We start from the raw sequence: 43483 nt of genomic DNA on the forward strand, positions 1-43483 counted from the left end.
TGGTGATTTCTCCAATTGATTTTCCGGTGTAGCGGTTTCCGACGTCTCGGAAAACCAAGTAGTTCTCTCAAAGTTACCTCTATTAACGACACCAAATTCAGAAGCTTTAGAAAAAAGTTTAAAAAAATAACATTGCGAGATTTAGCTAATAAAATTGAAGAAAAGTAAGAAAAAGTGCTCAAGTTTCCACAAATCGAGCCGAGAGGGCTAAATTGTATAGAAAATCAGCAAAAGGAAACAATTAAAGGTAAGTTCGCAGACGATAGACGTGAAGATTAGAAAAGAAAAAGCCCCTTTTCCTTTGAGAGAACTGGGGCTAGGTTGGTCGCCAGAGCCTATGTGGAGATCAAGAGAAATGAACACATTTCCGGCATACCGAGTGCAACTTTACATTGAAAATGATTGGCAGGTGAGAGATGAGAGAGCCGCTCATTCTATTGTAAAGCTGCTTGCCAAAAGCCTGCATTCCCATCCACGTCTGAATGTATTGAGTACAGGCTAAGTAAACTACTGCAATAGTGACATTGCAGAGTTTGGCAACTGTTTCGCTTGAGCAAGAATCGATGTACCTGCTTGTTGCAAAATTTGTGCTTTGGTCATTTGCGTGGTTTCTTTCGCAAAATCTGTATCTTTAATTCGGCTGTTCGATGCGTCAACGTTTTCTTGGATGTTTGCCAAGTTGTTGATGCTGTGACTCAGACGGTTTTGCTTCGCACCTAAGTCTGCACGTTGCGAGTCTACGTATTTCAGTGCCGAATCCAGCACAGAAATCGCGTTTTGAGAACCTTGTACCGTGGTCATATCAATATCTTGTACTGACGTTCTGATAGGTTCATCACTCAGGCCAAGCTCAGATGCTAATCCACCAGAAATAGAAATCTCACCCTGAACGTTTGGATGCGCGACAAAAACTTGCAACTTGCCATCTTCACTTACAGACGCATTAATCATATCAGACTGACCATTAATGTAAGTGGCAAGCTCTTCGATGTCGTCGCCCGCTTTGGCATTAATGTTGATTTCTAGATCATCAACATTGCCGTCTTCGTCTTCACCCATACCTGGTAGCGTGATCTTCAAGTCAGATTTAGCTGGGTCAACGCTCCAGTTTTTATCTTTACCGTTCTCAGATAAGAAGGTCACACCGCCCATGCGAGTATCGTCCGCACGAATGCTGGTGAGTCCCATGATCATGGCTTCACCTGAGCTCGCACCAATCTGGAATGCTGCTTCACCGAATGAGCCGTTCAATAGACGACGACCACCAAATGAAGTGGTTTCTGCAATACGGTTTAGCTCGTCAATCAATGCCATTGACTCTTCGTTGATCGCCTGACGCTCAGCTGGAGAGTTAGTACCGTTCGATGATTGAATCGCAAGGTCACGCATTCGTTGCATGACAGAGGTTGCCTCATTCATCGCACCTTCAGCGGTTTGTGCAATCGAGATACCATCGTTCGCGTTACGCATTGCGACATCTAGGCCACGAGACTGTGCAGTTAAGCGGTTAGAGATCTGTAGACCTGCCGCATCATCTTTTGCACTGTTAATCTTATGTCCTGAAGATAAGCGCTCCATCGACGTGTTTAATTCATCAGTCGCTTTGTTTAGGTAACGCTGCGCGGTCATCGCGGAGACGTTAGTACTAACTGTTACAGCCATTTTGCTCTCCTGTTGAGTTCGCAAGCTTTTGCGAAGCGGCCAGCTTTACTCTCATTTGGATAAGCACTGACCGTAAAAGTTACTTGCTAAATCTGCCTTAAACGCAGGGTTTAGAATCTCTAAATCTGTTCTGATATTTTCAATACAATTTGTGTGCCAACTTGCGTAAATTATTTAACTACTTTTAAAAGAATCAAATAAACAATAAGTTAGCTTTATCATTAAGCTATTTCCGGTTTGTCAGACTCATCTTAGCCCAAGGGTATTGAACGCTGCCCTGTTGCCGCCCGACTTGCCTCCCGCATCATTGCCGCTTTGGGTAAAATCGTGCCGCATGACATCTCAGACTCTCAGGTTACGTCGACTTATCGCGCTTAAGGCTTTGCACATAAGGCATCAAAATCAGACAATGTGTATGAGTGTCATACTAGATGTAGTTAAACAACGTTAGATCTTTGGTCTTACCGAATGCTTGTTGCGATGCCTGTAACGCTCGCGAGTTTTCACTGAACTCGATCACGGCTTTAGAGTAATCCAAGTCCTCAAAGTTGCTCTTCGCTTTTGCCAGAGACAAATTAAAGTCTTCATGATTTTGCTCTTGGATATCCAGCGTACTCAATCGAGCACCGGCATCTGTACGCGCTTTATTCAAATGGATAAAAGCAGCGTGGAATTCTTCTGTCATTTGGTGCAATTTGGCGGTCGCCGACGTATCCGAAACCGATTTGTCTGACCATGCCATTGCATCCTTGAAGGTATCGAAAATGCTGAACTCTGCCCGCTTTTCGATCTCAATGCTGTCACCAGGCGTAATTTGGCCTTTTACGTGCACTTTCAGGCCTTTGTATTCAATCCCTTTCTCTGGAGAAAACTCATCGGCATCCACTACTTTGCCGTTACGCTCTAATTGGTAACCAAATTTGCCGTTATTCATATCGACAAATGTCACGCGATACGCCGCATCATCCTTCGCGTCAACGTTAGTGGCTTTGTTTAGCAACAGCTCAGAGCCGTTTTGTAGATCGTAATTCGGCTGATAGTCGCCAAATGGGTTTGGTATCTCCATAAACAGCTTGCTGCCAGGATCGTTCATTGGCATCTCAAGCATGCTGGAGACTTTCATTTTGCGCTGATAATCGTCCCCAGCGTATTGAACACTACCGTCTTTATCGCGATAGAATGGTTGGCTTTTTGGCTTAGTACCCGCAAACACGTAGTTACCAGATTCATCTTGCGAGTTCACTAAGTTAAGGAAATTGTTCGCAATCTCTTCTAACTCACGCTTCTTTGCTTGTCGGTCTTCAGCAGAAAAGGCACCGTTAATCATCTCCATCGTTAAGCGCTTCGACTCGTCGGCAAAATTCTCCGCATTGGCGATATTAACTTCGTGGTTTTCTAGACGATTACGCACCAACACTATAGAGCTAAGATATTGTTGTAGCTGCTCTTGTTGCTGACTAATGTTTTGGATGTAATGCGCAGCGAGGGGGTCGTCACTAGGTTTCAGTAACTTTTTCCCTGAAGCAAGTTGCTCTTGGTTGTGGTGAACCTTATTCTCTTGACGACGCAGATCATTTTGTACGGACTGATAGTTATGGAAACTAGAAATTCGGGTTAGCACTTATCTCTTCTCCTTACCTCAGTTGTAAAATGGTATTGAAGGTATCATTCGCCGCTTGCATCACACGTGATGAAGCCATGTACGCTTGTTGAAACTTCATCATGTTGGCCGCTTCTTCATCGAGGTTAACACCAGAAATAGAAGCAACGCGCTCTTGCGCCGCTTCATGCTCTAAACGAGCGACGGAGGCTAAACGGTTTGCTGTAGAAGACTTCAGTCCAACTTCGGTATTGAGGTTATGATAAACATCGATCAAGGTACTGGATTTTCCATCCATCATCTTGTCTGTTTGGATCTTCTGCATTTTTCTCAAGTTGCCGTTACCACCTTCAGAAGGCACCAAGTTTGCGGTGAATTTATCATTCATCAGTGCGCCTTCGCTCAACTCAAACACGGTTGCATCGCCGTTTTTATACAGCGGATGACTTTTCGGCACTGATATTTCAATCTTCGGGTTATCTTTATCTAACGGGTATGAGTATTTGTCCGATAGTAAATTACCCTTGTTATCCGTGATCTTTAACCACGGCTTATCATGCTTCTCGTCGGCTGGTTGTACGGTAACCTCAAACTCTTTAACATCCCCCGCCTCACGAATTTTAAACTTGGCGTTACCTTGGGCAAAAGTGGTTGAGGCTTCATAACTTTGTGCGGCAATAGCTTTTGCATCATTGGTTTCCATCTTTATGATGGCTGCACCACTTCTCGTTGGGCGGAGCAATACGCGCTCACCGGCGGCAAGGCCTTCACCAATTTGCACTTTCATACCATCCAGAACAAATGACGAATCCGAACGGTCGATGTTCAACGACATTTGCTCACCTTTCGGTGTTGTCACGCTGTATTGATCGCCATCATAACGCAGCGAATATTCACCACCTTTGATCGCGGAAATGTCCTCGATGTAAACCGCAACATCAGCTTGGGAGTCAGGCGCAGCAAAAACTCGAGATTTTGCCACTAGCTCAGAGTTCACGTCGGTAAATACGTCTTTACCTATCTTACCGTTGAGATCCAGACCTTGAGATTGCAGCTGATTAATTTTGTAGGAGAAGCCCGTTGCTAAACGGCCCATTTCATCTTGCAGTTGTGGGATGTGTTTGTCGCGCATTTCAAGTAAAGCGCCGATTTTGCCATCCATATCATCAGACTTGATCGCTTTAATGCCATTTCCTTCCACCATTGCTAATCGTCTTTGATGAACATCCGGATAGCCATCGATCATTTTGAGCTGGCTTGCTTCCGTGCCAGAAACAAGAGTGTGTCCATTGCCGATATGAACATTAAACCCTTCCGCATTTTTGCGTGGGGTTACGGTAACTTTGGTGTACTCTGACAGCTCAGTAACCAGCTTTTCATGCTGATCCATCAGGTCATTATGTGGGCCGGGGGTGCGCATCATCAGTCGATGAATATCGCGAATTTCCAACGCAAGTTGGTTAACGCGCTCAATGCCCATATCCAATTTTTTATTGGTGACATCAGATTGCAGTCGAACGGTTTCGTGGAAATCATTTAATGTATCAGAGAAGATTTTCGCCTTTTCCAATACCACTTTTCGTGCCCCTAAATCGTTCGGGGTATCTGCCATGGTTTTTACCGCATCGAACCACTCATTCAGGTTCTCGGGAATTTTCTTCGATGCTACGGAGCTCAACATGCTAGAGAGCATATCAAGATTGTCTTGGGTATCCGTTTTGTTGGCATTGTTGGTCGACGACAGGTTCAGTTCATTCACGGCAAACTGATCCCACGAGCGGCGAACATTTTCCACATGCACACCCATGCCGTAGGTAGAACCACCAAACATGCGCGGATCATTCGTGCCTTGGATAACAGACTGACGGCTATAACCCTCTGTATTAACATTAGAAATGTTATGACCAGTGGTGTTTAATTGTCTCTGAGCAGTAAGCACACTTTGAGTACCTACATTCAGAAGATCTGACGCCATACATGCCCCCGAAAACGAAATATAAATCGGCAAAACCGATCACCTAGACACATTAAAAGCAAAAGATGTGCCAAGTGATAGAAAGGCGTAGATATTCAGATAAAGTGAAGGCTTGCACTATGGCAAGCCTTCGAGAACGTCATAAATTGGCGCAGAGACATTACATACTTTCGATTTTATCCTTCACCTGCAGGACTTTATCTGCGTAGTTCGGATCGGTCGCGTAACCCGCACTGTGGATACCGCGAATAAACGACTCTGAATTCCCGCGTTGCTGCAATGCTGTCTCGTAACGTGGGTTGTCATTCAAAAATCGTACAAAGTCATTAAAGCTGTCTTCGTAACTTGAGTAGGAGCGAAACGCTGCCGTCTCTTTCACTGGCGTGTTATCGTGGAACTCTAAAGTTTGAGTCGTCACTTTGTCACCCTGCCAGCTTCGATCTGCTTTGATATTAAATAAGTTGTTGCTGCTGCCACGCGCGTTCTTCACGACCTTTTGCCCCCACCCCGTTTCCAAAGCGGCTTGCGCAAGTAGCAGAGATGGCTCGACTCCTAGGGCTTTCGCAGCTTTCTCCGCGTATGGCTTCATCGAGTTAACAAAGGATTCTGGTGAATCGAATCGAGTGGGTTCATTGCTTGGTCGAGATAGTTGACCAGATTCAATCAAGCGCTGTTCAATCTCGCGCGCTTTTTTCGGGTCAACACGACGATATTCCGCAGCATTGTTTGCCGCATCACGCATAGCCGTTTCTTTTTTGTCGTTCCCTTGCCCAGCCGTTAATTGCTTAACAATCATATCGGCCAGTCCCATTGAACCAGACGAACTCAATTCGCTCGCCATCTGTTCATCCAACATTTGTCGGTAGAACTTCTCGTTTTGGCTGTTCATCATGTTGGACTCAAAGCCCTCATTGGCTTCTCGCATGGATTTCAACATCATGGAGGTGAAAATAGATTCGAACTGACGAGCTGCTGCACGCAGTGCTTCTTGCTCGCCATCTTTACCTTCCTTCACTGCTTTTTGACGCAAGGTATCCAGCGAACTGATGTCATGAATAAAACCAATGTCGTTAGGATTGTTCATTATACCTACCTCCTAACCATTAAATGATGATCAACTGGCCTTCAATGGCACCAGCTTGTTTCAATGCTTGCAAGATAGCCATCAAATCCGACGGCGCTGCGCCGACTTGATTCACTGCACGGACCAAGTCATCCAACGTTAAGCCTGGCTCAAACTTAAACATCTTGCCCTGCTCTTCGCTGACTTCGATATCCGAGTCTGGTACGACAACGGTTTGCCCACCAGAAAAGCCGTTAGGTTGGCTAACATTCAGGTTTTCTTTGATCGCAACCGTCATGCCGCCATGCGTTACTGCTGCAGGTTTAAGACGCACATGCTTACCAACTACGATGGTGCCCGTTCGTGAGTTAACGATGATTTTGGCTGCACCATCTGCTGGGTCGAACTCTAGGTTTTCGATTGCCGATAAGAACGCAACACGCTGGCTGACGTCACGAGGAGCACGCACGCGCACTGATGTCGCGTCAACAGCGCTCGCCATTTGTGGGCCAAGGAAGTTGTTTACAGCATCCGCCATACGTTGAGCCGTTGTGAAGTCTGACTCAAGCAAGTTGAACGTGATGTAATCACCACGACCAAATGGGTTTGGAATTTCTCGCTCTACTGTCGCACCACTAGAGATAAGACCAACGGTTGGATTGTTACCTACGATTTTAGAACCGTCAGCGCCTTCAGCACTGAAGCCGCTCACTACTAAGTTACCTTGAGCAACCGCGTAAACTTGACCGTCGAGACCTTTGAGGAACGTTTGCAGCAAGGTGCCACCACGCAAACTTTTAGCACTTCCGATGGAAGAGACAGTCACGTCCACTTGCTGACCCGGTTTAGAGAAAGGCGGCAATTCGGCCGTAACCATGACTGCGGCAACGTTTTTAATTTTTGGCTTTGTGCCCGGCGGCATCTGAATGCCGAAGTTTTGCAGCATGGCGGCGAAACTTTGCTCTGTAAACGGGTTCGCTTCACCCGTACCAGGTAAGCCTGAAACCAAACCATAACCCACGAGTTGGTTGCTTCGTACACCTGCCACTTGCGCGACGTCTTTGATACGTGCGGCTTGGGCTACGGTAGAAAACAGAGCAACGCTCATCAGTACTAAAAGGAGTTTTTTCATGCTTACTTATCTCTTGCAGTCAAATTGCCGTCAGCACGGCGTGTTATAGCGCTACATTAAAGAATCGTGCCAAGAAGCCTGGCTCTTGCATATCTTGTTGCAAACCAGTGCCAGAGTACTGAATTCTTGCGTTAGAAACGCGATTTGATGCAATGGTGTTGTCGAAATTAATATCATCCGGACGAATAGTGCCACTTAAACGTATGTACTCATCACCCGTATTTAGCGTCATCCACTTCTCACCGCGGATCACGAGGTTGCCGTTTGCCAGTACTTCGATCACCTCAACAGTGATGTAACCACTGATGCTGTTGCTCTGCTTTGCAGAAGAGTCACCTGCAAATGAGTTGGAGTTGTTTAAGTCATAAGAGAAATTATATTTTCCGCCAATTTGCAGCTCTTCTCCGCCCACTTGAAGCGGGTCCATTTGCGCTTCATTGGTTTTCGATAAATCGGCATTTGCGCTTTTCGTCGCACTGGTTGTCTCATCCAGTGTTACGGTAATAATGTCGCCAATACCACGTGGTTTAGAATCGTCGTATAGGTCGGTAATGTGCTCGGCGCTAAACAACGAACCTGTTGCAGCAGCGTAATGCTCAGGCTTGTTTTTCGGATGAATTGGAGCCCAAGCAGGGTCGCCAGCAACCGGATCACTTCTACCACGTAAAGTATCTACAATACCGCTGCTCTCTTCTTTCGATTTATCGCCTTCTACTGCGTCGACCACAGTGGTTGCTTGTGTCACTTCATCCGTTTCAATCGGTTCCAACATGGCACATCCCGACATCGTAGCAATCAAAGCGAGTAGGCAAATACGTTTCATCGTGAGCTCCTCAAATCTTGCTCTTAATCGTTACAATTGCTGGTTAACGAAGCTCATCATTTTATCGACTGACGAGATCACTTTTGAGTTCATTTCGTAAACGCGCTGGGCTTCGATCATGTTGACCAACTCTTCCGTTACATTCACGTTGGACGCTTCCAGCATGGATTGACGAATTTCACCCAAACCGTCCAAACCTGGAACACCCTCTTGTGGATCGCCACTGGCACCCGTTGGTAAGTAAAGGTTCTGACCAATTGGCTCTAGGCCACCCGGGTTAACAAAATCTGTAATGGTTAACTGACCAACGACTTGGTTGTCTTGCTGCCCTCGGACGCGAACCGACACTTCACCATCCGTACCGACAGTAATAGAAATCGCATCTTCTGGAATCACAATTTCAGGCTCTACAGGGTAGCCAGAACCCGACGTGACTAACGTGCCTTCACCATTTAGCGTGAACTGACCGTTACGGGTATAACCGATGTTGCCGTCCGGCAATGTCACTTGAAAAAAGCCGTCGCCTTCCACCATCATGTCCAGTGCGTTGGTCGTTGTCTGTGCATTGCCGTGCGTGTGCACTTTTTGCGTCGCAACCACTTTAGAACCCGCACCTAGCATCAAGCCACTTGGCAGTTCCGTGTTCTGAGATGACTGGCCGCCAGGCTGGTTGATGTTCTGATAGAACAGATCTTCGAATACTGCACGGCTCTTTTTGTAGCCGACAGTAGAGGCGTTCGCCAAGTTGTTCGAAATCGTGGCAATGTTGGTTTGTTGGGCGTCTAGACCTGTTTTACTTACCCATAGTGCTGGATGCATAGTGAACCTCTAACTCTGTTAACTCATACGAAGCAGTGAATCTGAAGATTTATCCATTTCTTCAGCTGTGCTCATCATCTTGACTTGCATTTCAAACTGACGTTGTAAGTCAATCAATGCGGTCATTTCACCTACGGCATTCACGTTACTGCCTTCTATCGCTCCCGTCTGGAGACTAACAGTCGCGTCTGCTTCGTAAGGTTGGTTTGGAGTTTTATGGCGAAATAAGCCATTGGTGTCTTTAAACAAGCTTTGATCATTAGGCTTAACGAGTTTAATGCGATCAACCGCTTGGAATTCTTCTGCCGGGGCACCTTGAGGAAGTACAGAGATGGTGCCATCCCGACCGATTTCAATTTTGGAGAGAGGGATAGGCAAAGTAATCGGCGCGTCGTTTTCACCCAGCACCAAATGACCACTTGCGTTGGTAAGCATGCCATTTTGATCGACTTTTAGGTTGCCGTTACGGGTCAACCCTTCTTTCCCTGTATGATCGAGTACCGATATCCAACCGCTGCCTTCAATCGTCACATCCAGATCACGCCCTGTTGTAATCACGCTACCTTGAGCAAAGTTATGCCCTGGACGCTCTGTCATGCTGAATACACGTGAAGGATGGCCTTCACCATAAGCCTGCATTGAGCGAGCCTGTGCTAAATCAGCCCGAAATCCGGTCGTGCTTACGTTAGCCAAGTTATTAGCGCGCAATTGTAGTGCCTGCATATTTTGCTTGGCGCCACTCATTGCGAGAAACAGTGCGCGATCCATAAATTACTCCAAAAAATCTCTCTGTACACGGAGTAAAAAGCAATAGTTATGCCAAAACAAAAATAGACTTATTAATCAATACTTTGAATTAAAAATCAACAATGAAAAGAGGTCAATAGAGGCAGAAAACTGTAACGAGAGGCAAGGTTTTGATCCATACGGCGGCAACAGCGGCAAATCGTAGATCAAAGCATGCTTAGCCTGAGTGAGGTGTATTCAGGCTAAGCATCAGATGAATGTCATGATGAAAATGAACAAAGCGGCAATTACTAAGAAGCAATCACACGCCATTGCTTACTCAAGCAGAGTATCGAATGACCCAGCTAGTGCTCTAGCGGATCTGTAAGATATTCTGTTGTAGTTGGTTGTGTACTTCTAGCGAACGTGAGTTTGCTTGGAAGTTACGCTGAGCAGAGATCAGGTCCACCAACTCCTGCGTCATATCAATGTTTGACTGTTCCAGCATACCGTTATTGATGGTGCCGAAAGAGCCTTTATTTGATTCACCCCAGATCTTGTCACCAGAGAACTGCGTTGAATCCCATTGAGTGCCGCCTTTCTTATCCAGACCTTGCTCGTTTGGAACACGTACGAGAGCAACACGACCCAATGTAACGTTTTCACCGTTTGAGTAAGTTCCCAATACGCTGCCGTTTTCATCGAAGTCAACTTTGGTTAGGAAGCCCGTCGTTGCACCGTCTTCGTCAAACTTAGTCAGTTCGAACGGAGCCGCAAACTGTGTTGCTGAGCCTAAGCCGAAGTTAAGCGTCTGCGCAGGATCGGCACCATTCATATCGACTGGTGTCGTGTTCGTCGCCGGATCGCCCAGAGCCACAGAAGTGATTGGCTGACCATTGTTCAAGCTCGCCAACGTACCATCGTTGTTGAACTTCATGGTATGCCCCACATGACCTGTTGGCGTTTGCGCATCACCAGCCGCAACATTTAAAGGCTTTTCACCTTCTTTATCTGTCACGGTGTAGTAAGTGTTCCATGTATTTGGCTGAGTCTGATCTTTCAAGTAATACGTCGTTAGCTTGTAAGACTGACCCATCGAGTCATAAATTGTCGAAGAGGTTGAACGGTTGTATGTATCTGGGTCTGAAAAATCAAACTGCGTTGGATCTTTCAAATCGCCGTTCGCTGGCAAGTTCACACCCACTTCAATGTTTGCTGTTTGTTTTGGCTTACCAAATTCAGCAGGAATATTGATGGGTTGTGGCTCGTATGAAGAAACCTCACCAGAGCTTGGGTCCACTTGGTAACCTAATAAGAACTCGTCGTTCGCGGTCACCATGTAGTTTTCTTTATTTAAGTGAAATGCACCATTACGTGTCAGTTCATTCTGTTGTGGAGTTAGACGCTCTTTCGCTACAGCGAAAAAACCTGTCCCCGAAACACGCAAATCCATTGGGTTGTTGGTGTAAATGCTAGAGCCTTCATGGAACTGCTGTGCCACTTGGCTTGCTTGCGCACCACCACCCGGTGTGGTTTTTGCGTTAGTAAATAAAGAGTTAGAGTAGACATCAGCAAACTCAGCACGGGACTCTTTAAAGCCGTAAGTGTTGGCGTTCGCAATGTTGTTACTGGTGGTGTTCAAATCCAGTTGGGCGGCGGACAAACCGCTTAAAGATACATATGACATTCCAAAATCTCCTAATCTAGCGAGCTATGACTACGCTTTGCCGACTTCCAATACTTCTGCAAGTCGAACTGGCGATTCAAAACCAGCCAGATTGAGTAATACGTTTCCGTCACCTTTGCCAAGCAATACGCTGTTTACGTTGGCGTATGTCGATACTGGGAACTCTTGCGACTCCCCTTCAACTAAGCCAGACGCTTTCACTTTGTATTTGCCAGCTGGCAGTGGATTTCCGCTTTCATCTTTACCGTCCCAAAGCACACGCGTGTCGCCGGCTGGTTTCGCCCCTACCTCAAAGGTACGAACCAGTTGGCCAGCTTCATCCTCTACACGAACAAACAGATTATCGATAGATTGTGAAAGCTTAACCATTGCCGCCATTGGTGCGTCGTCCTGCTTCACACCTGCTGCTCCTGGGACCAATACGTCACGCCCTACCAAAGAGGAAGCTTGTAACGCTTGATTTGATGTCATTGACGAATTCAAACTCTCAAACTGAGTGTTCATCTTGCCAATGCCATCAACGGTCGCAAATGAAGCCATTTGCGCAATCATCTGGTCATTACTTACCGGCTTAAAAGGGTCTTGCTGAGACAGTTGCTTCGTGAGCAATGATAAGAAGTCTTCCTGTTTTAGGTCCTGCTTACCCGTGCTCTCTTCCGCTTTCTTGTTACTCTCTTGTAGACTTTTAAGCTGGTCGATATAGGACAAGCCGCTTTGACCAACGTTGTTAATTCCGGCCATACGCTACCCCCTTATCCTTATTGACCCATCTGCAGCGTACGCAGCAGCATTTGTTTACTAGAATCAGCGACCTGTACATTAGTTTGGTATGCACGAGAAGCTGAAATCATGTTTGCCATTTCTTCCATTACATTGACGTTAGGCTTGTAAATGTAGCCTTCTTCGTTTGCAAGGGGATGGTCTGGGTTGTACTCCGCACTCAGCGGTTTATCACTTTCTACAATACCCATCACTTTCACTGGCACCGTATCACCGCCACGCATGGCGTTACTTAACTCTGCACCAAACACTGCATGACGCGCTTTGTAAGTGTCTTTCGCAGAGCTGCTGACACTGTCGGCGTTCGCCAAGTTGCTTGAGGTAGTATTCAGACGAACGGATTCAGCGCTCATTGCGGAACCTGTCACATTGAAAACGTTAAATAAGCTCATCTAAATTATTCCCCTTTGATTGCTTTGGTTAAGTTCTTGAATTTGCTGCCTAGAAAGTCGAGTGATGCTTGGTGTCTGATTTGGTTTTGCATAAACAAGTTACGCTCTAAATCCAAGTCTACCGTGTTGCCATCTCCCGTATCTGGTTGCGTAGGAAGACGATATAACTTGTCCCCAACCAACGTTGTAGTGGCAGGAATATGCCGACCATCTGTGCGACTAAGACCAATGCTTGCCCCAGATGTTGCCGCTTGCAATTCCTTCGCAAAGTCTAAACCTCTTGCTTTGTAACCAGGCGTGTTTGCTTGTGCGATGTTGGTGGAAATCACCTCTGCATTGCGCTCACGTACGCCCACCGTGTGCTGGTGGATGCCTAGTGCATTGTCAAAAGATATAGCCATGTTTGCCTCTACAATTAAGAACTGACCGTGATTGATAACCAAAAAGCAATTAGCATGCCAAAACCTAAAGCATTACACCAACCTAGTGGTTACCGTGAATTGAAATAGCAATAAGTGAGCCAAAGTAACTGGAATGTCATGTCGTATCACTTTGTTCACTTAATAAAGATACACCGTGTTGAGGGCACAAGGCAAAAACGCGCTTCAACTAATTGAGTGATACATGAAGCGCTCGGCGCAGAAAGGTAACAAACAAAAAAGCCTGACACGAAGTCAGGCTTTTCTATCAATGAAGAGATACCGCTATTTAAGCTTGTAAATGATGCCCGGATTACAGCGCACCATTTCAAATTTATCAGTCAGACCAGTTAGCGACTCTGATGCCCCTAACAGCAAGTAGCCACCAGGGTTTAAACTGCTCGCCATTTGGTTAAGCACTTTAGATTTCATTTCTGGAGAAAAGTAAATCAATACGTTACGACAGAAAATGATGTCGAACTTACCCATCAGTGCGTAACTGTCCATCAAGTTTTGTGGACGAAAGTTCACCAAACGCTTGACGTTATCTTTGACTTTCATGCGACCACCGTCCGCATTTTCAAAGAAGGTGCGACGACGTTCTGGTGAAAGCCCGCGACCCAAAGCCAAGTTGTCGTACACCCCTGCACGACACATCTCGAGCATACTTGCCGAAATATCTGTGGCTGTAATGGACACGTTTGGTAACAAGCCCGGCTTGCGCTGTTGCGTTTCCAGGATCGTCATTGCAATAGAATACGGTTCTTGGCCCGATGAACTGGCAGCAGACCAGATCTTAATTGGGCGCTTGCTTGCCGCTACTTCTGGCAATAATTTGTCAGCTAAAACCGTGAACGGATAAGTATCTCGAAACCACAAGGTTTCGTTAGTCGTCATCGCATCCACAGCGGCGACTCGTAATTCTCGATTACGCCCTGTAACAACATCACGTAGCAAATCTGATAACGATGCGAGCTTAAACTTCGTCACTAAAGGACTCAGTCGGCTACGCACGAGGTATTGCTTGCTATCACCTAACACGATGCCACATTGCGATTCTAGAAAACGGCTAAAGTCACGATACTCTTGATCACTGATTGTAATAGCAGTCATTAATGTCTCTTTTATTGTGTTAATGCAGATTTAACCGCGTTACCCAACTCATCTGGGTTAAATTTCGCAATGAAGGTGTTGGCACCTACACGCTCAACCATAGCTTGGTTGAATACACCACTTAATGAAGAATGGAGGATAACATAAAGGTCTTTCAAATCGGCATGTCTGCGAATTTCAGCCGTTAAGGTATAGCCGTCCATTTCTGGCATTTCAATATCGGAAATAACCAACGAAATTTGATCGTAGATATTGCCTTCTTGAGCCATTTCAATCAACTTATTGTACGCTTCTTTGCCGTCTTTGACAGATACGACCTCAAAACCGATGGATGTAATCGCACGCTCTACCTGTTTACGCGCGACCGTCGAGTCATCAGCAATCAGTATGCGGCGTACAATAGGCTTTTCTTGTTCTGCTTGTGCGATTTCTTCGCCAATAGCGGAATCCATCGTTTCATCAACTGGCGCAATTTCTGCCAGGATTTTTTCAACGTCAAGGATTTCAACCAGCTCATTGTCAATGTTTGTCACGGCAGTCAAGTAGTGCGCTTTACCTGCACCGTCTGGCGGTGGCAAAATCGCTTCCCAATGCATATTGATAATACGCTCAACCGATGATACCAAAAATGCTTGGATCGTACGGTTAAATTCTGCAATAACAACAAAACATTTATCTAAATCAGTGGTTGGGCGGCCACCAATTGCCAGGCTCAAATCAATAACGGACACGGTATGGCCGCGGATATGAGCGATACCTTTAACCAGAGGGTGTAGATTTGGCATTGAAGTCAGCTTAGGGCACTGTAGTACTTCTTTCACTTTGAATACGTTAATGCCGTAGCGCTGTCGGCCCATCAGTCGAAAGGTCAATAATTCCAATCGGTTCTGACCGACGAGTTGCGTACGCTGATTCACCGAGTCAAGAATCCCCGTCATATGCTCATCTCCATCTCAAACTTTTTGTTTTTAAATGATACTCTACCACTGGCAAGCACGATACCAGGGAGACAGTATGGCGTATTTCACTTTCACTTCGACACCATTGACTATGACAATATGTAGAGCGCTAATTACAAAGTACGCTAAGTCTATCGGCATTTTGCTCAGTATGTTTAGCTTTTTTGTTCATTCAGCTTCAGATAATCAGATCGAGCAAATAAAAACAGCAGCAGAACAACATATTCTTGCTACGGTTGATCAGCCTGATGGTGGCGAGCTATCTGTTAATGCGGCAGAGATCGACTCGAGAATAAAAGCAACGGATTGCCCTGTTCCATTAGATACATCTGCCTCTTCCACCAGCAGCACGAGAAGTAACATCAATGTGTTAGTGGAATGCCAACCGGATGACTGGAAAGTCTATGTCCCTGTGAGGATCTCGGTATCAGTACCAATGATCGTCGCGACACGAACATTAGGGAGAGGAGAAATCGTCAGCGCATCGGATGTTACCACTTCCATGATCGAGCTACAGCGCTTTCGTAAAGATGGATTTTCTAGCTACGATCAAGTGGTTGGGGCAAAGCTAAAGCGTAATGTTCGTTTAGGCGATGTCGTAGAGAGAAATGATGTTTGTGTGGTATGCCGAAATGAAAAGGTCATTATCAAAGCGGTGAATTCTGGCATGACGATCACAACGCAAGGCACAGCATTGCAGGATGGTTCAGCTGGCGATCAAGTAAGAGTGAAAAATGATAAGTCACAACGTATAATAGAAGGCATAGTGACTGACATTGCGGAAATCACTGTTAATTTTTAATACCCACTGGTAGCGTGTTTAAACTGATCAATAAAAATGCAAAAAATGACTAAAGTTATTTTTGCGCTGGTCGATAGTCTGGATACCAGTATTACGATACAAGGCAAAGGTTAAACATGGCAGGTATAGATAATATACGTTCAGGGCAAATGATGACGACAACAAGTCGTGCTCCTACACGTAACGATTCCAATGCTACCAGCACGACAGAATCAAAAAAGGCGCCAGCGCAACAAGACGCAGTATCACTCAGCCAGCAAAGTAAAGCCGTCAGTAAACTCCAGAAGGATATGGCAGCTTCTCCGGCATATGACAGCGCCAAAGTTGCAGCAATCAAAGAAGCTATCACAAACGGTTCATACAAAGTCGATCCTGAAAAATTGGCTGACAACATGATTAAGTTTGAAAACGAATTGCAAGGCAAAAGCTAACTGGTTTAGGCCGAAGGTAAGTGTTTTATGGCAGCATTAGTCGATCTCGTTAATTTCCAGCTAGAAAATGCTAAGGCACTTTCCGCTGTTTTACGCCAAGAAACACAAGCAATCACGGCGCGTGTCTCTACCGAGATTGAGAACATTGCCAAACAGAAGATGACGCTCATTGATCAGCTCAGAACAACTGATCAGCGAATCGCCTCTCACCCGCACGTCAATCAACTTACTGAAGATGAGCACCTAAGTCAGGTTGTTGCTCAGATCCAATCGATCGTCCTCGACTGTCAACAAGTTAACCAAGTAAATGGCGAATCGCTTAGTCGCGCACAGCTGAGCTTCAATAAACTCAACAACATGCTTCAGCGAACTCATGGCAAAGTTGGCATGACCTACAATGCGGGCGGAAAAACCCACACCATCTCGACGCTTGGCACCAATATAAAAGCTTAAACGTCACTCTTACCCTCAATTCCCGCGCTCACGTAGATATAAAAAAGCGACTCATTGTTACCAATCAGCCGCTCAAAAAGATTATCTGTCTAGTGAAATGGTTTAAAACAAGGTTTGCTGACGCTTCTCAGGCACCTGCTGAACTTCTCCATAATCACGTAGCTTATCCATCTTACGGATATCCAGGCGCAGCTCAGTCACATAACTGTCTTCAACAAGATAACTACGCACAACTTCTGCACCACGAATTACACCATCGACGGCACCAGTGGTGCTTTCAATACCCAAACGCTGGTCTTGCAGCTCTGCACGTCCACTAACACGCATGCCATAAACTTGCTCTGCTAGCTCACGATAAGCATCAATTTTTGATGCGCGCATTGCTCGTACACGCTTTTCTTCAACTGTGCGGCCTGTTTGCTCACTGACGCTGGCATAACCCACCGCCACTAAGATTTCATCTTGACGCATCTGTTGTAATGGCTGACACCCAACCAATATCAGTGTGGCAACAATAAATAATAACTTCTTCATGCTTCTATCCTATGGACGGAGAATCACAGTGTACGGCTGACGAATAGTAGGGTCAGAACGAATCAACACACCATCTTGTGTGCGGATGCTATTTAACGTATCTAAGTCACGCCCAATACGGTCAGCCGGAAGGAAACCTTGCGCTGTCGCTACAACTACACGGCTTTGCATGCCAACCACGCGTGCATTGACAAGCACTCCGCCCTCTTGGCGCAGCATTGTTCCGGTCAGTACATACTGAATTTGCTGCTCTTGAGCTAAATCTTGCCAATCACGACTTAAAGCAAAATCGCCCTGCTGCGTCACTTGAATAGAGCCCGTAGTTTTGAAATCAACCACTTTAAACCCTCGGCGCTGAAACTGATGGATAAAACCTTCAGAGACCGAGTTACCTAACCAGTTTGTTGCATCCATATTTTGTAGATCAACAAACGAGGTAATCGCAATCGGTGTCCGCGCTGATACTGCCACATTAGAAACCATCAGGTCTTCTGTCATGCTCTCAATGAAAAAGTCCATCGTATGACGCGGACTATCCATCAGCATGAACTGGCTTCCCGAGTACGGTTCTTTACCATTGTAAATCGGTGAGTACGCGCACGATGTCAGAAGCGTCATCATCGATGCGGCGACAAGCCACTTTTTCATGGTTTGATTCTCCAGATAATCTTAGGTGATACCGTTCTTTATTAATTCCTTTCCAAGAAAGTGAATATTGGAACAGTCTTTGCTTTTCTTTGTTTGCCTAACGAAGAAAAACCCACCAAACTTCACTGAATTTGTTAAAGCAATATTTATACCCGAACGGTTGTAACCAATGAAAAAAATATTAAACAGTCTGTTTTCAATCACTTTAGTGATGCTTGTGCCTTTTAAGGTAATGGCATCTTGGTATGAAGTCACAGGCGTTGCCACCATCGTTTCTTCAGAAGAGACGGCAAGGCTCCATGCGTTGGAAGACGCGCTGTTCAAAGCCGTCAATTTTTCGGGCGCAGATATTGGCAGTATTAGCAACTTGATGCCGCTGTTAGAAGAAAGCCGCAACGAATACCAGTTTACCAATCATGAAGTCCGTTACATTTTGGTCGAATCTGAACGCAAACGTCGCGGTAAAGTCGAGGTAAAAATCCGCGTTGATATTTATCCATCGGCAACGGGTTGCCACACCGATCAATACAAAAAGACAATGCTGGTCGGCAATATTGAGGTCGCATCACCACAACAAGCAGTGATGGGACAAATTTATCAAGTTGGTGACGATTTTAGCCACGTAGTGAACCGTCAACTTGATCAAACCTCACGCAGCTTTGTGTCTGTTGGTACAACGGACTACTCAATAAGCAGCAACTATCCTGCTCGCACTCAAATGATCGCGCAAGACAATGGCGCACAATACATCATTGGAGGGGTCATCACCGATCTCACTGCAACGGTCGAATCTCAACTATTGCAAGATGACATCATCAATCGTCAGTTTGCGTTAGAAATGAAAGTATTTGATGGTAAAACTGGCCATGAAATCTTCAACAAAGCCTACCGTGAGGTCGCGCGTTGGCCATTTGCTAAGACGAGTCAAGTGGACACTCGTAGTGCACGTTTTTGGGCATCGACCTATGGCGAGATGATGCTTCGCGTTAGTCGCAATATTATGTTGGATCTGGAGTCGGAGCTATCTTGCAAAATTACACTGCCAGAGGTTGTGGCAGTCTTCGGTAATACCGTAACGATGGATCTCGGCCGTATGCACGGCGTAAAAGAGGGAGACAAATTGCAGCTTTGGCACACCGCGTCGTTTATCGACCAAAATGGATTGCCAAGAAACAAAGTCTCGCAAAGCGAAATTACATTAACGGTATCACGCATATACGAACACGAAGCGGAACTGACGATTGATCAGCCAAATTTAGCATCTAGCGTTCAAATTGGCGACGTAATGAACAAGATCCTATAAAAGCAAACATTAAGTCTTGAGATATGCTCACTTTTGAATATCATAGGCAGCGCATCTTATTTGATTATACCAATGACCGTAGCGAATCGTTCAACGTGATGCTGATACAGATCTGGTAGATTGCTAGATTTGAACTCAGTAAAACAGTGCAATGAACTGCAACTATTGGTATTACGCCCCCATGGCACAGCTGGATAGCGCAGTCCCCTCCTAAGGGACAGGTCGTAGGTTCGAATCCTACTGGGGGCGCCATATCATAGCCTTAGCTCCCACTTGAGCTAAGGCTTTTTTGTATCTTCAATTTCAAGCCTCGCACTGCTCCCCCTAGTACACCGTGTTAGATAATCTTCCCAGTAATCAATATGATCGGATCGGGTGTTTCGGTTACGGGATAAACCCTTCTACTGATCTGACTTCTTCCCCTTGAAATCATTTCAACAAGCCCTATTTACAGTTTTGTATTTTATTACTTTAATTATCTATGAGTTTTGCTTACCCTTTTAGCTATTAATAAAATTATTAGTTAGCACTATGTCTAAGAGCAATTTAATAACTAACACTGGACACCGCTTTATTTCTAAAGGCAAGACAGCCTTTAAGATACATATCCATACCCCCGAGGATACGGTACTACACCGCTCGGTAGGATTTGTTCGTATTGGAGAAAAGAAAGGCTTACAAAAAGCCATTAAGCTGAGAAACGAGTTAGGCCGGCAAATGTGGGGCAAATTCTGGCGACGTCTTTTGAAAGACCCTTACCTAATGACTAGGCTTCCACATAGCGTTGAGCCTAAAATCGTTCACAAGCCTAACCCTACTCTTGAAAACCCTGACAACCGAGATACGTGTTACATCGCCAAGTGGCGAGAGTTCAATGATGACGGCGAGTATAAATATAAAACGGTGGTTCGCTCTATTAGTAAGTACGGCAAACTTGCCGCCTACATGCAAACCAAAAAAGCGTTGTTAGAAGCACATAAAGATAACTTGGAGATCCTGACATTTATGGGGCGTTTAAACAGCATTGATCTTAAGTAATACCTGGCCACTTTGAACATTTCAGTCAGTTTTTTTGAAGAGAAATAAAAAGCCCCAAAGAGCGAACTCTTTGGGGCTTTCAGCTTCAGTCTTCTATACTACGGTCGAATAGGAGCTTATTGCTGAACTTGGTATTCAAATTCTGGAACAACGACTTCTACGCGACGGTTTTGTTGACGACCTTCACGAGTGTCGTTTGAAGCGATTGGGTTGTTTTCACCTTCGCCACGAGCTTGGATACGTGATGAATCAATACCTTTTTCAACGAGTGCGTTAGCAACAGACTCAGCACGTTTTTCAGAAACTTTTAGGTTGTAAGCTGCTGGACCAGACGTATCTGTGTAACCTACAACTTCAACGTTCGCTTGTGGGTGCTCGTTTAGGAAAGCAACTAGGTTATCAAGTTTTGCAGCGCTCTCTGGTTTTAGAGTTGTGCTGTTTAGATCGAAGCTACCTGTACCAATTGTTTGAGTTTCGAATGTTTTCGTAACTACAACTGGCTCTTCTACCACTTCTTCTACAACCACTTCTTCAACAACAACTGGCTCTTCTACGATTACTGGCTCATCGTTGCCGCCGAATTTGAAAGAAACACCTAGTGTTGCAGTGTTACCTGTCGCACGAGTTACATCGTTGCTGATGTCAGTTAGTGTTTGGTATTCCGCACGAGCTGTTACGTTTTGGCTTAGGTTGAATTCAAGACCAGCCGCGCCTAGGTAAGAGTAATCATCTTTGCCATCAAACATTACGTAAGCGCCACCCACTTTACCGTAAAGTGCGATGTCTTCAGTGATTGGTAGGCTAAATTTAGGAGCAAGAGTGATCGCTTCTACGTGGCCACCGAAAGAAGTTTGGTTAAAATCACCGATGTTGTCGAAACCCGCTTCTACTGCGAAGTATTTATTCATTTCGTAACCAACAAAAGCGCCAAGAGTAGAATCGTCTTTGTCACAAGCCTGGCCCGCTACACACGCGTCTTCCATCCATGACTTACCCATCTTACCACCAACGTATACTTCTGCTTGTGCTGCTGAAGCCATAAGTAGAGACGCTGAAATTACCGCTGCTAATTTTTTCATTATTGATTCCTCTAAAGAAGTTCTTTTGTTAGATGCCGAAATGCGCCGTCTGACTGACGTTGTATTTCAATTCTTTTTATTCATTCCTTGAGTGAGATACTTAGTCAGCTTCTTTTTATGCACATGCATTTTTTTTATGGAAGCAACTTACGTATATTTCCTGTTCAGTGATACATATCGCCATCTCGGTATCGCTGACGGGATGAACTATAACGCTAAGAAATCGCGAGAAAAATCCCAATTCTGTCAATTTATTGTCATCAAAAATCTCGAAAACATGTGATCTTAAGCAAAAAAATCCCCACGCAATCACGACGCAAACGTTTGCTTTATTTTTTGAAACAACATAGCTAAAGCAAAGGTTTTTCTTAAAAATGAGACAAACAAAATGGAACTTTAAGGAACATGGATAAAAATCAATCAGATATTTGATATATAATCGCTCGTTTTTTATTCATGCCAACGATATTTGGATTAAAAAATCTTATCCATATTGAGGTAAATTACAGGTGAAACCATCTCTTCATTCACCAATATGAGAGAAAGTTTCTCGTTATCTAAATTGAAGATACAAAAAAGCCGCGGTTGCTCACCGCGGCTTTGTGACTATTTATTCAAAAGAACGTTCAGTTCAAAGCAATTATGCGTTTGCTTCACGCTCAGCAATGAACTCAAGCGCCATCTTAATGCGAGCAATACAACGCTCTTTTCCAACCAGCTCCATTACTGCATCGACAGAAGGAGACTGACCGCCTCCTGTTACAGCAACACGTAATGGCATACCGATTTTGCCCATGCCGATTTCCAACTCTTCACATACTGCTGCGATAACGCCATCTTTGATGTTCGCTGTCGTCCACTCAGTTAGTGCTTCCACTTTCGCTAATGCAAGTTCTAGAGGCTCTTTAGCCACGCCACGTAGGTGTTTCTTCGCTGCGCCCGCTTCAAACTCAGAGAAATCTTCATAGAAGTAACGGATTTGCTCAGCTAGCTCAACTAGTGTGTTGCAACGCTCACCCACTAGCTTGATCACGTCAGTGATAGCAGGACCATTCGTTACGTCTAGTTTTTGTTGATCTAGATGCCATTGTAGATGCTCAGCAACGTACGCAGGATCTGAGTTCTTGATGTAGTGGTTGTTCAACCATTGCAGTTTGTCAGTGTTAAAAGCAGACGCTGACTTAGATACTGCGTTTAGGCTAAATAGATTGATCATCTCTTCTTGAGAGAAGATTTCTTGGTCCCCATGAGACCAACCAAGGCGCACTAGGTAGTTGTTTAGTGCCGCAGGCAGGTAGCCCATATCGCGGTATTGCATGACTGATACAGCGCCGTGACGTTTAGACAGTTTCGCGCCGTCATCACCCAGGATCATTGCACAGTGTGCAAATGTAGGTACTGGCGCACCTAGTGCTTCGTAGATGTTGATTTGACGAGGCGTGTTGTTGATGTGGTCTTCGCCACGAACAACGTGAGTGATACCCATGTCCCAGTCATCCACTACTACACAGAAGTTGTAAGTAGGTGAACCGTCTGTACGACGAATGATTAGGTCATCCATTTGATCGTTGCGGATTTCAATGCGACCACGGATTTGATCATCAAATACTACGCTGCCTTCTTTCGGGTTACGGAAACGGATAACACATGGATCGCCATCTTTTGCCGCTTCGTTTGCTGCTTTGATTTTTGGATGGTTAGCATCGTAGCGAGGCATTTCTTTATTTGCTTCTTGCTCTGCACGGATTTCATCTAGCAGCTCTTTAGACGCGTAACATTTGTAAGCTTTGTCTTCAGCAAGAAGCTTATCAACCATTTCGTTGTAACGGTCAAAACGTTGAGTTTGGTAGTAAGGACCTTCATCCCACTCCAAGCCTAGCCATTCCATGCCTTCAAGAATTGCATCAACCGCTTCCTGAGAGTTACGCTCAAGGTCTGTATCTTCGATACGTAGAACGAATTCACCACCTTGGTTTTTAGCGTATAGCCAAGAGTAAAGTGCAGTACGCGCACCACCAACGTGTAGATAGCCAGTTGGGCTAGGAGCAAAACGAGTTTTAACCGTCATTTGAGTTCCTTAGGGGTAATGAGCAACGAGAGATCTCTCGTTGTAATGTCAAGGATAAAAGTGGCGACATTTTACCACCGTAAGTCAATTCTACAATCGGTTTGACAACAGAAATAAAAACAGGGCAGAACCAAAAAGGCACAGCCCTACTATTTACTGTTAAAGCACAAGACAAAATTACTTCAGGTTACGCATTGCCCATTGCATAAATTCTTGCTGCTCTTCACGGCTCAATTCATTAAACGATGCTTTGATTGTTTTGGTTTCCGCTGGAGAAGACGCAATGCTTGCCTTAGTCGATTCTTTATTCATTGCGTTATTATAGTCGGCAACTTCTCGTTCATAATCACGAAAACCTTGCAAACCACCTTTACGAAGTTGAACCATAGAGAATGCCACTTCTTTTCCGTTTTTGTCTTTCAATACCACTTTAGGATCGAGTTCGAAGGCTCTCGCCTCTTCAATAGTACGGAATGTTTGATAAGTCAGAGAAAGCTCGGTGTCTTTTTCTGCATCAAACTCTAATACCAGCGGCTGCGAATCGAATTTACGGCGCTTTCCATCTTCAAATACGATTTGTCCAACCGTTACCGCCAATTGGTTTTCCCCATCCTTTAACTCGATGCTGTTGTTCTTGGATATCCACTCAGGGTAGACGAACTCGCCGTTGAGAACGCGAGGAACTAATTCAGATTGCAGAGTGAGTTGAGCAGCAAAAGCTGGCGCCGAAAGCATTGCGCAAAGTCCGAGAAGTGTCGTTGTTTTTTTCATCATGGTTTCTCACTTTATACCAATTTAGATAAGCCTCTAAAATTTACAGGCCAGTCATTTCAAAGGCTTATTTGAATAAGTATCAAGATAAAAAGGGCGTTTCCGCCCTTTTAGCTGCTTCTTTAATTAGAAGTAGTATTCAACACCTACAGAGAACTCGTCGTAGTCAGCAGACTTCCAACGTGCTTCTGTTGGTTTATCTAATTGAGACGCACCGTCGCCAAAGTCTAGAGTACGAGCACGTACGTACAGCACTGCCGATGGGTCTACGAAATACATAACTTGTGCTGATAACACATCGTCCGCTGTATCGTTAATTTTCTTACCATCACGCTCTAGATCAAAGTTAGCGGCGTAAGCCAGTTTGTATTGCCAATCACCCGTGGTGTACATGATAGCGGCAGACATTGCATCTTGCTTTTCACTCACACCATTGCTTGCGTCCGCTTCCATGTATTTGTATTGCGCAAAGAAAGAGATCCCGTTATCAAACCAGCCTTGTGCCCCTACCAAGTACGTGTTGTTTTCCCACGTTTGGCTTTCCATCTTGATATTACGGTTACCTTCATATGCCGCATCTAACTGGATAGGACCAATTTTGTAGTGTGCTGCGATACCACCCCAGTAGTCATCCCCTTCGCCTAGACCTGCTTTATCACCTGCACCAGCTGCGATATCTAGGGAGAATTTGTCAGCAAACATTGGAGAGTCCCAGCGGATAGTGTTTGATTGACGGTCTTGGTACTTGGCACCACCAATAGCACCACCCCAGTCGTATACATCGCCGAGACCAGGGTTAGATGCTGGCCAGTCAACCAATTCGTACATAGGTGTCAAAACGCGACCCAGACGAATTTGACCCCAAGATGCACTTTCAAAACCGACGAATGTGTCACGTTCACCAAGACCTGCGCCCTCGCCACCAAAGCTAGGGTCTACATAACCGCCTTCGATTTGCCAAATAAAAGTAGGGTCGAAGTTAGCAAATTGTTTTTTACCACGGAAACCGATACGAGATTCGTTGTTTAGCTGCATGCCACCCAAATCATCGTCCGTTGCTTTGCTGCCAGAATCGTAATCGCGGTACGCGGCCTGCATCGCGATGATCCCGTAAACTTCATAAGAAAATGAATCTTTGGTTAGAAACTCTTTTGCTGCGTCACTGTTTGCACCATCAGCAAATGCAGCACCACTGAACATCATGCCGGTAATTGCCGTGGCAAGTAGGCTTTTCTTTAGGTAAGACATTATAAACCCCTATATTTTTAGTTTTTTCCATTTTCAAATTCACTAACTAGGACATGGCAGGAACTTGAAACAGTGTTTGGACGGGGCAAATATGACAAACTTTTTTCGCACTAAAAAACTTTCCCTACAGCAATCTGAGCGACTTCAAAATGAGAAGATCAAAAATAAAATAAATCAATAAAAAACAATTAGTTAACATCAAATATAAAAAATAAAAAACGTTAAAAGTACGTTTTGACACTGAACTGACATTGAGAGCATCTAAAAAACGTGAGCGACTTCATTCATCTTTTAGGTGTTTTAACGGAACTTTATATTCAAAGAGAAAAAACCTTGAGATCACTCGCAAGTAAAATGACCGTGCACTTGTGGGATTCGAGAGATTTTGACGAAATTGTTGTGAGTAGCAAATGGGTATTGACCTTACCCTTGCAGGAAGGTTTAAGCTCATAGCATCACTACTATTGAGGTGCAGATTATGTATCAGTTAGTTATACCTTTATCAGGGCTCAACTGCATGGGCTGTGCGAGAAAAGTTGAGAATGCTTTACATGCGAATCACGATGTGGAGATCCTCAATTTGTCCCCGACGCAAGTAGAGGTCAAAACCGAGTCTTCTCTTAAAGAGCTCGTCTCGTCGATTGAATCTCTTGGTTACCAAGCAGGAAATCACTACGAACTAAACCTTTCAGGCTTAAGCTGTGGCGGCTGCGTCAAAAAACTTTCATCTTTATTAGAATCTAATCAAGACGTTATTTCTTTTGAGGCTTCAACAACGCACTTAGAGATTCGTACCCTCCTCTCCGAGCAACAAGTGATCGACTTAATAGCAACACTCGGCTATACCGCCAACCTTGATTCTGTTGAAGTAGAGAACGAAAGCTCACCAGAGACCGAACAGGTAGAAAAGCAAAGCAATATTAAAGATACGCAGGTGCCACCAGCGAGTATTCAATTGCAAATGCTGATTCAAGGCATGACGTGTGCGAGTTGCGTCTCTTCAGTAGAGAAAGCACTTACTAACGTAGAAGGCGTTGAGAAAGCACAGGTCAACCTCGCAGAACAAAGCGCACTAGTATTCGCAAGCCAAGACTCTGATGACCTCCTTAACGCAATTGTTGAATCGGTAAAACAAGCCGGTTACCAAGCAGAGATCCTACAAGACGCCGCAACCCAGCAAGAAAAGCAAGCACAGCAACAACGTCAGCAACAAAAATGCTTTAAGCTGGATGCTATTGCTGGCCTTGTCGTCGGTGCCCCTTTAATGATTTGGGGCGTTGCTGGCGGCAATATGATGATTCGCAACACCAACGACCAATTAGCTTGGGGCGCGATCGGTATCGTATGTTTACTCCTTCTTGCCACAGCAGGGAAACACTTCTTCAGTAACGCTTGGTTAGCAGCTACTCATAAGCGCGCCACCATGGACACGTTAGTCGCGCTCGGTACTGGCGCAGCGTGGTTCTATTCGATGCTTGTGGTGATTTTCCCAGACTGGTTCCCTCTTGCTTCACGCCACGTGTACTTTGAAGCGAGTGCAATGATCATCGGCTTAATTTCTCTTGGGCACTATATAGAAGCAAAAGCCAAAGCAAACACAACACGTTCCTTACAAGCTCTGATTAACCTGCAACCTCAGCAAGCTACGGTAATCACGGAACAAGGCGACCAACAAATCGCGGTTGAGCAAATCACGCTAGGCATGAAACTGCGTATCAAACCAGGCGAGAAAGTGCCTGTTGATGGTGTTGTGATTCAAGGTGAATCATACATTGATGAGTCGATGCTCACTGGTGAACCAGTACCAGTATTAAAAGCGCAAGAGGCTCAAGTGTCTGCTGGGACATTAAATACCGATGGTGGATTAGTCATTGAGGCAACGGGCATTGGCGCAAATACCACGCTGGCTCGTATCATCCGCATGGTGCGCACAGCGCAAAGCAGTAAGCCAGCCATCGCGAAACTGGCAGACCAGATTTCATCGGTGTTTGTCCCTGTCGTTGTTGGCATAGCAATACTGGCCGCGCTCGTTTGGTTTGCCGTTGGCCCAGAGCCAAAAGCGAGTTATATGCTGGTGGTCACCACAACCGTCCTGATCATCGCCTGCCCTTGCGCTCTAGGCTTAGCAACCCCGCTTTCTGTCACGGTGGGAGTGGGTAAAGCCGCAGAGCTCGGCATTCTGATCAAAGACGCCGACGCCCTGCAATTGGCAAGCAAAGTCGACACGGTTGTGTTCGACAAAACTGGCACGCTTACCCAAGGTAAACCTAGCGTTCAGAAAGTGTTTACTCACGCCACCAGCCAAGAAGATCTATTGGCTTTAGCGTATGCGGCAGAGCGTCAGTCTGAGCACCCACTGGCAAAAGCGGTATGTGATTACGCCAAACGACACGACGCAAAGGATGTCTCATTAGACAAGTTTGAGAACGTTCGCGGGCGCGGCATTTGGGCGACGTATCAAGATAAACCGCTACTCATTGGTTCGCTTCAATTTATGCAAGCAGAGAACGTCGAGACTAGCGCACTAAAATCTGCCATCGATGAATGCGCAAAAAATGCGTGGACTCCGGTAGCTGTGGCATTGAACGGCGAACTGATCGGTCTGATCGCCATTGCCGACCCGATCAAATCAGATGCGAAACAAGCGCTCTCTGCATTAAAATCGCAAGGCATCAAAACGGTAATGCTGACGGGCGATAACCAACACGTTGCCAATGCTATCGGCCAAGAACTTAGTATTGATGAAGTGATTGCCCAAGTAATGCCAGATGATAAAGCTCAGCACATTGAGCAACTTCAATCTCAAGGACATGTCGTGGCAATGGTGGGGGATGGCATTAACGACGCCCCTGCTCTCGCGTTATCCAACCTAGGTATTGCCATGGGTAGCGGCAGTGATGTCGCCATTGAAAGTTCGCAAATGACCATCCTGAACACGTCACCAATGGCGGTAGTACATGCGATTGAACTCTCTCGCGCTACACTTAAGAACATGAAGCAAAACCTATTTGGTGCCTTTGTTTACAACTCGTTGGGTATTCCAGTTGCCGCTGGTGTGCTTTACCCAGCGTTTGGATTTTTGCTCAGTCCTGTTGTCGCAGGAGCGGCAATGGCACTGTCTTCAATTACTGTCGTTAGTAATGCAAATCGACTACGACTGTTTTCAGTAAAGTAACCACTTCTTTTTGAGGGTATTATGAAGTTGAAACTATTGACCTTTGCAATGCTTGCGACCGTGTCCGCCAACGTATTGGCAGCCGATGTCATTAACCATAAATCGCCATACTGTGGCTGTTGTGGAGAATGGACAAAACACATGGAAGAGAACGGCTTTACGGTCGAAGAAAAATTGCACGATGACATGAACGCCATCAAACGCGATCTAGGCATCAAGAATGAACAGCTTTACTCTTGCCACACGGCAGAGATCAACGGCTATCTGTTTGAAGGTCACATTCCAGCCGAAGACATTAAAGCGTTTTTGAAAAATCCACTACGTAACGCAAAAGGCCTATCAGTACCGGGCATGCCAATGGGCTCCCCTGGTATGGAATATGGCGACAAAAAAGACAGCTACACCGTTTACGCCTTTAACGAAAAAGGACAAGTGTTCGAATATAGCCACCACGAAGGCAACGGCAAATAAAAACAAAGCCCAGCGAGACAAACCGCTGGGCTTTTTCTTAATGGATAGTTAAGACAAATATAAAATTAGAAGCCGTAAGAGGCACCAAATACAAAAGCGTTATTCACTAGGCTGTCACCACTCGCGTTTTCTGCACCGTGTGCTTGACTACGGAACTCAAAGTAAGGTTGAACACCTTTACGAGTCCACGTTGCACGAAGCTCGTGGTCCATGGTTTCCGCTTCAATCATGTAGACGTTGTTGTAGCTTAGCGTCACATCCTCATTCATCACGTAACCGATGCGGTTGTCCATGCGGTAATCTGTATCCGCATCTGCGTCTGTCGCATCAATGTGCGCACGAGTACGGTTACTTAAGGAGATGCCGTTATCGAAGTTGTAACCGATCTTAACCAATGGACGGTACTGTACGTTCTCGCCAGCAGAGAATAGGTGTTGGTAACCCGCGGCAACCCATAAATGATCGGTAATATTAAATGACTGCTCACCACCCACAGTTATTGCTGGTGTTGTGTTACCTGCGCCACCGTTTTCTGTTTCCAGTTTACCCAACTGAATACCATCAAATTCGGTATAAACCGTAAAGCCGCCGAATTGGTTATCAAAAGTATGACCAGCTTCCAGTGTAGACGTAACGTCCGAACCATGAATTCGACCATCATCGTGGAATTGAACATTACCTGTTACGTAAGAAGAACCAGCAAAAGCATTAGAAGCGAAAGCGAGAGAAAGAGCACTCAGTGCAAAAATATTTTTCATAATTACTGCCTTTATTTATTCACGTTATGCGATAGTTTTAGAGGGCATCTCTTCCCTTTTATCGCAAACTTTGGAATGTGCCTCCTTGGCGTTCGCAATATTGTTTTAATTAATTCGCGATGGAAAATAAAACATTTTAAAAAGTGATCTTGTTCAAACCGAAGCTCAACAACCCTGATAAAAACATGGAAAATACAGGCACTTATCGTATTTTTATAAAATTATTCAAAAAATAGAAGTGTGATCGTAAACAGATAATTTATTGATATTTAGCAGATTAAGTCGATCAAGTTCACAATAACCTTGACCATTACAACCAAAAACTTATTTATCAATGAAAAATAATTAGACATCGATCACGCTTAATTTCCTCAAAAAATAAAGAAAGCCCCAACATGATGTTGAGGCTTTGCCAAAAAATTAACTTACAAGAATCGAGTTATTTCACGCTGGTCACTCGACTTGCTTTCTCACCGCTTGCTGACACAGAACGGATAAACACTTCACCTTTCACATTTGGACGAGCATTATCTACGTAAGTTAGCCAGTTCTTGCCGTCTAGAGAGTATTGAAGCTTCACACCCGGGAACTGAACGTTCATTGCCAGTTTACCCTCTTCAACTTTCGCGCCTGGTACAGGTAGGCGGTAGTCGATACCCGCTTTTTCTAGCTTAGCCAGTTCGCGTTGGCCAAGTACGTTCGCAAAGCGGTTGTAGTCTTGGTTTAGCGCAGCTTTGTTTACTAGGTTAGAGTTTTGCGAGTATTCAACACCCACTTTGTAGTCGTTTTCCCAATCAGCACGGTGCCATGCACGTTCAGCGGCTGCCAGTACGCGAGGGAATACCATGTACTCGTATTGCTCGTCGTTACGTACTGTCTCAGACCACAGCTGTGCTGATAGACCATAGAAAGGTTTCGCTTTGATTTCACCTTTACCAGTGAAGCCGTTACCATCGCGGTCTACAGAGGTTTCTGCGTTCTGAGGCATGTTCTCTGGTGCAAAACCAAACATCTTACGAGTATCTGTTGCACGCGTCGCCCAGTAGTAACCACGTTCTTTCGGGTCAACTTCGTACGGCATGTCCATGTATACGTAGTCTGGGTTAGAAACGATAACGTCGTAACCTTTCTTAGACCATTCGTACACTGATGATGTGCCACCCCAGTAAAGAACGTCCCAGAAATTAACACGTGTGTTTTCTGTTGCGAACGCTTTCTCACCTTCACTGTACTTAAGGCCATCTTGCCAAGCTTGGAAGTTTGGAATGCCTTTCTCTGCCACCATCTTCGACACTTCTTCTGCAAAGTGGCTTGGTAGATGAGCAAAATCGCTTACCGTACCGTCTGCAATTAGCGTCTGACATTGTGGTGACTGTGCGAATGGCTTGTCTTGCTTAGACAAATCAATGTTACCCTTCCAGCTTACTTTGTCTTCTGCGTTGATGTCTTGCAGACCAGCGCCTAGCTTGATGTTCTTCGCTTCGTCACCACCAAAGTGCCATGTTGTTAGCGGCGTGCCCGCTTCTTGGTGCATTGCTGCTACTTCTGAAATCACTTTATCAACAAAGCGAGTTGAAGATTCCATACATGGGTTGATGAAGCTTTGCTTATTGTAGAACTGAACCGTCGTTACGTTCGATGTATCTTGAGGATCCATCAGGCGGTACTCGTTCGCTTCTGCTTCTTTACCTTCTTCCATTAGACGGTCGTAACGTGCTTCCATTGATACCACTGCTGCACGAGCGTGTGCTGGCATATCGATTTCAGGAATCACTTCGATGTTACGCGCTTTCGCGTACTTCAAGATGTCCACGTAGTCTGCTTTGCTGAAGAAGCCAGAACCAAAGTTGTCTGTCGTTGCACCTGAGCCAAGCTGAGGCAGTAAACAGCTTTTCTCTTCCAAATCGAAACAACGGTTAGCACCCACTTCAGTCAGCTCAGGCAGACCCGGGATTTCTAAACGCCAGCCTTCATCATCCGTTAGGTGAAGGTGTAGTTTGTTCATCTTGTACGCGGCCATTTGGTCAAGCGTTGCAAGAATCGCGTCTTTAGAGTGGAAGTTACGAGCCACGTCCACCATCACACCACGGTAATCAAAACGCGGCGCATCTTTAATAGACAGTTGTGGTAGAGAATCAGCATTTTGGCTATCTACCAGGCCAAAGATAGATTGTACTGCGTAGAAAGCACCTGCTTGGTCAAACGCTTTAATCGCAATACCGTCGCCTTTGATGCTCATTTCGTAAGCACCAGATTTTGCCAATTCACCGGTGAAGTCTGCAGGAACAACAGTGATGCTTACAGGAAGATCACCACGAACATCCACACCTACCACTTCTGCACGACCTTGAATTGCTGCGTATTGAGCCGCATCGAATGCGTCTTTAGGCAGCGCAATACCCGCCGCGATATCTACCGTACCTTTACCTGCTTCAACAGACATTGGCGTTGGTAGTAACGTGGTTGATACGTCTTGTTTTGCTAGATCTTCGTTCTTCTCGAAACGAGACACAGCGCTCGCAAATACGTTGTTGTCATCTGGCGTACGTTTTAGGTTGTTACCCTCAAGGCCAGTCACGAAAGATGCAACGTCTTCTGTGTTAAGAGAAGCGATCATCTTAGGCTCTGCATTTGGTGCAGCAACGAAAGCGCCTGGCATGAAGTCAGTTTCAAATAACTGCCAGTATTCAGCAACAAGAGGAAGCACAACCTCTTCACCCGCAGCAAAACCATCAAACTTATCTGTTGGTTCTAGTTTGTGTAGATCACCCGTTACGCGAGAGATTTTAAACTGTTCGTTTTCAACATCCAGAATCAGACGAATGCTATGGAAGTAAATAGCCCAATCTTTTGAGTCAACCGCTTCACCTTGGTTAACCAGCGTCATGTTTACCTTGTTACAAGACGCCCACTCAGCCCCTAAGTCCTGACAAGCAAGACCTTCGTTTGCACCGTGGTTAGTCAACACTTGGTATTGAATATCAAGATTATTAGCCAACGAATTTACAACTTGTTGTTCAGAGCTTTGCAGCGCAGAGCAACCTGCTAATGTAGTGATAACAGAAACAGCAATCAGACTAGGTTTAAACATCTTACTTCCCCAAAAAAGTCAGTGGTTCAAAACGACAATGATAAAAATCTCGGCCCCTCAAATGCGAGGTACCTAACCGTTACATTCAACATACAACCTGTTATTTCTAAGCGTAAAATAAATAGAAATAGGAAGTGATCCAGCTCAAAAAATGACACTCAGCAAAAACAATAAAAATCTAATTTTCATGGAGTTACAATACACGTCAAAATCGAACAACTTGTTTTGACGAGTTTGCTGCGATCTAGGTCACTTATATTCATGAGTTACGACTGATTTTGTAAGATTTGGATCACGCCTAATTATTTTGTGAACCATTAGTAAGCGAATTACCTATTTACCTTTCGTGAAGTGACTCTCATTTATTCGTCGTCAAAACTCGTCAATATTTTTAGAAATGACGATTTTGTCGAATACCCCACTGGAGAAATTGCACTTAACCTCACGCTATTTTGCGTATAAAGTTTAAAGGTATCTTATCTGAGGACCATTCTATGTTTCGTCTCTTGACGCTCATATCATCTCTACTTGTTACTTTGACTCCTTTTTCCTCTTATGCAGAGCCACAGCATTGGTTAGCGAAAAAAGGGGAAACCGAACTTATGATTATTGGCTCGGTACATGTGGGGGATAAAACGATGTACCCACTCCCTAGAACGGTCATCCAGCATTTAAGCCAAAGCGCAGGGTTGATTATTGAAGCAGACGTCAGGAATTCTGAAGGCTTGGTTTACCCACAAACAACCATTCTTTCTAAAGATGTTTTAGACAGAGCTCAACGTCGCCACTTAATTGAAATTGCCCAAGATTTAGGTTTGCCAGAAACTCAACTCCTAAATTCCCCACCTTGGATGGCAGCATTCACCATCCAACTCGCTTTAGTCAACAAACTGGGGTATGTCTCTGATAAAGGGGTCGACATGCACTTAATAGGACTCGCTGATAAAAAGCAAATCCCGGTCATTCCACTGGAGTCCGTGCAATTCCAAATCGATTTAATCGCAGGTCAATCAGAAGGCGGTAAAGAGATACTTCTCTCATCAATTGAAGAATATGATGGCGGAGAAGAGTTGGTTCAATGCTTGATAGAGAGTTGGAAGAGTGGTGATGGTAGCATGTTGGTCGAAGCCTCTTTGACCGATCATACAACAGAAGAGTTTAACCAAGCCTTTTTATACGAGCGTAATCGAGATTGGGCTAAAAAACTCGACACTGGCAGTGTTCTACCTCAGCAATCGGGTCGTTACACCGTTGTTGTTGGTGGCTTGCATTTAGTAGGTAAAGATAACCTGATTGAACTGCTTAAAAATCGGGGATTTAACATCAAACCACTGGGTAAGACGCGCCAAGCAAATTGTGATATCTAGTGATTGTTTGAAAAATGCCATTTAAATACAACCATTTAAAATTCATTCAAACTTTCTTATAAAACGCCGTTAAGCTAAGTGGATACAAAACAACTCATATGAAATTTAAATATTTATTCCTATACACGATTGGAATTATGCTCACTTCTTCGCTGTCTTATGCTAAACCGCCATGCAACGTAGAAGCTTTTCAAGCTATTGATATAACTCCGGAAGTAAAAGGCGGTGTTTTAGATAAAGAGAGTGGTCAATTTCTTATTACCGAAAAACCAATGATGCGTTGCGCGAACATCACGTTTTCAACAGCCCACACTCGAAATCGCGTTGCACATATGATGAACCAAGGCTTTGAAGCGGTTTACTATGATGGAAATACAAGCAAATCTCACTCAGTAACGTTTGATGAAGACGATTTAAAAGCGGGTTACGTCAAGATTGGGCCAAATCACCCAAAGACCGCTTATGTCTGTTTCACTACTTCTGAAACTCCTATCAATACTATCTCGTGTGACATCAAGTAATAAATTTACTCGCTCTAAAAAATGAAAAGGCCCTACATTTCTGTAGAGCCTTCCTCTCAATATGTGTCGATGAAGAGCCATATTCTAACTTCAGGCGAACCCCATTTGGTTCGATACTATTGAAGTCTAAAATTACTAGCACTAAAAACGACGAAAGCCTGCTCATTGAGCAGGCTTTCTAAAAGTGGTCGGTGAAGAGGGATTCGAACCCCCGACCCTCTGGTCCCAAACCAGATGCGCTACCAAGCTGCGCTATTCACCGAGATGTTTAACTGAGGAATTGTCCCCGTCAACGAATGCGTATATTACGGATTCTGAACTGTGGCGCAAGTGCTTTTTACAAAAAAACCTTAGGTCTTAATTCGTTTGATGAATAACTGAACACTAGCACGTAAAATGTGACTGATAACTCACAACAAAATACAGTTCATTAACCTTAGCAACATAATTGATCCAGATCAGTGTGCAACAAGACACCGCCATTTAGTTTATTCCTGTCGGGAACATCTTGGAGGAAACGTATGGACTTTTGGCTTGATCTCCTATTTGGTAATGCAGTGGGTCTATCGTCAATGATAGTAATTTTTGGGGCAATTGGTCTGATGTTATTTTACGGCGGTTTCTTCATATACAAGATCATGAACGACAAATCTCCTCACTAGATCTCGCTTAGCTCTAGAAACGCTTTGCACCGGAGTCGGTTACTTGCCTACTCCGGTTTTTTATTTGATCTCAATGCACCACTCATTGATATAATCCTATTATTCTTCCCTGTTCTTAATGAGATTACTGCTATGTCTCACGACGACGATTTTGATCTATTTCAACAGATGATGGGCGATGTAAAGCCAATCACTCAAGACACCACCGAACACAAAAAAGTACACCAAGTAACAGAAGCACAGCTCGCAAAACGCGAAGCAGCAATCTGGTTAACGGAAGATGACCCAGAATACCTATCACTTGATCACGCTGAAATGCTCAAGCCAGAGGACTTTGTTGAGTTCAAACGTGATGGTGTACAGGACGGGGTTTACCGCAAACTTCGCCTTGGTAAGTATCCAATCCAAGCTCGCTTGGATTTGCACCGTAAAACATTGAAAGAAGCACGTGATGAAGTCGTGACGTTTTTAAAGCAATGCCTATCAATGGACATTAGAACGGTCGTTATCGTCCATGGTCGAGGAGAACGCTCAAATCCACCTGCAATGATGAAAAGCTTTGTTAGCAGTTGGCTACGACAAATAAAGGAAGTCCAATGCGTCCATAGTGCGCAACGCTTTCACGGTGGAACTGGAGCCGTTTACGTCCTACTTAGAAAAAGTGCGGAAAAGAAATTAGAAACCCGCGAACGTCACCAAAAACGGTTAGGCTAAATTTCACCCTAATGCTAGAATGCCCGCCCTTATTCTTCCTTCCCCTTAAAGGAAGGGAGCTTCATTCGCCGTTGTGAAACGTTAGGAGACAAAAATGTCACAAGACAACGCTAAACGATTAAATAAATTCATCAGTGAAACGGGGTTTTGCTCACGCCGTGAAGCAGACAGACTAATTGAGCAAGGCCGTGTCACCATTAATGGCAACAAACCTGAAATGGGGACAAAAGTGCTACCTGGTGATGATGTTTGTGTGGATGGTAAGCCAGTGGCAGCAAAAGAGAAGCCGATTTATATCGCTCTCAATAAACCAACAGGCATCACCTGTACAACTGAGAGAGACGTCCCTGGAAACATCGTTGATTTCATCGGCCACCAAAAACGTATCTTTCCGATCGGCCGCTTAGACAAACCCTCTGATGGTCTGATCTTTTTGACCAACGATGGCGACATCGTGAACAAAATCCTTCGCGCAGGCAACAGCCACGAAAAAGAGTACGTCGTACGCGTGGACAAGCCAATTACAGGCGAGTTTCTCAAACAGATGTCGAGTGGCGTTAAGATTCTCGACACAGTCACCCTACCTTGTAAGGTAACAAAAGAGACTAAATTCTCTTTCCGTATTGTGCTCACTCAAGGACTTAACCGTCAGATCCGTCGCATGTGTGAAGCGCTGGGCTATGAAGTATTCAAGCTGCGTCGCGTTCGCATCATGAATATCTCTCTTGATGGTATTCCGAATGGAAAATGGCGTTATCTAAGTGACGAAGAAGTGGCAGAGATCCTAGCAATGTGTGAAGGCTCGGTAGGTACAGAAGAAGCATCAAAAACAGACTCTAGAGGTCGCAACATTCGTAAAGCGACCGACGCGAAGCTGTTTGATAGCCGTGAAGAAAACCAAGATTCTACTGCTCGTCGTAACCAGAAGACACGAACTTTCCGCGGTAACAATGCTGATGAATTCCGTCATGCACCAAACTCGAAAAAAGGTCAACAAAAGCGTCGTCAGCGTGATGATGAAGGCGGACGTCCAGCTAAAGAACATTACAAAGCGAAATCACAAGGTGAACGCAGCAGACCGCAAGGCGAGCATGGTAAATCGCACCGTAAACCAGATGCATCGAGCAATACGCATTCAGCAAACAAGCCTCAATCACTGAGTAAGCCTAAGCAGCATTACATGAACCCAAATGCCGCGAAACCAAGCAAACCAGCTAAACGCACTGGTGGTACATTGAGTCTGAAGAAGTAACGCTTCACTGACAGGCAAGATCAAAAAAGGACGCTCATGAGCGTCCTTTTTATTTGTCATGAGTTTACAAACAAAGAGGTGCAAACTGACCACGAGTTAAGCTCAGCAAATCTCTCGGGGCTAACTCAATTTCTAAACCACGTTTACCAGCACTCACACAGATTTTGTCTTGCTCTGCTGCGCTTTCGTGCAAAAAAGTAGGTAAGGCTTTCTTCTGCCCTAGTGGGCTAATTCCACCAACGACATAACCTGTGGTCTTTTGGGCGATTTCCGGATCAGCCATATCGGCCTTTTTGCCCTTCGCTGCTTTCGCCGCCAGTTTTAGGTTCAGCTTTTGATCAACAGGGATAATCGCAACCGCAAGGTTCTTTGGCTCCCCGTTCAAGCAGAACAGCAAGGTTTTAAATACTGTTTTCGGATCCTGCCCCAGTACTTCAGCAGCCTCCAAGCCATAACTATCGGCTCTAGGGTCATGCTCATACTGATGAATCGTGTGTGGAATTTTTTTCTTTTTCGCAAGATTAATGGCCGGAGTCATCAAGATTCTCCTCATAAAAACAAAAAGCGCAGATTGAATTGGATCTGCGCTTTTAGTTAATGATATCAGCGAGTTTGAGTCAATCGCTTTTTCTCTGTTGGGTTACTGATCAATCGCCGTATCAACTAAATACGTGATTTCACCTGAAGGGGCATACTCATTAACATCAATAGGGCTATGTGTTTCTAAATAATCCTTCAAAACCTCAGCATCGGTAAAACCTGTATTTACATACCCTGGATGATCGTCGATTTTAGGGTAACCATCTCCACCAGCAGCATTATAGCTTGGTACGGTAAAGCGGTAATTACCATCTAAGCGAAGTTGCTTATTACCAATGAACACATTGGTTACCTCACCATTATTGATACTCATCGCAATGCCGGCAAACTGCGCGTAAGCTCCAGAGTCGACAGGTTTAGTTGCAACGACATTTAGGTAATCCAATACTTCTTTGCCCGTCATATCAACGTAAGAGACCATATTGCCAAATGGCTGAACAGTCAGCACATCTTTGTAGGTAATCTCACCTGCTGCAATCGAATCGCGAACGCCGCCAGAATTCATTACGGCGAAATCTGCTTTCGCACGTTCCATGTGAGCCGTTGCAATTAATCGACCTAAGTTTGTTTGCTGGTAACGAACCACATTGCGGTCACCCTCAAGCTTACCGTTAGATTCTGCAATCTTCACGTTTAGTTTGCCCTGACCTTTTTCTTGATAAGGACGAAGAAACTCAAGCATCATTTCGTCTTGTTTAATCTCATCTTGGATCAAGACTCGTTGCGACTGACCATCAACTTTAACTTTCTTTTTCAAGTTTACAGGGATTAGATCGTAGCTCACCATCGAGAGTTCGCCATTACGAAACTCGTAATCGGCGCGTCCCACATATTTCCCCCACTCATGTGCCTGAACAATAAAGGTACCATTTTGTTTATCGGGCTGACATTCATCACCTGGTTTAAAGTTCTTTTTGATAACGTTTGGACCTTCCATGCACACAGGTTCTTGTGAGTGTCCTCCAACGATCATGTCGAGATCGCCGTCATTCAAATAACGAGCTAACGCCACATCGCCAGGAGCATTGATGCCTCTATTACCATTTTCATAGTGTCCCATATGCGTGACAGCAAAAATCAGATCTGGATACTCTGTCTCTTTCAGTTCTGCAATCAACTTCTTGGCTTCTTCTTTTGGGTCACGGAAGTCAATTTGTTCAATGAATTCAGGGTTGCCAAGTTTCGCTGTGTCTTCGGTTGTAAGGCCAATGACCGCAATTTTAATGCCCTGCTTTTTAAACATCGCGTATGGTTGGAATAAACGCTTGCCAGTATTTTTATCGTAAATATTGGCAGACAACATCGGAAAGTTTGCCCACTCTTGCTGCTTGAATAGCACATCCAATGGATTATCAAACTCATGATTACCTAGAGCCATCGCATCGTAACCAATTTTGCTCATGCCTTTAAAATCCGGCTCGGCATCTTGTAAATCAGACTCAGGTACTCCTGTGTTGATGTCACCACCAGAAAGCAATAACACGCTCCCCCCCTCAGCCTGTATTTCTTCGCGCAAATCATCGATTAACGTTTTACGCGCCGCCATGCCATATTCACCGTATCGATTTTGCCAAAAGCGACCATGATGATCGTTAGTGTGCAATACGGTCAATTTATAGGTTGTATCGGCATTCCATTCTGGTACAGGTTGCGTAGCACACCCAGCTAACGAGGCCAAGATAGCGGCACTCAAAACAGTTTTGATCATCAGACGCTGATTCATTTATTTACCTTTTTCTTATTGGGATTACTGACGCACATTTTAAGCATTGGATCTATTTGAAAACCACGTGCACCCTAACACATTGATTTAATAATTATGATGCATTGTTTAGCAATAACAAATTCATCAGTAACAAGTTTGAGAATTTACAGTTTTTCAGATAAAAAAATAGCCAACATCGGTTGGCTATAGTATTTGTTACCACCAGTCATCTGGCGTTTACTTGATATCTATATCTGCAAAGCTCTTGATCAGATCATCAAGCGATTTCATTTGTGCTAAGAATGGCTCTAACTTGTCTAGAGGCAGTGCAGATGGGCCATCACAACGCGCTTGGTCTGGGTTTGGGTGCGCTTCGATAAATAGACCTGCGATGCCTGTCGCTAGACCCGCTTTAGCAAGCTCAACTGTCTGCTCACGACGGCCGCCAGATGCTGCGCCTGATGGGTCACGCATTTGTAGTGAGTGCGTTACGTCAAAGATGATTGGGCTACCTTTCGAAGCATTTTTCATCACACCAAAACCAAGCATGTCTACAACTAGGTTATCGTAACCGTGGCAAGAACCGCGCTCACATAGGATGATCTTGTCGTTACCGCATTCTGCGAACTTCTCAACGATGTTACCCACTTGACCAGGGCTCATAAATTGAGGTTTCTTCACGTTGATAACCGCACCTGTTTTAGCCATAGCTTCAACAAGGTCAGTTTGACGAGCTAGGAATGCAGGAAGCTGAATAACGTCTACCACGTCAGCGACAGGTTGAGCTTGTGCTTCAGTGTGAACGTCCGTGATGATCTTTACACCAAAAGTGTCTTTCAGCTCCTGAAAGATTTTCATACCTTCTTCCAGACCTGGACCACGGTATGAATGAACAGAACTGCGGTTTGCTTTGTCAAACGACGCCTTAAATACGTAAGGAATACCAAGTTTTTCCGTTACTTTTACGTAGTGCTCACAGATCTGCATCGCAAGATCACGAGACTCAAGAACGTTCATACCTGCAAATAGGGTGAATGGCTTGTCGTTAGCAACCTGAATGTCGCCGATATTAACGATTTTCTGTTCCATTTTGATTCTCTTTTTCTGTCCACGATACGCCACAGTTCGGCACATCGATAAAATTAGTGAAGTGTGACGTGCGTTTCACTCATCACATTAACTTGTGATTTTAGTAGCTCAGAAGCCGGATCGTCAGGGCATTGGTCAATAAAGTACTGAAAATCTGATACCGCTACTTGAGGGCACTCTAGCTGTTGGAAAATAAAACCACGGTCACGAATTTCGTATGGATCATCTGGCACAAACGTTAGAGCAAGATTCGTACAACGTAATGCCAGCGTATAATGCTCTTCGCGCAACATCGCACTTTTAATCAATGCCAACCAGCGACCAATAATTGTTGGGTTGTCAGCTTCCTCAAAATGTTCAGGCTTTAGCTGAGCTAGCGGTCCTTCCTGGCCAATAAGCCAAGCTTGAAGAATCCTTTCACCTACATACTCACCATTAAATGGATTGATGTAGTCTGGCTTCTTATGCATCCAGTCGACTTTTAACAGGAACTGAGTAGGGAAAGTAACTCCCTTCAACGGGAACCCCAGCTTTTTGCCTAGGTATAACAAAATCGAACCTAAGCTCACAGGAATACCTTTTCTGCGCTCCAACACTTTATCGATGAAGCTGTTGTCCGAAATAAAGTATTCCTGCTCGTCGCCTTTGAATCCCCACTCGTGGAAAAACAGTCGTAGGAATGCATCAAATCGTTGCTCTTCATCGGTTTCATGAACAAGCGTGGCTTCTGCATCTTTGTAAAGACGCTCTAACTCTTGTTTCGCCCAATGTACTTTGGTTTCTGGGTTAATCGCTTTGTTGAGCTCAAGCGCACCTTCCACCAACGGTATATTGTCAAAATCTTCGTCAAAAAACTCTAACATGACGTCTTATCCAAATAACGTAGGGCTCTTAGACACAGCAATGTTTGCAGCCATGACCAACCAACCTAATGCGCCGAAAAAGCCAAATATCTTCAGTAGGTTGTTTTTCGCAAGTTTCAATGAGAAGAATCCAAGCGCAATGTACGCCAGTACGCAGGTGATTTTGTTTGTTAACCACGGTGCGGCATCGGTAAACGGGATGAAACCAGTAATGAAAATAAGCGCGATACCTGACACTAGCAATGCAGTATCAACGATGTGGGGAAACACTTTCAAAAAGCGATTATTTCGCTTCGGTGAGTTCATCATCATTAACACGAATCGGATCGATAGTAGCGTCGCGCTGAGAGCGATCGTCACTAAGTGTATGTGTTTTAGAGCTACGTACATTTTTCTTCTCTTTTTAGTTAGTGTTTGCTGACTTCCATGATTAACTGGCCAGACAACCAAGTGTTACTCGATCGTTACCGCCATAATCTTTTTCCGTAGCGACCTGTTGGTAACCAAAGCCACGCATTATCTCACGCACCGCCTCACCTTGATCATAACCATGTTCAAATGCCAGCCAACCGCCCACTTCAAGATACTGACGAGCAAGATCCGAGATATGACGAATATCAGCTAAGCCATTCTCTTTAGCAACTAATGCAGATTTTGGCTCAAAGCGCACATCGCCTTGGGATAAATGTGGATCTTTTTCATCAATATATGGCGGGTTGGAGACAATTAAAGCAAACTTCGTACCTTCTGTAATAGGCTCAAACCAACTGCCTTGAGCAAAGGTCACATTTTTGATGTTTAGCTGCTCAGCATTGTACTCTGCAAGTGCTTTCGCTTCTTGCTTAAGGTCTACGCCCATCACTTGACGCTTTGGCATTTCAGATGCAAGCGCGATGGCGATAGCTCCCGTCCCCGTTCCAAGATCTAAAATAGGCCCAGTTTGCTCGTAGGTCTTATCGAGTGCAACTTCGACCAAACGTTCTGTATCCGGTCTAGGTATCAGGGTAGAAGGAGAAACTTTAAACGGTAAAGACCAAAACTCTCGCTCACCAATAATATAAGCGACGGGTTCACCAGTTAAACGTCGTTCAAGTAGAGCATCAAACTGAGATTTTTGCTCTGCTTCTAACGCTTTTTCTGGCCAGGTCAGCAGGTAAGTTCGTGGTTTGCCAAGGACATGGCAAAGGAGTACAGCTGCATCGAGAGAAGGCGACTCTTTGCCGCCTTCTGCCAGTTTCGCCGTCGCACTTTTCAGTGCTTGCTCAATCGATTGAACTTGGCTCATCGATTAGCCGTTCTCTGCGAGCGCCGCAAGTTGGTCTGCTTGGTGCTCTTGAATCACAGGATCAATCAAGCTCTGCAGGTCACCTTCCATCACTTCGTTCAAACGATAGATGGTCAGGTTGATACGGTGATCAGACACACGACCTTGTGGGTAGTTGTATGTACGAATACGGTCACTACGGTCACCAGAACCTAGAAGGTTACGACGTGTATCAGACACTTCTGCGGCACGACGCTCTTCTTCCGCTTGAACGATACGAGCAGCAAGAACCGCCATTGCTTTCGCTTTGTTCTTGTGCTGTGAACGCTCATCCTGACACTCTACTACCGTACCCGTTGGTAAGTGGGTAATACGAATTGCAGAATCCGTGGTGTTAACGTGCTGACCACCCGCGCCAGATGCACG

The 43483-nt window shown here is 44.9% G+C and carries 41 protein-coding genes and 2 tRNA genes; 13 read left to right on the top strand and 30 right to left on the bottom strand.

The features are described from left to right. Positions 1-507: 507 nt before the first annotated feature. The 14 genes from R7070_RS22050 to R7070_RS22115 all read right to left on the bottom strand — a co-directional run bounded on the left by R7070_RS22050 (position 508) and on the right by R7070_RS22115 (position 15129). Positions 508-1662: a flagellin gene (locus R7070_RS22050; RefSeq protein WP_005382038.1), complete on the bottom strand. Its 1155-nt coding sequence runs from the start codon at positions 1660-1662 to the stop codon at positions 508-510. Positions 1663-2089: 427 nt separating this feature from the next. Continuing rightward, positions 2090-3283, bottom strand: a complete 1194-nt coding sequence (gene flgL / locus R7070_RS22055) for a flagellar hook-associated protein FlgL (RefSeq protein ID WP_005382037.1) — start codon at positions 3281-3283, stop codon at positions 2090-2092. Positions 3284-3296: 13 nt separating this feature from the next. Next, positions 3297-5237, bottom strand: coding sequence for a flagellar hook-associated protein FlgK (gene flgK, locus R7070_RS22060; RefSeq protein WP_115385803.1), 1941 nt, complete (start codon positions 5235-5237; stop codon positions 3297-3299). A 160-nt stretch (positions 5238-5397) separates the two neighbouring features. After that, positions 5398-6324, bottom strand: a complete 927-nt coding sequence (gene flgJ, locus R7070_RS22065; protein ID WP_025768948.1) for a flagellar assembly peptidoglycan hydrolase FlgJ — start codon at positions 6322-6324, stop codon at positions 5398-5400. 16 nt (positions 6325-6340) lie between these two features. Beyond that, entirely contained in the window at positions 6341-7432 is a 1092-nt protein-coding gene (locus tag R7070_RS22070; RefSeq protein WP_005393118.1) for a flagellar basal body P-ring protein FlgI, read from the bottom strand. Between the two features lie 43 nt (positions 7433-7475). After that, a complete protein-coding gene (gene flgH, locus R7070_RS22075; RefSeq protein ID WP_005382033.1) occupies positions 7476-8255 on the bottom strand; it encodes a flagellar basal body L-ring protein FlgH in 780 nt (259 codons plus the stop codon). A gap of 30 nt (positions 8256-8285) precedes the next feature. Further along, positions 8286-9074, bottom strand: coding sequence for a flagellar basal-body rod protein FlgG (gene flgG, locus R7070_RS22080; protein WP_005382032.1), 789 nt, complete (start codon positions 9072-9074; stop codon positions 8286-8288). Between the two features lie 18 nt (positions 9075-9092). Beyond that, positions 9093-9842, bottom strand: coding sequence for a flagellar basal-body rod protein FlgF (flgF, locus tag R7070_RS22085; protein WP_005382031.1), 750 nt, complete (start codon positions 9840-9842; stop codon positions 9093-9095). 331 nt (positions 9843-10173) lie between these two features. Beyond that, positions 10174-11487 carry a flagellar hook protein FlgE gene (flgE, locus tag R7070_RS22090; protein WP_005382030.1) on the bottom strand — a complete coding sequence of 438 codons (1314 nt, stop codon included), beginning with the start codon at positions 11485-11487 and terminating at the stop codon, positions 10174-10176. Positions 11488-11517: 30 nt separating this feature from the next. After that, on the bottom strand, positions 11518-12228 hold the full coding sequence (gene flgD, locus R7070_RS22095) for a flagellar hook assembly protein FlgD (RefSeq protein WP_005382029.1): 711 nt from the start codon (positions 12226-12228) through the stop codon (positions 11518-11520). 17 nt (positions 12229-12245) lie between these two features. Further along, positions 12246-12659 (bottom strand): flagellar basal body rod protein FlgC, encoded by a 414-nt coding sequence (gene flgC, locus R7070_RS22100; protein WP_005393132.1) that lies wholly within the window; start codon positions 12657-12659, stop codon positions 12246-12248. 5 nt (positions 12660-12664) lie between these two features. Then, positions 12665-13060 carry a flagellar basal body rod protein FlgB gene (gene flgB, locus R7070_RS22105; protein ID WP_005382026.1) on the bottom strand — a complete coding sequence of 132 codons (396 nt, stop codon included), beginning with the start codon at positions 13058-13060 and terminating at the stop codon, positions 12665-12667. A 303-nt stretch (positions 13061-13363) separates the two neighbouring features. Further along, positions 13364-14191: a CheR family methyltransferase gene (locus R7070_RS22110; RefSeq protein WP_005382024.1), complete on the bottom strand. Its 828-nt coding sequence runs from the start codon at positions 14189-14191 to the stop codon at positions 13364-13366. A gap of 11 nt (positions 14192-14202) precedes the next feature. Then, on the bottom strand, positions 14203-15129 hold the full coding sequence (locus R7070_RS22115) for a chemotaxis protein CheV (protein WP_005382022.1): 927 nt from the start codon (positions 15127-15129) through the stop codon (positions 14203-14205). A 76-nt stretch (positions 15130-15205) separates the two neighbouring features. On the opposite strand from R7070_RS22115, the gene flgA reads away from it, so the two are divergent. From flgA to R7070_RS22130, 3 genes are all read left to right on the top strand, one after another. Next, positions 15206-15952, top strand: coding sequence for a flagellar basal body P-ring formation chaperone FlgA (gene flgA / locus R7070_RS22120; protein ID WP_005382020.1), 747 nt, complete (start codon positions 15206-15208; stop codon positions 15950-15952). 116 nt (positions 15953-16068) lie between these two features. Further along, positions 16069-16383, top strand: a complete 315-nt coding sequence (gene flgM, locus R7070_RS22125) for a flagellar biosynthesis anti-sigma factor FlgM (protein WP_017819976.1) — start codon at positions 16069-16071, stop codon at positions 16381-16383. A gap of 27 nt (positions 16384-16410) precedes the next feature. Continuing rightward, positions 16411-16836, top strand: coding sequence for a flagella synthesis protein FlgN (locus R7070_RS22130; protein WP_005382015.1), 426 nt, complete (start codon positions 16411-16413; stop codon positions 16834-16836). Positions 16837-16938: 102 nt separating this feature from the next. On the opposite strand, the gene flgP is transcribed toward R7070_RS22130, so the two are convergent. Continuing rightward, complete coding sequence (gene flgP / locus R7070_RS22135) at positions 16939-17370, bottom strand: flagellar assembly lipoprotein FlgP (RefSeq protein ID WP_005382014.1); 432 nt, start codon at positions 17368-17370, stop codon at positions 16939-16941. Positions 17371-17379: 9 nt separating this feature from the next. Then, a complete protein-coding gene (locus R7070_RS22140; RefSeq protein WP_005382013.1) occupies positions 17380-18018 on the bottom strand; it encodes a FlgO family outer membrane protein in 639 nt (212 codons plus the stop codon). A gap of 169 nt (positions 18019-18187) precedes the next feature. Between R7070_RS22140 and R7070_RS22145 the strand changes: the two genes are divergently transcribed. The 3 genes from R7070_RS22145 to R7070_RS22155 all read left to right on the top strand — a co-directional run bounded on the left by R7070_RS22145 (position 18188) and on the right by R7070_RS22155 (position 20359). Continuing rightward, positions 18188-19321: a flagellar assembly protein FlgT gene (locus tag R7070_RS22145; protein ID WP_005382012.1), complete on the top strand. Its 1134-nt coding sequence runs from the start codon at positions 18188-18190 to the stop codon at positions 19319-19321. 175 nt (positions 19322-19496) lie between these two features. Continuing rightward, positions 19497-19573, top strand: a tRNA-Arg gene (locus R7070_RS22150). 279 nt (positions 19574-19852) lie between these two features. After that, a complete protein-coding gene (locus R7070_RS22155) occupies positions 19853-20359 on the top strand; it encodes a hypothetical protein (RefSeq protein WP_005382011.1) in 507 nt (168 codons plus the stop codon). Between the two features lie 116 nt (positions 20360-20475). Here the strand turns inward: R7070_RS22155 and R7070_RS22160 are convergent, their stop codons facing one another. The 4 genes from R7070_RS22160 to chiP all read right to left on the bottom strand — a co-directional run bounded on the left by R7070_RS22160 (position 20476) and on the right by chiP (position 25525). After that, on the bottom strand, positions 20476-21438 hold the full coding sequence (locus R7070_RS22160; protein WP_005382010.1) for an OmpA family protein: 963 nt from the start codon (positions 21436-21438) through the stop codon (positions 20476-20478). 640 nt (positions 21439-22078) lie between these two features. Continuing rightward, on the bottom strand, positions 22079-23506 hold the full coding sequence (gltX, locus tag R7070_RS22165; protein WP_005384075.1) for a glutamate--tRNA ligase: 1428 nt from the start codon (positions 23504-23506) through the stop codon (positions 22079-22081). A 177-nt stretch (positions 23507-23683) separates the two neighbouring features. After that, positions 23684-24280, bottom strand: coding sequence for a DUF2057 domain-containing protein (locus R7070_RS22170; protein ID WP_005382008.1), 597 nt, complete (start codon positions 24278-24280; stop codon positions 23684-23686). Between the two features lie 123 nt (positions 24281-24403). Beyond that, positions 24404-25525 (bottom strand): chitoporin, encoded by a 1122-nt coding sequence (gene chiP, locus R7070_RS22175; protein ID WP_005382007.1) that lies wholly within the window; start codon positions 25523-25525, stop codon positions 24404-24406. A 478-nt stretch (positions 25526-26003) separates the two neighbouring features. On the opposite strand from chiP, the gene R7070_RS22180 reads away from it, so the two are divergent. Together R7070_RS22180 and R7070_RS22185 are read left to right on the top strand one after the other, a co-directional pair. Then, positions 26004-28700, top strand: coding sequence for a heavy metal translocating P-type ATPase (locus tag R7070_RS22180; protein WP_256900430.1), 2697 nt, complete (start codon positions 26004-26006; stop codon positions 28698-28700). 21 nt (positions 28701-28721) lie between these two features. Continuing rightward, entirely contained in the window at positions 28722-29171 is a 450-nt protein-coding gene (locus R7070_RS22185; RefSeq protein ID WP_017819980.1) for a DUF411 domain-containing protein, read from the top strand. A gap of 65 nt (positions 29172-29236) precedes the next feature. On the opposite strand, the gene R7070_RS22190 is transcribed toward R7070_RS22185, so the two are convergent. Both R7070_RS22190 and R7070_RS22195 read right to left on the bottom strand, forming a co-directional pair. Next, complete coding sequence (locus tag R7070_RS22190) at positions 29237-29929, bottom strand: oligogalacturonate-specific porin KdgM family protein (RefSeq protein ID WP_017819981.1); 693 nt, start codon at positions 29927-29929, stop codon at positions 29237-29239. A 439-nt stretch (positions 29930-30368) separates the two neighbouring features. Then, positions 30369-33020, bottom strand: coding sequence for a beta-N-acetylhexosaminidase (locus R7070_RS22195; protein WP_017819982.1), 2652 nt, complete (start codon positions 33018-33020; stop codon positions 30369-30371). A 494-nt stretch (positions 33021-33514) separates the two neighbouring features. Between R7070_RS22195 and R7070_RS22200 the strand changes: the two genes are divergently transcribed. After that, positions 33515-34387 (top strand): TraB/GumN family protein, encoded by an 873-nt coding sequence (locus tag R7070_RS22200; RefSeq protein ID WP_005382001.1) that lies wholly within the window; start codon positions 33515-33517, stop codon positions 34385-34387. Positions 34388-34524: 137 nt separating this feature from the next. Next, positions 34525-34908 carry a hypothetical protein gene (locus R7070_RS22205; protein WP_005384085.1) on the top strand — a complete coding sequence of 128 codons (384 nt, stop codon included), beginning with the start codon at positions 34525-34527 and terminating at the stop codon, positions 34906-34908. Between the two features lie 185 nt (positions 34909-35093). Here the strand turns inward: R7070_RS22205 and R7070_RS22210 are convergent. Then, positions 35094-35170 (bottom strand) — tRNA-Pro (locus tag R7070_RS22210). 259 nt (positions 35171-35429) lie between these two features. Between R7070_RS22210 and R7070_RS22215 the strand changes: the two genes are divergently transcribed. From R7070_RS22215 to rluF, 3 genes are all read left to right on the top strand, one after another. Continuing rightward, positions 35430-35570, top strand: a complete 141-nt coding sequence (locus tag R7070_RS22215) for a DUF3149 domain-containing protein (protein WP_005382236.1) — start codon at positions 35430-35432, stop codon at positions 35568-35570. 132 nt (positions 35571-35702) lie between these two features. Beyond that, on the top strand, positions 35703-36284 hold the full coding sequence (smrA, locus tag R7070_RS22220) for a DNA endonuclease SmrA (RefSeq protein WP_005382233.1): 582 nt from the start codon (positions 35703-35705) through the stop codon (positions 36282-36284). A gap of 94 nt (positions 36285-36378) precedes the next feature. Next, a complete protein-coding gene (gene rluF / locus R7070_RS22225) occupies positions 36379-37536 on the top strand; it encodes a 23S rRNA pseudouridine(2604) synthase RluF (protein ID WP_017634839.1) in 1158 nt (385 codons plus the stop codon). A gap of 64 nt (positions 37537-37600) precedes the next feature. Here rluF and ybaK read toward each other — a convergent pair whose 3' ends face one another. The 7 genes from ybaK to R7070_RS22260 form a co-directional block, all read right to left on the bottom strand. Next, on the bottom strand, positions 37601-38074 hold the full coding sequence (gene ybaK, locus R7070_RS22230; protein ID WP_005384092.1) for a Cys-tRNA(Pro) deacylase: 474 nt from the start codon (positions 38072-38074) through the stop codon (positions 37601-37603). Positions 38075-38176: 102 nt separating this feature from the next. Continuing rightward, complete coding sequence (gene ushA, locus R7070_RS22235) at positions 38177-39859, bottom strand: bifunctional UDP-sugar hydrolase/5'-nucleotidase UshA (protein WP_017819985.1); 1683 nt, start codon at positions 39857-39859, stop codon at positions 38177-38179. A gap of 219 nt (positions 39860-40078) precedes the next feature. Then, on the bottom strand, positions 40079-40930 hold the full coding sequence (gene kdsA / locus R7070_RS22240) for a 3-deoxy-8-phosphooctulonate synthase (RefSeq protein WP_005384095.1): 852 nt from the start codon (positions 40928-40930) through the stop codon (positions 40079-40081). Between the two features lie 53 nt (positions 40931-40983). Continuing rightward, the gene (locus tag R7070_RS22245; RefSeq protein WP_005384098.1) at positions 40984-41793 is read right to left on the bottom strand and encodes a SirB1 family protein; all 810 of its coding nucleotides are present in this window, start codon (positions 41791-41793) and stop codon (positions 40984-40986) included. 6 nt (positions 41794-41799) lie between these two features. Next, positions 41800-42183, bottom strand: coding sequence for a SirB2 family protein (locus R7070_RS22250; protein WP_005382225.1), 384 nt, complete (start codon positions 42181-42183; stop codon positions 41800-41802). Positions 42184-42223: 40 nt separating this feature from the next. Then, positions 42224-43078 carry a peptide chain release factor N(5)-glutamine methyltransferase gene (gene prmC, locus R7070_RS22255; protein WP_017634841.1) on the bottom strand — a complete coding sequence of 285 codons (855 nt, stop codon included), beginning with the start codon at positions 43076-43078 and terminating at the stop codon, positions 42224-42226. Positions 43079-43081: 3 nt separating this feature from the next. Then, a partial coding sequence (locus R7070_RS22260) for a peptide chain release factor-like protein (RefSeq protein WP_318141302.1) occupies positions 43082-43483 on the bottom strand: 402 nt, incomplete at its 5' end.

The sequence above is a fragment of the Vibrio sp. 1557 genome, assembly GCF_033340175.1.
Taxonomy (GTDB): Bacteria; Pseudomonadota; Gammaproteobacteria; order Enterobacterales; family Vibrionaceae; genus Vibrio; species Vibrio alginolyticus.

Coding starts and splice junctions, on each gene's coding strand:
- R7070_RS22050 (WP_005382038.1), bottom strand. CDS start 1,662: ATGGCTGTAACAGTTAGTACTAACGTCTCCGCGATGACCGCGCAGCGT.
- flgK (WP_115385803.1), bottom strand. CDS start 5,237: ATGGCGTCAGATCTTCTGAATGTAGGTACTCAAAGTGTGCTTACTGCT.
- R7070_RS22070 (WP_005393118.1), bottom strand. CDS start 7,432: ATGAAAAAACTCCTTTTAGTACTGATGAGCGTTGCTCTGTTTTCTACC.
- flgH (WP_005382033.1), bottom strand. CDS start 8,255: ATGAAACGTATTTGCCTACTCGCTTTGATTGCTACGATGTCGGGATGT.
- flgG (WP_005382032.1), bottom strand. CDS start 9,074: ATGCATCCAGCACTATGGGTAAGTAAAACAGGTCTAGACGCCCAACAA.
- flgF (WP_005382031.1), bottom strand. CDS start 9,842: ATGGATCGCGCACTGTTTCTCGCAATGAGTGGCGCCAAGCAAAATATG.
- flgE (WP_005382030.1), bottom strand. CDS start 11,487: ATGTCATATGTATCTTTAAGCGGTTTGTCCGCCGCCCAACTGGATTTG.
- flgD (WP_005382029.1), bottom strand. CDS start 12,228: ATGGCCGGAATTAACAACGTTGGTCAAAGCGGCTTGTCCTATATCGAC.
- flgC (WP_005393132.1), bottom strand. CDS start 12,659: ATGAGCTTATTTAACGTTTTCAATGTGACAGGTTCCGCAATGAGCGCT.
- flgB (WP_005382026.1), bottom strand. CDS start 13,060: ATGGCTATATCTTTTGACAATGCACTAGGCATCCACCAGCACACGGTG.
- R7070_RS22110 (WP_005382024.1), bottom strand. CDS start 14,191: ATGACTGCTATTACAATCAGTGATCAAGAGTATCGTGACTTTAGCCGT.
- R7070_RS22115 (WP_005382022.1), bottom strand. CDS start 15,129: ATGACGGGGATTCTTGACTCGGTGAATCAGCGTACGCAACTCGTCGGT.
- flgA (WP_005382020.1), top strand. CDS start 15,206: ATGGCGTATTTCACTTTCACTTCGACACCATTGACTATGACAATATGT.
- flgM (WP_017819976.1), top strand. CDS start 16,069: ATGGCAGGTATAGATAATATACGTTCAGGGCAAATGATGACGACAACA.
- R7070_RS22130 (WP_005382015.1), top strand. CDS start 16,411: ATGGCAGCATTAGTCGATCTCGTTAATTTCCAGCTAGAAAATGCTAAG.
- flgP (WP_005382014.1), bottom strand. CDS start 17,370: ATGAAGAAGTTATTATTTATTGTTGCCACACTGATATTGGTTGGGTGT.
- R7070_RS22140 (WP_005382013.1), bottom strand. CDS start 18,018: ATGAAAAAGTGGCTTGTCGCCGCATCGATGATGACGCTTCTGACATCG.
- R7070_RS22145 (WP_005382012.1), top strand. CDS start 18,188: ATGAAAAAAATATTAAACAGTCTGTTTTCAATCACTTTAGTGATGCTT.
- R7070_RS22155 (WP_005382011.1), top strand. CDS start 19,853: ATGTCTAAGAGCAATTTAATAACTAACACTGGACACCGCTTTATTTCT.
- R7070_RS22160 (WP_005382010.1), bottom strand. CDS start 21,438: ATGAAAAAATTAGCAGCGGTAATTTCAGCGTCTCTACTTATGGCTTCA.
- gltX (WP_005384075.1), bottom strand. CDS start 23,506: ATGACGGTTAAAACTCGTTTTGCTCCTAGCCCAACTGGCTATCTACAC.
- R7070_RS22170 (WP_005382008.1), bottom strand. CDS start 24,280: ATGATGAAAAAAACAACGACACTTCTCGGACTTTGCGCAATGCTTTCG.
- chiP (WP_005382007.1), bottom strand. CDS start 25,525: ATGTCTTACCTAAAGAAAAGCCTACTTGCCACGGCAATTACCGGCATG.
- R7070_RS22180 (WP_256900430.1), top strand. CDS start 26,004: ATGTATCAGTTAGTTATACCTTTATCAGGGCTCAACTGCATGGGCTGT.
- R7070_RS22185 (WP_017819980.1), top strand. CDS start 28,722: ATGAAGTTGAAACTATTGACCTTTGCAATGCTTGCGACCGTGTCCGCC.
- R7070_RS22190 (WP_017819981.1), bottom strand. CDS start 29,929: ATGAAAAATATTTTTGCACTGAGTGCTCTTTCTCTCGCTTTCGCTTCT.
- R7070_RS22195 (WP_017819982.1), bottom strand. CDS start 33,020: ATGTTTAAACCTAGTCTGATTGCTGTTTCTGTTATCACTACATTAGCA.
- R7070_RS22200 (WP_005382001.1), top strand. CDS start 33,515: ATGTTTCGTCTCTTGACGCTCATATCATCTCTACTTGTTACTTTGACT.
- R7070_RS22205 (WP_005384085.1), top strand. CDS start 34,525: ATGCTCACTTCTTCGCTGTCTTATGCTAAACCGCCATGCAACGTAGAA.
- R7070_RS22215 (WP_005382236.1), top strand. CDS start 35,430: ATGGACTTTTGGCTTGATCTCCTATTTGGTAATGCAGTGGGTCTATCG.
- smrA (WP_005382233.1), top strand. CDS start 35,703: ATGTCTCACGACGACGATTTTGATCTATTTCAACAGATGATGGGCGAT.
- rluF (WP_017634839.1), top strand. CDS start 36,379: ATGTCACAAGACAACGCTAAACGATTAAATAAATTCATCAGTGAAACG.
- ybaK (WP_005384092.1), bottom strand. CDS start 38,074: ATGACTCCGGCCATTAATCTTGCGAAAAAGAAAAAAATTCCACACACG.
- ushA (WP_017819985.1), bottom strand. CDS start 39,859: ATGAATCAGCGTCTGATGATCAAAACTGTTTTGAGTGCCGCTATCTTG.
- kdsA (WP_005384095.1), bottom strand. CDS start 40,930: ATGGAACAGAAAATCGTTAATATCGGCGACATTCAGGTTGCTAACGAC.
- R7070_RS22245 (WP_005384098.1), bottom strand. CDS start 41,793: ATGTTAGAGTTTTTTGACGAAGATTTTGACAATATACCGTTGGTGGAA.
- R7070_RS22250 (WP_005382225.1), bottom strand. CDS start 42,183: ATGTACGTAGCTCTAAAACACATACACTTAGTGACGATCGCTCTCAGC.
- prmC (WP_017634841.1), bottom strand. CDS start 43,078: ATGAGCCAAGTTCAATCGATTGAGCAAGCACTGAAAAGTGCGACGGCG.